A 52,175-nucleotide genomic window follows, 5' to 3' on the forward strand; every position below is an offset into this window, starting at 1 on the left:
ATGGTGCAGGGGTTGCACGGCACCGGAAAATCGACGCATATCGAGCAGGTCGCGGCGCGGCTCAATTGGCCGTGCATGCGCGTGAATCTGGATGGTCACGTGAGCCGGCTCGATCTCGTCGGCAAAGATGCGATCGTCGTGCGCGACGACGTGCAGGTCACCGAGTTTCAGGAAGGCATCGTGCCGTGGGCGCTGCAACGGCCGGTCGCGCTCGTGTTCGACGAATACGACGCCGGCCGTCCCGATGTCATGTTCGTGATCCAGCGCATTCTCGAGCGCGACGGCAGTTTCACGCTGCTCGACCAGAATCGCGTGATTCAGCCGCATCGTTTTTTTCGCCTGTTCGCGACGACCAATACGATCGGCCTCGGTAATCTGAACGGCATGTATCACGGCACGCAGATGCTCAATCACGCGCAGATCGACCGGTGGAACGTGGTCGCGACGCTCAATTATTTGTCGCGCGAAGAAGAAGCGCGCATCGTGCTCGCGCGCGTGCCGCATCTCGATGACGATACGGGCCGCGCGCTCGTCGATTCGATGGTGAGCATGGCCGGGCTTACGCGGCGCGGTTTCGCGGCGGGCGATCTGTCGACGTTGATGTCGCCGCGCACCGTCATCAACTGGGCGGAAAACTGCGAAGTTTTTCATGACGCGAAGCTCGCGCTGCGTCTCACTTTCCTGAACAAATGCGACGAAGCCGAACGGCCGATCGTCGCGGAATATTTCCAGCGCGCGTTCGGCGAGGAACTGGACACGCCGTCGCAGTGGCACGACGCGTCGGCGAAATGAACGGGCCGCGTGAACTCGCGCGACGCGATGCGTTATGCGCGGCGGCCGTGCGCGCATTGACGGGCGATGAAGCGTTGCACTATCGCGGCGGCAGGCTTTATCGCCATTTACGGCCGGTGCCGTTGCATGCGCCACATTTGCGCGGCGAGCGCAGGGACGAAGAAGACCTCGATTCCACACGCGGTGCAGCCGATGCGTCCGCGTTGCGCATTGCGTATTCGGACGCCGCGCTGCATCGGGACATGACGCCCGAAGAGCCCGTCGAGCGTATGGTCTTCGACATTCTGGAGCAATTGCGCTGCGAAACGCGCGTGCCGGCCGGAATGGAAGGCGTGAGGCGCAACGTGCGGCATCGCTTCGACGCGTGGTCGCTCGCGTGCTATGAAACAGGTTTGCTCGACAGCGATATCGGCTTGTTGATTTACACCGTGGCGCAAATGGCTGAATCGCGCCTGTCCGGGTGCGCCGTGCTCGAAGCGACCGAAGGCATCATCGAGGCCACGCGTGCGGCGCTTGCGCCGTCGCTCGGACATGCGCTTGCGGGCATGCGGCGGCATTGCGCGGATCAACGTGCGTTTGCGGTTCATGCGCTCGACATTGCGCGAATCGTCGGCGAAATGGTGCGCGACGTGCGGCACGCATTCGTCGAACATGACGCTTCATCCGACGATGACAAGCAAGACGTCGCGCGCACGATGCTCGGCGCGTGGTTCGACATCGACGACGAAGAAGGCGGCATCGAACGGCTCGCGCTTGCCGCGAGTGGCGACAGCGCGGCGCGTGAGGCATCGGGCGAAAACTATCGCGTGTTCACCACGCGCTACGACAAGACCATTCGCCCGGCTACGACGATTCGCGCCGCATTGCTGCGTGAATATCGCGAACGTCTCGACGATCTCATCGCCGCGCGGCACATCAACGTGCCGCGTCTCGCGCGCATGTTGCAGGCGGCGATCACCGTGCCGCGTCGTGACGGCTGGTCGTTCGGCGAGGAAGAAGGGCGCATCGACGGGCGCAGGCTCGCGCAAGTGGTGGCATCGCCGAACGAACGACGCGTCTTCAGACGTGAACGCGAACGTCCGCATGCGGACTGCGCGGTGAGCTTTCTCATCGATTGCTCGGGCTCGATGAAGTCGAGCATCGAGCCTGTCGCGGTGATGATCGACGTGCTCGTGCGCGCGCTCGGCATGGCGGGCGTCGTGACCGAAGTGCTCGGCTTCACGACCGGCCAATGGAACGGCGGACGCGCGAAGCTGGACTGGCTCGCGAAAGGCCGGCCGAAGCATCCGGGCCGGCTCAATGAAGCGTGCAACATGATCTTCAAGGAAGGCGATGCGAGCTGGCGCGCGGCGCGCGGCGACATTGCCGCGCTGTTCAAGGCCGATCTGTTTCGCGAAGGCATCGATGGCGAAGCGGTGGATTGGGCGTGCTCGCGGCTCGTCGCGCGTGACGAAGCGCGGCGCATCGTCGTCGTGATCTCCGATGGCAGTCCGATGGACAGCGCAACTGCGCAGGCCAACGATCCGAACTATCTCGATCAGCATCTGCGCGAAGTCGTTGCGAAGCACGAGGCGGCGCGGACCGTCGAAGTGCTCGGCCTGGGCGTCGGACTCGATTTGAGCCCGTATTATCGGCATCATTTTGCGGTCGATCTTTCCGTGCCGCCGGATATGACGTTATTCGCGAAGCTCGCTGCATGGCTCGGCGCGCGACGCAGACACGGCACTTAGCGCGCGATGAATATCGCCGGCTTCGAAGAGACCGATAAAGACGATGCGCGTCTCTTCGACGTCACGGCATCGCGTGATATGCCAGCGCTTGCCGACGACGTGAATCTCCGCGCATGTGCCATCGAGAAGCCGCACGAAACCTTTGGCGCGCAAGAGGCGGGCGCTGAACGGCTCGCATGCGGCCTTGAGCCGTTGACGATCGAAGCGCTCATACGAACAGAACGTCACGCTGCGCAAGTCGGCGGGAAGATGACTCGACGGCGCGAATGCACGCGATGCATCGTGTTCGCGCGATGACGGCGTTTCGCTAAAGAAAAGCGCATTCGGCACCTTGCCCCGATCGGCTTCGAACATGATGCGCGTGTGCGCGATCGTCATCAATCGCGCACGCACGGTCGATACATCGGCGGACGAGATCAGATCGGCTTTCGTCAACACGATGGAAGTCGCGCCTTCGATCTGCCGTCGCGCGATATCGCCGACATACGCATCGGCGAGCGTCTCTTCGATGCGCTCCGCATCCACCGCAACCACGATGCCCTGAAGCCTGAACGCACGATCGAGCATGCCGACCTGCGCAATGCGCACCGGATCCGACACGCCGCTCGCTTCGATCACGAGGAGATCGGGCCGCGTCTCGCGCGCGCTGATATCGATTAGCGTCTCCATCAGCTTGCCGCCGATCGAACAGCACACGCAGCCGTTCTCCAGGCCGATCACATCGTCGCTACGCTCGCGAATCAGCGCCGCATCGATATTGACCGAGCCGAAATCGTTGACGAGCACGGTGACGCGCCGGCCATCGGTGTTGGTCAGGAGCGCGTTGATCATCGTGGTCTTGCCCGCGCCGAGATACCCGCCAATGACGGCGAGAGGAATGGGCGTCATCACGCGGGCGCCTGATACGCGCGGCCGCCGAGAATGGTGCCCCACACACGCAGTTGGCCGAGGCGTTCCGCTGGAATCTCGCTGGGGTCTTCATCGAGCACGGCGAAATCCGCGAACTTGCCGACTTCGATGCTGCCGATGACATCGTCCATGCCGATCGTGAAGGCCGCACCAAGCGTGATCGCACGTAGCGCATCGGCCACGCTCAGACGCTCCGCTTCGCCGAGCACGCGTCCGGATGCGGTCTGACGCTGCACCGCGCACCACGCGGTGAAAAGCGGATTGAGCTGCGTGATCGGCGCATCCGAATGCAGTCCGAACGTGATGCCGAGCTCGCTCGCCGTGCCCGCGGCGTTCATGCGGTTCGCGCGATCGGCGCCCATCGTTTGCGCGTAATGCGCGTCGCCCCAGTAGTAGAGGTGATTGGAGAAGAAGTTCACGCACATGCCGAGGCGAGCGGCGCGTTCGAGCTGTCTTCTGTCGGCCATCTGACAATGTTGCAGCGTATGCCGATGATCCGGTCGCGGATGCCGGCTCAAGATAGTTTCGATTGCAACTAATACGAGTTCGGTGGCTTCGTCGCCGTTCGTGTGGATGTGCAGTTGCAGTCCCGCTCGATGGAACGGCAGGAAGGTTTCGACGAACTGTTCCGGCGGGATCAGCCATAAACCATTGGGCCGTCCGTTCACATATCCCGGCCAGCGCAGGCGCGCGGTAAAGCCTTGAATCGAGCCATCGACGATGAATTTCACCGGCCCGAAACGCAGCTTGTCCGAGTTGAACTGCACCGCTTCCAGCACGCGATCGGGCCCGCCTTCCGGGTTTCGCTGCGGCCCGAATGCGGGCACGAGACGAATCGGAAAGCGCGCGTCGCGCGTGACTTCGACGAGATTGCGCATGCCCTTGTCGGACAGATCGTTGAGCAGATCGGTGGCCGTCGTCACGCCGGCGAGTTGCGCGACCTTGCCGAACGCGCGGATCGCCTCGGGGTTGTCGCTCGCGGACAGCGACAGCTTCGCGCCGATCACGCGATACACCGGGAACATCGCAGCGAACTCCTGCAGTTCGCCTGTGAGCTTGCCGCTTTCGTCTTTCACGATGCCATCGACATCGATGTCTTCGTCGATGCCCGCGAGTTCGAGCATCGGCGAATTCACGTTCATCAGATGCACGCTCGCATGCAGGATCGCGATGGGGCGCGTCGCCGATACCCGCTCGAGATGCTTCACGGTCAGTCGCTCGCTGCCGAAGAAGATCGGATCGAAGCCCCATGCGAGTAACGGCGCGTCGGCGTCATCGAGTGCGCGCTCGGCTTCCTGCAAGCGCGCGATCACCGCATCGAGCGATTGCAGGCCGGGCCAGCGCGTGCCATCGGGTCCGCGACGCTCGTAGTAGCCCACATAGACCGCGCTCCACATCGCGCCTTCCATCAGATGCGAATGACCTTCGACGAGGCCGGGCATCAGCACCTTGTCGACGAAGGCGGTGTCCGGTTCGGCATCGGTCCATTGGCGCATGTCGTCGAGCGTGCCGACCGAAAGGATCTTGCCGTCGCGGATCGCCACGTGAGTCGCGACCGGCTGACGCGGGTTCATCGTCAGAATCTTGCGTGCGACGAGGACCTTCACTGCGTTGTTATCGGTTTGGGTCATGAGTCGTTCGAGTGGATCAGGTCAGCGTGAACATGTTTGCGGCCCGCGCTCGGATTGGCGAGAAACACGACGAGCACATTCACCGCGAGACAGATGAGGCCGATATTGATGCCGGCGATATCGACATGGAACACGTACAGGACGACCGCGAGCAACTGCCCCACGAGCAGTCCCGAAGCGATCGCGCGCGCACTCACGCGCAGACCGAGCACGATCGCGATCACGCCGGGAAAATACTGCGTGACGCCGTAATACGTCATGTTGATGAGCGTGAGCATGAGGTTGGGCGTCGCGAGCGTCATGCCGATGGAAAGCAGCAGATAGAGTCCGATCACCACTTTGGCGCCGGCCTTCTGGCGCGTCTCCGGCATGTTCGGCAGCAGATTGCGCGTGACCACGGGCCCGATCGCGAGACAGATGCCCGCGAGCACGAGCAGGCCCGAAAGCGACGCGCCCGCCGCGACCAGGCCCACGAGCCACGGCGGCAACAGATGCACGACAGCGGTGAAGAACGCTTCGTTGGGCGAGGCGAGCGGCACGTTCTGCGCGATCGCGTAATACGACGCGACCACGAGGAACGGGTACATCAGCATGTAGAGCGGCATCACCACTTGCGAGCGGCGAATCGTGTTCGCGCTTTTCGCGGTGAAGAAGTTCTGGATCGCGAAGGGCATGACGTAAAAGCCGAGCGACTGGAAGAGCATCGTGCTCATCGAGAACGTGAGTTGATGCGCGGTCATCGCATTCGATACGTGCTGGCTCGCGGCCCTGAACACCGGCTCGACGCCCGCCTCCCACGCAACGGCGATGCCGGTGATGACGATCGCCGCGACCATCAGAATGTCCTTCAGAATGGCGATATATGCCGATGCACGCACGCCGGCGATCGCGATATACGCGAACGCGAGCAGCGCGGAGATCATGATGAGGACCACCGGATTGAGGTTCCAGCCGAGACCCTTGAGCGCGGCGACGAGTCCCGTGAACTGCAACTGACCCCACGGCAGCAGAAAGATCAGCGCGGAGACTGCGACGATCAATTCGAGCGCGCGGCTGCCGAAATGTCCCTTGAAGAGGTCGGGCAGCGTGATCGCGTTATAGCGCTTTCCCGCTTCCCAGATTTTCGGGCCGACGAAATAGCCGATCGGATAAGCAAGCAGGATATAGCCGAGAAACCAGACGCCGTACGTCGGTCCTTTCGCATAGATGCCGCCCGGAAAGCCGACCATCGTGCCGATGCTGTAGATCTCGCCCGCCGCGAGAAAGAAGACGAGCCACGCGCCGAACTGACGCGACGCGACGAAGAAGTCGTGCACGCTCTGCGAACCGCGCCCCTTGCCCGCGCGCAGCGCGAGCCACAACGAAAGCGCGATGAAGCCCAGAAATACCGTGGAAGCCATGCCGATTTCTCCTTATGCGCCGCGCGCTTCGCGCTGTTCCGTTTTTTTGTCGAACAGCACCCAGCAAAGCTGGAGACATACCGACGTGAGCACGAACCAGCCGAAAATCCATGCATAAATAAACGGAACGCCGAGCACGTAAAAATCGTTCGACGCGGCCCACGGCAACAAGCCGATGACGCCGACGAATGGCAAACCGATCCCGATCAGGAACTTGAGCATGGACCACTCCGTATGAAGATTGGCCCGCGCGAGGCATACATGCGCGAGAGAAAGAGGATTTGGCCCAGTATGACCAGACAAAAATGGCCGGTCGTAGTACCAGAACGGACCAATCGCTGGAGCCAGCGGCGCGCGGATCGGAACGGCGACCTGGCACTAACGATGATTCCGGCGTGGCTCTAAGCGGCGCGTAAAGTTCGGTGCAGTATGAGGGTACTTTCCAAGGAGTTATCGGTGGCTACTCTCGATTACGTTGCGCCGGACCTTCGCGGCGCCTGCGCCCCATACGATCCGCTCTACGACCCGCTCGTTTCTCCTATCGGCCGTCAGGCGATGGACTATGCGCCGACTTACTGGGTCGCGACCGCCGGCGCGCCGCCCGATGACGACGGACCGTTGCCCGGCGATGCCGATGTCGATGTGCTGATCGTCGGCGCGGGATTCACCGGCCTTTCCACCGCGCTCTTTCTGGCGCGGGAGCACGGCATCCGCGCGACCGTCGTCGATGCGAACCGCACCGCGTGGGGTTGCACGAGCCGCAACGGCGGGCAAGGGCAGAATGCGAGCGGCCGTCTCTATCGTTCGCAATGGATCGAGCGTTGGGGCAAGCAGACGGCGCTCAAGCTCGACGCCGAAATCCGCGAAGGCTTCGATACCTTCAAGACACTGATCGGCGAATTCGCGTGCGATCCGCAGCCGGGCGGGCATCTGTATATCGCGCATCGTGCGCGCAAGCTGGACTTTCTGTCGAACGAATGCAGGGTGATGCGCGATGTCTTCGGCTACGACGCGCGCATGCTGAGCGCGAAGGAAGTCGCGCAATCGTACGTCGATGATCGCGAAAACTGCGGCGCGCTGCACGAACCCGATGGCATCGGCGTACATCCGCTCAAGCTCGCGTTCGGCTATATGCGCATGGCGCGCTCGCTCGGCGTGAAGGTCCATACGAGCACGCCCGTGCTGGACGTCGAGACGATTCGCGGCGTGCATCACGTGCGCACGCCGCGCGGCGTGATTCGCGCGAAGGCGGTTGCATTCGCGACCGGCGGCTATACGCGCAACGACATGCATCGCACGCTGTCCGCGAAGATCATGCCGATTCTTTCGAACTCGCTCGTCACGCGGCCGCTCACGCAGGAAGAACTCGCAGCGACCAATTTCCGCACGCATGAGGTCATCACCGATACGCGCACGCTGCGCTTTTACTATCGCTTGCTGCCGGACAATCGCGTGCAGATCGGCAGCCGCAGCGCGATCACGGGCGCGGACGCCGCGAATCCGCGGCACATGGATGTGCTCATCGAAGGCCTGCATCGCAAGTTCCCTTCGCTGAAGGGCATACGCATCGATTATTCGTGGTGGGGCTGGGTCGATGTGAGTCACGACATGATGCCGCGCGTCGCGCAGCCCGATCCGCAGCAAAGCATCTTCTATGCGGTCGGATACGGCGGCAACGGCGTGTCGTTTTCCGCGCATGCGGGGCGGCGCATGGCCGAGCGCGTCGCGGGCAAATGGCAGCGGAGCCGCGACGGTCTGCCGATCTACGACTCCGCGCTCGAATATCCGAACGTGATGGGCATGGTGCGATGGAAAGGATTCGCGCCATTCCGCCGCGTCGGTCAACGATTCCTTTATCACAAGTATCTGGCGCAGGACGAGAAGCGCTGAATCTCGTTGAACCCTTTCGCAACGCACTGAAAACATCGACACATGAGCACTCAAACGAATCAGGATTACATTCGGCTGCTGGAGACATTCAACGATGCGTGGAATCGGCACGACATCGACGCATTGATGAACTGCATGGCGGAAGAATGCGTCTTTCACGGCGTGGCCGGACCCGATGCGCTGGGCCGCACTTTCAAGGGCCGCGACGAGGTCCGCAAGGGCTTCGCGCTCGCGTGGGAGACCTTCCCGGATGCATCGTGGAAAGAGGGCGAGCACTTCGTGAGCGGCGAGCGCGGCGTATCCGAATCGACGTTTCGCGGCACGAAAGCGGACGGCTCGCGCGTCGAGGCCCGCATGGTGGACGTCTTCACGTTCAGCGGCGGCAAGATCGCGGTGAAGAACGCGTATCGCAAGGACCGCCCGGCGCTTTGAAGCATGACCGGATGATATGACTCGACTCGCCGGCAACGAACCGGCGGGCGAGCCTCGAATCGATACAAGCAAAGCAGGAGACGACATGCAATCGAACACGGATCAAGGCGATCTCAAGTGCGGCCTCAAGCAGCGCCACATGACGATGATCGCGCTGGGCGGCGTCATAGGCGCCGGACTTTTCGTCGGCAGCGGTGTGGTGATCCAGCAGGCCGGGCCCGCCGCGATTCTCTCGTTTCTCATCACAGGCGGCCTCGTGGTGCTCGTCATGCGCATGCTCGGCGAGATGGCCTGCGCGATGCCGACCGTCGGCTCGTTCTATGAATACGCGCGCCTGGCGTTCAAGACACAGCGCGGGCCGGGCCGTCTCGCCGGCTTTCTGACGGGCTGGATGTACTGGTATTTCTGGGTCATCGTGATCGCGCTGGAAGCGGTCGCGGGCGCGAAGCTCGTGCAGTTCTGGATACCGGATGTGCCTTCATGGATCATCAGTCTCGTGCTGCTCGTCGTGCTCACGCTGACCAACCTCATTTCAGTGGGCAGTTACGGCGAATTCGAGTTCTGGTTCTCGTCGATCAAGGTCGGCGCGATCATCGTGTTCCTGTTTCTCGGCGGCCTCTATGTGTGCGGCTTCTGGCCCGCATCGATGCACACGACCGACGTCGCCTCGACTTTCCTCGGTCATGGCGGGTTCATGCCCAAAGGCATCGGACCAGTGATGACGGGTGCGGTCGCCGCGACCGGCTTCTACTTCGGCGCGGAGATCGTCACGATTGCGGCGGCCGAAGCGAAGGAACCCGCGAAAGCAGTTGCAAAAGCAACTAATTCGGTCATCACGCGCGTGCTCGTGTTCTATGTGGGGTCGGTGGCGCTGGTCGTCGCGCTGGTGCCGTGGAATTCGCATCAGATGGCAACGCCCTACGTGAGCGCGCTCGAAGTGATGGGCATGCCCGCAGCAGCCAACGTCATGAACGCCATCGTGCTCACGGCGGTATTGTCCGCGCTCAATTCGGGCCTCTACGCCGCGTCGCGCATGCTGTTCGCGTTGACGCGTCACGGCGATGCGCCGCTCGGCCTCGCGAAGGTCAACAAGCGCGGCGTGCCGGTGCGCGCCATTCTGCTCGGCACGGTGTTCGGCTATGTGTCCGTGGTGATGTCGTATATCTCGCCGGATACGGTGTTCGCATTTCTCGTCAATTCGTACGGCACGGTGGCGATCTTCGTGTACCTGCTGATCGCGTTCTCGCAACTGCGTCTGCGTGCCCGCATGACGAGCTTCGAAGCGAACGACCTGCGCGTGCGCATGTGGGGCTTTCCCTATCTCACATGGCTTGCGATCTTCGGCATGACCGCGATCCTCGTCGCGATGGCCTTCATTCCCGATCAGCGCAAGCCGCTGTGGCTGGGCGTGGCGAGCCTCGGCATTCTGATCGTCGCGTATGTGGTGTTCAAGCGCGGCCGCAAGGAAAACGAGATCGAAGACGATGCACATTCGACGCAACATCTGCAAACCGTCGAGCGATAACAAGCACTGAAACGGCGCCGGTTTGCTGCATTGCAAACCGGCTTTTCATTCCATGAAGGTCTTGGCGGTTTCTTCTGCAGTGCGGCGCAGATCGGGCTCGAATGCGAGCAATTGATCGAGCGCGACGCGTCCCACCGGCGCCTGAATGGCGATCGCCGCGCACGCACGATTGCGATCGAGCATCACCGGCACCGCAATCGCAACGAGTCCCTGCAAGTGCTCCTGATTGTTGATGGCGAGCATGCGGCGGCGCGTCAACGCGAGCTCCTTGCGCAGCGCATCGCGATCGGTGATCGTTCGCTCCGAATACGAGCGTAGCGGCAGGCGCTCGATCATGCGCTCGCGCCGTTCCTTCGGCAGAAAACTCAGCAGCAGCTTGCCGCTTGCCGAGCAATGCAGCGGCACATGCGAGCCCGGCTGAAGATGCATGCGCAACGGCCAGCCGGTCTCCACGCGATCCACGTAGACGACGTCGTTGCCCGCGAGCATCGTGAGATTGCAGGTTTCACCGACGCGTGCGACGAGTTGTTCCAAGAGCGCATGACGCGCCGCAGCGGGACCGGCATGCATCAGCACGTTGATGGCGAGCGTGCGCACGCGCGCCGAGCATTCGTAGAGCTTGTCGCTCGCGCCGCGCGTCACGAGCCATGCGTCCATCAGTTGCACGAGGATGCGATGCACGGTCTGCTTCGGCAGGCCCAAGGCATCGACGAGCTCGGTCATCGAGAGCGGGCGATTCGCTTCGGCGAGCGTTTCGAGCACGCGGAACGCGCGCACGGCGGCGGCATTCGATTGATTCGACGTCACGTTGCCTTGTCTCCCTCTGCGTGGTTTGCGTTTTTATTTCATTGTGCGTCGAAAACACCGGTTTTCGGGACTCTGGAAAGTCCCGAAAAGCTGAATTTTCGATGCACGCGATTTTGCTGCATGCGTTGTTCCAGAAAACGGGACCGCGCGACGAACGCGGCTGACTAGATTGGAAAGCACCGCCAATCTTCCAACAGCCGAGGTTTATCGCATGAATCAAATGGCAAGCGGCGCAACGCTCGCGCGTCCCCGCGAGAACGGGCCGAACACCCAGGAACCCGATGTCGAACGCGTCGTCGCGACGCTCGTGACGCGAGCGCGCACCGCGCAACGACGCTTCGAGCAAGCGGGACAGGAGACCCTCGACATCGCCGCCGCGGCCGCCGCGTGGGCGATCATGGAGCCGCAGCGCAACCGGCTCTTGGCCGATCTGGCGGTAAGCGATACGGGCCTCGGCAACGCCGACGACAAGTTCCGCAAGAACCATCGCAAGACGCTCGGGTTGTTGCGCGATCTTCACGGTGTCGCGACGACGGGCGTGATCGCGCGCGACGAGCAGCACGGCATCGTCGAGATCGCGCGCGCGGTCGGCGTGGTGGCTGCGATCACGCCATCGACGAATCCGGCCGCGACGCCCGCGAACAAGATCATCAACGCGCTCAAGTGCGGCAACGCGGTGATCGTCGCGCCTTCGCCGAAGGGCTATTCGTCGTGCGCGTCGCTCATCGGCTTCATTCACGCGGAGTTCGCGAAGGCGGGGCTCGATCCCGATCTCGTGCAGATGCTCCCGCATCCGATCGGCAAGGCGGCGACCGCCGCGCTGATGCGGCTCGCCGATCTCGTCGTCGCGACCGGCTCGCAAGCCAACGTGCGCATGGCCTATACGAGCGGCACGCCGGCTTTCGGCGTGGGCGCGGGCAATGTCGCGTCGATCGTCACGGCGAACGCGAATCTCGATGACGCGGCGCGCAAGATCGCCGTGTCCAAGACGTTCGACAACGCGACGAGCTGTTCGTCGGAGAACAGCGTCGTGATCGAAGATGCGATCCACGCGCGCATGCTCGATGCGTTGGCGAAGCAGGGCGGCGTGCTGCTCGACGCCACGCAGAAATCGCAATTGCAGGCGGCGATGTGGCACGACGGCAAGCTCTCGGCGCGCTGCACCGCACGCTCGGCAATGGCCATCGCGCGCGAAGCGGGCCTCGACGATATCGCCGCGCGCGAGCCGAAGTTCCTGATGGTCGAGGAGACCGGCTACGGACCCGGCCATCCGTTCTCCGGCGAGAAGCTCTCGCCCGTGCTGACGGTGTATCGCGCGCGCGACATCGATGACGCCATCGATATCGTGCGCGGCATCTACGCCTACATGGGCGCGGGCCATTCGGTCGGCGTGCACGGCGCGGACGACGCGCTCGCCGTCATGCTCGGCACGCAATTGCCGGTGGCGCGTGTGATCGTCGATCAGGCGCATTGCCTCGCGACCGGCGGCAACTTCGACAACGGCTTGCCGTTCTCGCTTTCGATGGGCTGCGGCACGTGGGGCGGCAATAATTTCTCATCAAATCTCGGCTATCGGCAATATATGAACGTCACGCGCGTTGCGTATCCGATAGCGGAGCGCGTGCCCGAAGTCGATGCGCTGCTCGGCGATTACTTCCGGAGGGTCGGACGATGAGCGCATTGCCCGATCGAATCGCTGCGCCTGCCCGGTCGCCGCTCGATGCATCGACGTTACGCGCGGTGATCGACGCACGCGCGCAAAGCGCACCCGACAAGCCGTTCCTGCTCTCCACCACTCAAGAAGACGCGCTGACGTTCGCCGCTCTGCGCGACGATTGCATCGCGCTCGAAGCACGTTTCCGGGCGGCCGGTTTGCGTCCCGGCGATGTGGTGTCCGTCTTCATGGGCAACGGCATCCAGACCGCGCGCCTCCTGCTCGCGACGATGTACAGCGGTCTCGTCGCCAATCCGCTGAACCTGCTGTGCCAGGCTTCGCAGGTGAGGTACATCGTCGAGCATTCGGATACGCGCGTGATTTTCGTCACGGACGATACGCGCGATACGATCGTCGAAGCGATCGATGCGTTGCGTCGCGAAGGCATGGATCGCGAGATTGCGGTCGTATGCACGTCGCCGGGATCGAGCGACATGCCGGACATTCCCACGCTTTCGCCGCACGCGATACCGCTCGTGCGCGATGAAACGCCCGGCACGCATATCGTCGCGAGCGACGCGGGCGCGCCGAATCCCGGCGATACCGCGCTGCTCATGTACACGTCCGGCACGACGGGCGCGCCGAAAGGCGTGCTGCTGAGTCATCGGAGCCTGCTCGCGAACATGCGCAATATCAGCGCGGAGCATCGCCTGTCCGACGATGATCGCGTGCTCGTGTCGCTGCCGCTCTATCACATCAACGGGCTCGTCGTCGCGCTCCTGACGCCGCTCTGGCACGGCGGCTCGGCGGTAATGACGCCGCGTTTTTCGGCGCGCACGTTCTGGCGCGAGGCGTCGCATTCCGGATGCACGTGGATCAACGTGGTGCCCACCATCGTCGCCTATCTGTTGAATGCGGAGGACGCGCAAGACTGCGATCTTTCCGCGCTGAAGTTCTGCCGCAGCGCGTCGGCGGCGCTGCCGGCCGATCATCATCGCGCATTCGAGGAGCGCTTCGGCATCGGCGTCATCGAAACGATGGGGATGACGGAAACCGCCGCGCCGATGTTCAGTAATCCGTATGAACGGACGATGAGAAGACTCGGCAGCATCGGTCTGCCATCGGGCGGCGAAGCGAAGATCGTCGATCTCGACGGACGCGAATGCGGACCGAACGAATCCGGCGAACTCGTGCTGCGCGGCGCGCAAATGATGAGCGGCTACTACAAGCGCCCGGAAGAGACGCGCGATGCGTTCACCGCGGATGGCTGGCTGCGCACCGGCGATCTCGGCTATCGCGACGAGGCGGGCTTCTTCTACATCAACGGTCGCGCGAAGGAACTGATCATCAAAGGTGGCGAGAACATCGCGCCGCGCGAGATCGACGAAGCGTTGCTGCGTCATCCCGGCGTGCTCGAAGCGGCGGCGGTCGGTGTGCCCGATGCGGCCTATGGGCAGGACATCGTCGCGTACATCGTGCCGAACGGCGGCGCTGCTTCGCTCGATGTTGCGGAGTTGCGCGCGCATTGCCTGCGTGAACTCGGCCGCTACAAGACGCCGCGTGAATTCCGCTTCACCGATGCATTGCCGCGCGGCCCATCGGGCAAGGTGCAGCGTCTGAAGCTCGTTCAGAATCCGCAGTTCGCGGCGGGATGAACCGACACGGCAGACGCGGATTCACTCACAAGACTGGACATTCCACATCAGATGGACTGAAGGAGACACTGTGAACAAGCAACGTCAGCGCGTGAAGACGCGCCATATCATTCTCGGCGTAATGTGTCTGATGTACTTCATCTCGTACATCGACCGCGTGAATATCGCCGTGGCGGGACCGTTGATCCGGCAGGAGATGGGTCTCACGTCCATGCAGCTCGGGCTCGTGTTTTCCGCGTTTGCGTATCCGTATGCGGTGATGCAGATTGTCGGCGGATGGCTCGCCGATCGTTTCGGGCCGAAGCTCGTGCTCACCGTGCTCTCGCTGATCTGGGGCGCGGCGACGCTCGCGACGGGCTTCGCGGGCAGCATCGGCATGCTGGTTCTGCTGCGTCTTGCGCTGGGCATCGGCGAGGGCGGCGCGTTCCCGACCGCGACGCGCGCCTTCACGTTCTGGATGCCGGTGCACGAGCGCGGTTTCGCGCAAGGCATCACGCATAGCTTCGCGCGGCTGGGCGGCGCGGTGACGCCGCCGCTCGTGCTTGCGGTGGTCGCGGCGAGCGGCTGGCGCGAGGCGTTCATTCTGCTCGGCGTCGCGAGCCTCGTATGGACGGTGTTGTATCTCTTCGTCTTCACCAATTCACCCGATGAGAACCGCCGCGTGACGCCCGAGGAGATTGCTGAAATCGGCTATCGCGCGGGCGAATGCGCGCGCGCGAGAAAGACGCCGACGCCGTGGCGCAAGCTGATTCATCGCATGTGGCTCGTGACGTTCGTCGACTTCTGCTACGGCTGGCTGCTGTGGGTGTATCTGACGTGGCTGCCTTCGTATCTGAAGGAATCGCGCGGCTTCGATCTCAAGCATCTCGCGCTTTTCACGGCATTGCCGCTGCTCGCGGGCGTGATCGGCGATACGCTCGGCGGCGTGATATCGGACCGCATCTACAAGATGACGGGCCGGCTGCGTCTCGCGCGTTGCAGCATTCTGGTCATCGGCATGGGCGGTTCGCTCGCATTCCTGATTCCGATGGTCAATGCGCCGAGCCCGATTGCGGCGGTATGGTTTCTGACGGGATCGTTCTTCTTCCTCGAGATCACGAATCCTGTGCTGTGGACCTTGCCGCTCGATATCGCGGGCAAATATGCGGGCACGGCGGGCGGCATGATGAACACGGGCTTCGGTCTCGCGGGGATGGCCTCGCCGGTCGTGTTCGGCTATCTGATCCAGGAGACGGGCAGCTATAACGTGCCGTTCACGATTTCGGCGGCATTGCTGGCGGTCGGCGCGTTCGCGGCGCTCTTCATCGATACGAGCAAGACCGTCGAAGCCGACGAGGCGCGCGAGGCGCAGAGTCGAAGTGAAATGGGCGTGCCGGCTTTTGCGGGCGGCGCGGGGCAGTGGCACGAATAGCGGGGTGTTTGCGATAGAGTCGAGAGTGGTGGGCGATGCGTTCATTTTGCGCGGACGCGAGGAGGTGGGCTGGCGCGAACTCGGAGGACTCGTTTCGTGCGGACGCTCCATCCGGACATGGCGCCGGCTCTCGACGGCGAGATGCATCGGCTTGTCGCTGGTTTCGCAGATGCCGAAGGCGAAGAGCTGATTCGCGCGATAACGCTTAGAACGTCACGCCGGAACGGACACGCGCCGTTCCGGTTTTTTTCGTTTCAAGCCCCCGTCAACGCCCTCTCCCGATCGATCGTAGAATGAACTGCGCCATGCGACGGCGCAGTTACTACACAAACCGATTCGGGAGACGACATCATGCGACGTTGCAGCGCGGCATTCCTGATCATTCCCGTCTTTATGGTCGCCACGCTCTCCGCATGCGGCGGCTCCGACGACGACAACCCGCCCGCCTTTTCCAACGCGCCGAAGATCATCATCGACTCGGACTTCAACACGATGGGCGACGACGGCCAGCTCTTCGCGATGTCGACGCAACTCATGGGCGAAGGCAAGGTGAATCTGCTCGGCCTATGCGTCGTGACCGGCAACGACTGGCTGCTCCAGGAAGAAGCCGAAGCATTGAAAGCGGTCGAGCGCATGGGCGTGCAGGACAAGATCGGCGTCTATGCCGGCGCGAATTATCCGCTGCAATACGACGTCGCGAGCATTCGCGCGCAGCAGGCCGCGAATCCGAACGGCTACTTCGGCGCATGGATGCGTCCCGAGCCGACGAGCCAGGCGCAACTGACCGCGCCGCCCGACGGCTTCGCGACATCGGCGAAGCTGCAAAACCAGAGCGCCGCCGACTTCATCGTCGAGACGATCAAGCGCTATCCGAACCAGGTGACGATCATCGAAGTCGGGCCGCCGACGAATCTCGCGACCGCCGTGCAGAAAGCGCCGGAGATCGTTCCGCTCATCAAGGGCATCGTCTACATGGGCGGCGCGATGAACGTGCCGGGCAACGCGAACGCGGTCGGCGAGCTGAACTGGTGGTTCGATCCCGTCGCGGTGCGAACGCTCTTGCAGACGACGATCCCGCAAAGCGTCATTCCGCTCGACGTGACCAACACCGTGCCGCTGACCGAATCGGTCTATAACCAGATCGTCAATCCGCCGACCGGACAGACGGCGGTGACGAAGGTCTACGCCATCGCGAACGCGGGCGCATTCTCGACCAGCACCGATATCTACGACACGCTCACGATCGGCTACTTCCTCGATTCGACCTACGCGACGCAGACGCAAAGCGCGTATCTCGACATCGACACGGCGCCCGGCGAGAATCAGGGGCACGTGAAGGTGTATCCGGATGCACCGCAGGCGGGCGCATCGCCGCAAAAGATCACCTATGTCACGCGCTACGACAACGACCGGTTCTTCAAGTTCTATGTCGATCTTCTGACACGGCCCGTCCCCGTCAAATTCCAGTAGCGAAGCCGCCGGGCATCATCACACTTCGAGTTGCTCCAGCACCTTGCCTTTCGTCTCGATGCCCATGTAATGCACCGCGACGGCCGCAACCAGCGGCACGACAGCAAGCGCATAGAACGCGATGTTCATGTTCCCGCTCATCAGCGTCTTGCCGACGAGCGCCGGCGCGAAGATCGCCGCGATCTTGAGCCATGCGCCGCCGAGACCGCATCCGAACGCGCGGATGCTCGTCGGATAAAGCTCGGGCGTATACACGTAGGCGGTGATGAAGCCGCACGCCATGAAGCCGAGCGCGAGCGCGCAGAACGTCGCGACCACATACACCGACTGCGTGACGAACACGCCCGCGAACACCAGCGACACCGCGCAGAACACGAACGACCAGTTGATGACCGGCTTGCGCCCGACCTTGTCGACGATCAAGGCGCACGTCAGCGAACCCAGCACGCCGAGCACCGAAGCCGCCACCGCCAGATTCAGCGCGAGTTGCAAGGGCGCGTGATAGACAGTCTTGTAGATCGTCGGGAGCCACGTCGAAAGGCCGTACTGAATCACGCCGCACGTCATCCACAACAGCGCGACCGCGATCGTGCGCTTCAGATACGCCGGGCCGATGAGATCGAGGCGGCGGCGCTTCGGATGACGATTCGCCATCGATTCGAATTCGGCGAGATTGCCGAGCGGCGGCAGCGGTTGCTTGACGGTGGCTTCGAACGCGGACAGTGCATCGCCCGCTTCGCGCATGCGGCCGCGTTCGCCGAGCCAGCGCGGCGATTCCGGCACCAGCGTGCGCAACAGGAAGAACAGCACGAGCGGCACGCCGCCGATGAAATACATCGCTTCCCAGCCGAAGCGCGGCACGATCCACGCGCCGAGCGCGTTCGATGCGAGCAGGCCGATCGGAAACACGATCTCGTAGAGCAGCACGAAACGTCCGCGCCCATGTGCACGCGTGATCTCGTTGATGTAAGTCGCCGCGACGGGCAGCTCGCCGCCGAGCCCGAGCCCCTGCACGATCCGCAACGCGACGAACACCGCGAACGAAGGCGCGAAACCGCACGCGATGCTCGTCAGGCCGATGATGCCCGAGCTCCACGCGATGGACCGCACGCGCCCATAGCGCTCCGCGAGCGACGGAAACAGAAACGCACCGATCAGTTGTCCGATCGATCCCGACGCGATCAGAAAACCGACTTGCCCCGGCGTAAGCCCCCATTTCTGGATGAGCAGCGGCAACGTCGCCGCGATGACGATGACATCGAAGCCATCGAAGAACGTCGCCGCGCCGATCAGGATACGCGCACGCACCTGCATCGCGTTGGCGGGCAGCCGTTCGATGCGCGCGATGATCGATCCTTTCGTGACCGCGTGAGCGGCAGTGGCCGCGTCGGCGACTGTCGTGGCGGTGCCGCCGTGTTGAACGGCCGTATTGCCCATGCTCCTCATGCCTGCTCCCGTCTGTGTGTTATGCGAGTGCTTTCGCCGTGTCCGCGAGCGCCGCGATATCGACCGCGCGCCCCTGACTCATCCATTTCTTCGCGACCTTGAGATCGCGCGTCGCGTTGATCGCGATGACGCCGCGCAATGCATCGCCCTCGAAGAAGAAGAGCGATGCGCGACGCGCGTCCAGATCGCCGCGAACGATCGGCACGGCGCCCGCCGGAATGTCGCCGAGAATCTGCAGGTTCACGTCGTACTGATCCGACCAGAACCACGGAATCTCCGCATACGGCTCGCGCACGCCGAGAACCGCGCGCGCCGTCGCGATCGCCTGGTTCTGCGCGTTCGCCCACGATTCCAGGCGCACGCGGCGCTTGAGCCACGCGTTCGGATGATTGGCGACATCGCCGCACGCGAACACGCACGCGTCGTTCGTCGCGCCGAATTCATCGACGACGATGCCATCGTTCACGTCGATGCCCGCGCGTTCCGCGATCGCCGTGTGCGGCGCGAGGCCGATGCCCGCAACCGCGAAATCGGCGTCGAGCGTGGCGCCGTCCGCGAGTTGCGCGCGCACGCCGTCGCCGAAATCTTCGAGCGAGACGAGCGACGCATTCAGCCGCACATCGACGCCGTTATCGCGATGCAGCTTCAGCAGAAAATCGGACACGCTCCCGGGCACCGAACGCCCGCACAGACGCGGCGCGCCTTCGATCACCGTCACGCCGACCCCGAGCTTCCTCGCGGTGGCCGCGACTTCGAGACCGATCCATCCGCCGCCGATCACGAGCAGCCGCTTGCTATGGTTTTCGCGCAGACGCTTGCCGATGAGCATCGCGTCGTCGAGCGTGCGCAGATAGGCGAGATGCGAGGTCTTCACGAGCGTGTCCGGCAGACGCCGCGCCGCGCCGCCCGTCGCGATGACGAGCCGGTCGTAGCGCACTTCGCGGCCGCTCGCGGTGCGCACGATGCGCGCTTCGCGATCGATCGACGCCGCGCATTCCGGCTGCCATGCCTCGACGTTCAACTCGGCGAATGCGTCGTGATCGACGATGCGAACGGTGTCGATATCCGCATCGCCCGCGAGCACGGCCTTCGACAGCGGCGGACGTTCGTAGGGAAGATGAATCTCGTCGGCGATCATCACGAGGCGTCCAGCGAAGCCTTCCTTCCGCAACGTCTTGACGATCCAGCCCGCCGCCTGTCCGCCTCCGATCACGACGACCGTTTGAAGATCAGCCATTTTTCCGCTCCGTCATGAACTTGCCTTCGGGCGCCTTCGCGTCTTTCTGGCGGCGCGTGTTGCCGTCGAGCCCGCCATCGACGGCCCATTCCGCGAACACGGTCGGACCCGGCTCGAAATCGCGCGGCTGCCATTCGGGCGTGAGCACGTCTTCATCGGCGTAATACTCGATAAGGCCGCCCGCCGGATTCCTGAAGTACCAGAAGTACGCCGACGAAACCGGATGACGTCCCGGCCCGAGTTGCGTCGTCCATCCGCAGCGGCTGATGTGCAGGCCGCCGCCGAATACTTCGTGGATATCGCGCACGGTGAACGCGACGTGATTCAGGCCGCGTTTGCCATCGGGTAGTTGCAGGAGAAACAAATCGTGATGACCGCCGTGCGGCGCGCAGCGCATGAACGCGCCGCGGCCCGGATAGCGATCCGACGTCTCGAAGCCGAGCAGTTCGTGATAGAACTTCTCCTGCTCCGCGACGCAGTTCGTGAAGAACACGACGTGCCCCACTTCGACCGGCTCCGCGCGTTCATACACGGGACTCGGCGTATCGATGCGCTGCGCATTGCCCCATACGTTCGAGGGCGAGCCTTTCACGTCGATGTCGCGTTTCTTCGTGACTTCGACGCGAATCGCCATGCCGTTCGGATCGATGCAGCCGAGCGCATCGTCGGTTTCGAAGTGGCCGGGCTGGCCCGCGAAACGTCCGCGCAGCGCGTCGAGTTCCGCGCGTGTCGCGACGGCCCACGTGACTTCGCGCAGCGTCGGACCGCTTTCGAACGCGGGCGGCAGCGACGGATCGTCGGCAAGGGCAAGCAGCACTTCGCAGCCGTTCAGGGTTTCGAAACGCGCGCGCGTCTCGTCGTGCACGACTTCCTTCAGGCCCCAATCGGCGAAAAAGCGCCGGCAGGTGTCGAGGTCCGTCACGCCGTAAGTGATTCGTTCAATGCCAAGAATCGTCATGGCAACTCCTTCAGTTCGCCCACGGCAGCGGGGCATCGTTCAAGCCCCAGTACAGGCTCTTCTGCTGCATGTATTCGCGCAATCCCAGACGGCCCTTCTCGCGTCCCATGCCGCTGTCTTTCCAGCCGCCGAAAGGCGTAGAAATCGAAAACTGCTTGTATGTGTTGATCCAGACCGTGCCGGTGTTCAATGCGCGCGACATGTTCCACGCGCGCTTGTAGTCGCGCGTCCAGATGCCTGCCGCGAGGCCGAACACGCTGTCGTTCGCTTCATGCAGCAGCGCGGCTTCGTCGTCGAAGGGCAGGGCGGCGAGCACCGGACCGAAGATCTCTTCCTGACACATGCGCGCGTCGTTCGTGAGACCTTCGATGATCGTCGGCAGATAGAAAAAGCCTTTCTCGCGGCCATCGCCCGTGGGACGTTCGCCGCCGCACAACAACGTGCCGCCTTCTTCGAGACCGAGCGCGACATAGCGTTCGATGCTTTCGCGATGCTGCGATGTAATCAGCGGACCCATTTGCGTGTTCTCGCGCGTCGGGTCGCCGATACGCAACTTCCTCGCGCCATCGACGAGCCGCGCCATGAATTCGCCGTACACCTTGCGTTCGACGAAGAGCCGCGAACCCGCGATGCACGATTCACCCGACGAACTGAAGATGCCGTACAGCACGCCGTTGACCGCGTGATCGAGATCGGCGTCGGCATAGACGATGGTCGGCGACTTGCCGCCGAGTTCGAGCGACACCGGCATCAGCTTTTCCGCGGCGAGCCGCGCGATGCCGCGACCGACTTCCGTGCCGCCCGTGAACGCGACCTTCTTCACGAGCGGATGACGCACGAGCGCATCGCCGATCACCGAGCCCTTGCCCGGCAATACGCTGACGACGCCCTTCGGGACGCCCGCTTCCTCGCAGATGCGCGCGAGCGCCAGCGATGCGAGCGGCGTCACTTCGGCGGGCTTCAGCACGACGGCGTTACCGGCGGCGAGCGCGGGCGCGAGCTTCTGCGCATCGGAGGCGATCGGCGAATTCCACGGCGTGATCGCCGCGATCACACCGAGCGGTTCGTGAACGCTCATCGTCAGATAGTCGCCGCGCGAAGGCGTGAGTTCTTCTTCGAGCGTTTCGAGGCACGACGCGAAATAGCGGAATGTGTTCGCCGCGCTCGTGACGAGCGCGCGCGTTTCGCTGATCGGCTTGCCGTTGTCGCGGCGCTGCAATTGCGCGAGCGCTTCGTGGCGCGCTTCGATCAACGATGCAATGCGATGCAGCACGGCCGCGCGCTGATGCGGCTTGAGGCCAGCCCAATCCGCCTTCCTGAAAGCACGATCCGCGATCTCGACGGCTTCGCGCGCATCGTCGGCGTTCGCCGTGCTGATTTCCGCGTTGACGGTCTGATCGGCGGGATAGATGCTCGCGTACGGATTGCCGCGTCCTTGGCGCCATTCGCCGCCGATATAGATATCGCCGGACGTCACGAGCGAAGTGTCGGGATGATTCATCGTTCGAAAACTCCTTCAGATGACGCAGCGCGCGGCGCGATTGCGCAACGCACGGATCGCGCTGAACGCGGTGAGCGCGGATGTCTTGGGATTCGACGGCAGCGGCTTGCCGCACATTTCGAGCGACATCTCGCCGAACGCGCCGCGCGCGACGATGCGATGCACGTTGCGCTCGATAGCCGGATCGGCGATCAGCCGCACGCGCGTGCCGTCGAGCCCGAGCCCGGCCAGCGCGATGGTCGCCGCGACGTTCGCGTTCTTCGGATAGAGCCGCGCCGCATCGCGCGCGGTCCCTTCGAAGATGACCTTTTCCGCCATCAGCGACTTCAGATCGCACACGCTTTCCGCCGGCGTGCCGAGCCAGCCGAGCGGCGGCTTGCGGCCCGTGTACTGCACGTCGTCGAGGCCGCCTTCCTTCGCGGCGGCGAGCGCATCGACGCCGCCGATCGCGCCCGAGAGCAGCGTGATCGTGGCCGCGCCTTCATCGGCGGCATTGGAGAGCGCGTCGAGCAGGCCGGCTTCGGAGAGCGCGCCGATCGATGCGACCGCGCAATCCGTGCCCGACTTCAGGAGCGGCACGACGTGATCGACGAGCGCCGCGTGTCCCGCGCATTCGAGCGCGAACTCGGGATGGCTCGCGAGCGCATCGACGCGCGACACGACATCGACGTGATCGCCGAGCACCGAGCGCACGTGATCGCGATCGCGCTCCGGCACGATGACATGCGAGATGCGCACGAGCGGATCGCGGTCGAGCGCATGAAACACGGCGGAGCCGATCGCGCCGAAGCCGATCATCGCGATATCGATCGCATGCTGAGCGTGACGAGGATCACGCATATTCGGGCTCCTCGGGTTCTTCCTTTTTCACAGGCGGACCGGCGAACGCGGTCGCGAACGAGCCGACCGACAGCATGTCCACTTCGACGAGCACCGGACCGTCGATGGCGAGTCCTTCGCGCACGATGCCATCGGCCTGATCGAGCGACGTGATGCGGCGATGCGCGAGCCCGAGACTCGCGCAGAACTGCGCGAAATCCGGCTGATGCAGATCGACGAACATGCGGCGCCCGCCGTACTGCGCGTCCTGAATGTTGCGGATCACGCCGTAGCATTGATCGTTCATCAGCACGATCATCACGTTCGCTTTTTCCTGAACGGCAGTCGCGAGTTCGCCGACGTTGACCATCAGTCCGCCATCGCCGACGAGCGCGACGGTCTTCTTCGCCGCGCCCGAGAGCGCCGCGCCGATCGCCATCTGCATGCCCTGGCCGATGCCGCCGCCGAGCGCATGCACGCCCGCGCGCGGATTGAAAATTTTCAGCAGGCGATTGCCCCACGTGCTGTTCGAGATCGTGACGTCGCGCACCCAGTTGTAATCGCGGCCGACCGCGCGTTGCAGCGAATCGACGAGGCGCTTGTACGGTCCCAGTCCCTTCGATACCTCCGCGACCGCCGTTTCGCGCGCGGCGGCGAGATCGCCCGCGAACGCCGGATCGACGCGGATGCGGCCTTCGAGCAGCGTCGCGAGTTCGTCGAGCACGCGTGATGCATCGCCATGCACGAAGAGTTCGTTGCGATAGCCGCGGCTGTCGGCGAGCGCGTCGGCGTCGATGCGATAGAGCGGCTGCGGCAGCGCGAGCTTGTACTTCAGCGTTTCGTTGCCGCGCAGACGCGAGCCTGCGACGACGAGCGCGTCGCACGTTTTATAGAACGCTTCGACCGACGGATGCACGTTGAATGCGCCGAGCGTCGCCGGATGATCCTCCGGCAGCACGCCGCGTCCCTGCACGCTCGTCACGACGCCGAAGCCGAGCTTCACGAGCCGCTCGACCGCGCCGCGCGCATGACGCGTGCCGCCGCCGAGCCACAAGAGCGGGCGCTTGGCGTTCGTGAGCGCATCGGCGAGCTGCTTCACGCGCAGGCTGTCGTGCGTGAGCGTGCCGACGTGCGGCGCGGCGAGATCGGCCGGCCATTCGATTTCGGCGGCCTGAATGTCGATCGGAATCTCGACGCTCACCGGACCCGCCGGCGCGGTCAGCGCGACGCGCACGGCTTCGCGGATCGTCGGCAAGGCGGTTTCGACCGTGCGCACGCGGAACGCGGCCTTCGAGATCGATTGCAGCATCGAAAGCTGATCGGGCGCTTCGTGGATATACGCGAGATCCTGATCGAGATATTCGGTTTCGATCTGGCCCGTGACATGCAAGAGCGCCGTGCCCGCGGTCAGGGCTTCGACCATCGCGCCGGCCGCGTTGCCTGCAGCGGTGCCCGTCGACGTGAACGCGACGCCCAGTTCGCCCGATACGCGCGCGAGGCCATCGGCCATGTTCAACGCGCCCGCTTCGCCGCGTGCGCCGACATAGCGGATATTGCCGCGACGGCCGATCGCATCGAGGATCGGCATGTTGTGAATCGAGATCACGCCGAACGCCGTGCGCACGCCGCATTGTTCGAGGAACGCGGCGATCAGTTCGCCGACCGTGGTTTTTTCAGACATGACGAGCAAAGCCTCCGGAAACATCGATATGGCTGCCGGTCGTGTACGACGACAGCGTTGTTGCGAGATAAAAGAGCGCCTGCGCCGCTTCTTCGGGCAAGCCGAAGCGGCCGAGCGGAATGTTTTTCTTGCGCGCGAGTTCGCCGGTCCATTCGCTCCAGCTTTGACGCGGCGCTTGTGCTTGTTGGAGATAGTCCTGATAACGCCGCTTCCACTGCCCCGATTCGACGATGCCGATCAGAATCGAATTCACGCGGATGCGTTGCGGCGCGAGTTCCGTCGCGAGCGATTTCACGAGGCTCAGCACGCCCGCTCTCGCCGATGAAGTCGCGACCATGTGCGGTTCCGGCTGCAACGCGAGCAGCGAATTCACGCAGACGATCGCGGGCGCGGGCGCGTCTTTCAGGATCGGCAGAAAGGCGCGCGTCGGGCGGATGATGCTGAAGTACTTCAGCTCCAGCTCGTCGCGCCAGGCGTCGTCGGTGGTGTCTGCGAAGGTGGAGACGCGGCCTTGTCCCGCGTTGTTCACCAGCATGTCGACGCGGCCGAAGCGTTCTTCGACACGTGAGGCGAAGGCGTTCACCTGGCGCTCGTCGAGGACGTCGCAACGTGAAGCGAGCAGTTGCGCGTGCGGAAATTCCTGCGCGAGCGCGGCTCGCGCGGCTTCGAGCCGTTCGCCGTCGCGTCCGCAAATGGCCACCGATGCGCCCGCTCGCAGGAACAAACGCGCCGTCGCGAAGCCGATGCCCGACGAACCGCCGGTGACGACGGCAACCTGCCCTGAAAGATCGATCTGAATCATTGCAACCCCAGAGACTTCATGTAGCGGCTTGAATTGGCCGGAGCCGCTGCAGCGCGCGCGGCCGGGCGATAGTTCAGACGCATCGAGAGCGCGTCGGCGGCTTCGCGAACCTTGTCGATGAGGCCGCTGTCGAGCAATGCGGCGTCGATTTCCGGACGCGGGATCGTCGTCGTGATGACGGCGACGATGCGTCCCGTGTCGTTGCGAACCGGCGCCGTGACGACCGAAATGCCGCGCTCGAACGACGATTGACTCGTCGCGTAGCCGCGTTCGGCGTCTTCTTTCACGCGCTCGAAAAGTTCTTCGACGGTTTCGGGCGTCGACTTCGTGAAGCGTTCGAGATGCGCTTCGGGATACAGCGCGCGCAGCTCGTCGAGCGACAGATCGCCCATCAGCACGTGACCGTGCGTCGTCGCATGCGCGGGCAGGCGCGTGCCGACGTTCACCTTCACCGAGCTGAAGATCGGCGCGTGACTCTGCGCCTTCGCGACGAACACGACATCGCGGCCATCGCGAATCAGGATGTGACTCGTGAGACCGGTTGCATCGCGCAACGCCTCGATGATCGGCAGGCCGAGATCGGTCAGTTCGAGCGAACTCAAGTATTCGAAGCCGAGCCGCAGCACGGCCACGCCCAGGCGATAGTTGCGGTCCTTGTCGGCACGCTCAAGAAAGCCGAGCGATTCGAGCGTTTGCAGCAGCCGGAAAACCGTCGTGCGCGGAATGCCGAGGCGCCGCGACAGTTCCGGCGCGCCGAGCACGGGTTCGCGCGGCGAGAACTCGGTGAGGATCTTCAGTCCGCGTTCGAGTCCCGGCACGATGTAAGTCGGTTCGCCCTTGTCGGCTTCTTCCGTGGCGATGGATGTCATTGCGGTACTCCGTCTTTCATGTGACATTCGATGCCCTGGCAAAACGAGTCGATCAGCGCCGTGTAAGCGGCGGGAGACTCGACATAACCCGCGTGTCCGGCACGCGGAATGACTTGCAGGCTGACGTGCGCGGCCTGCGCGATCGGTGCGCACGCGGCGGGCGGCGTGATGGCGTCTTCTGCGCCCACCGCCACCGCGATGCGTCCATGAAAGCGCGCGATATCCGCTGCGAGGTCCGCGTTCGCGAGCAGATGCGTCGCTTGCGCGTAGCCTTCGGGCACGACGCGCGCCATGTTCCAGCGGACCCATTCGCGCGCGGTTTCATCGGCGTATGGCGAAAGCATGTTTGCGCTGCGCTCGCGTGCGAGACCTTGCGGGCCAAGCTCGTTCAACATCTTCAAGCGTGCATCGCGTTTCGATTCACGCAGTTGCTTCGAAGCGGCGCCGTAACCCGCAGCGGGCGATATGAGCAGCAAGCCCGCGACACGGCCCGGCGCACGTGCGGCGAACGAACCCGCGATGATCGCGCCGAGCGAATGGCCGACGAGCACGCATCGATCAACGCCGATTGCATCGAGCCACGCGGACAACGCGTTCGCGTAATCGCGCGCCACCGGCGATTCATCCGTCACGCGCGTGGACACGCCATAACCCGGCGCATCCCACGCGAGCACGCGACGCTTCGCGGCGAGCACGTCGAGTTGCCGAACCCACGACGCCGCGCCCGACCCGATCCCGTGCAACAACACGACGGGCAGCGTGCGCGGATGCGATGCACCCGCCTCGCGATAACCCGTGATGCCGTGCGCGGTATCGATGTGCGTGTCCGGAAAACGCGCGAGCGTCTCGATGTTCATCGCAGCCTCAGCGCTTGAGCTTCGCCAGCGGCGAATCCGGCGGATACGTCGGCGTGATCGGCTTCGACGCGCCGAGCATCACGCACATCAGCGCGTCTTCCTCGCCGATGTTGATCTCCGTGCGATACACGCCCGGCGGCACGGAAATGAGATCGCGTTCGCCGAGCACGGCTTCCCACGACTGTCCGTCCTTCTCGCAGACCACCTTCATCTTTCCGCGCAGCACGAAGAAAATCTCTTCGACGTCGATATGTATATGGCTCGGTCCGATGTTGCCGGCGGGAATGACCATCGTCGAAAACGTGAAGCTGCCCGAGGGCACCGTGTTCATGTCCTTCGCGACGCCCGTGCCGCCCGTGCCCACGTAGCGCATCTGCGCGCGGCGATACTTCGGGTCGTAGTCGGCCTGGAACTTGAGCGCGTCCCAGTCGTAGCGGCGCGTTTCGAGCCGCGCGACGCGCGAGTCCATCCATTGCTCGAAGCTCGCGTCAGCGGGTTGATCCCACGATTTACGTTCGATGTCTGCATCGGCCATTGCTTTCTCCAGGTTCTATGTAGAACGAATCAATTCATCACGAAGCCGCCGTTGACCGGCAGCAACTGGCCCGTCACGAAGCGCGCCGCATCCGAGAGCAGAAACAGCGCGGGGCCGTTCACGTCGTCGGGCGTTTGCGCGCGCGTCAATGCGCGGCCTTTCAGGTAGTACTCGTGGCGCTCGGCGGGCACGTAGGCGGTGGCTTCCACTTCCGTGAGTCCGGGCGCGATCGCGTTGACGGTCACGTTGCTCGCGCCGAATTCGCGGGCGAGCGAGCGTGTCATCGCGATCACGGCGCCCTTGCTCGCGACGTAAGCGAGCAGCTTCGGAGCGCCCCACAAAGCCGTATCCGATGCGATGTTCACGATCGCGCCGCGCCCCGATGCCTTCAGATGCGGCAGGCACGCGATGCTCATGAGCCACGCGCCGCGCACGTTGACGTTCATCACGGCGTCCCATGTTTGCGGCGTGAGTTCATCGGCGGACTTGCCGCCCGAGTTCGTGATCGCGGCGTTGTTGATAAGGCCGTCGAGTCCGCCCAGCGCGTTCACGCTTGCTTCGGCAAATGCGGAGATGCTCTGGGGATCGTTGAGATCGAGCGGGAAGAAGTGCGCATCGGGCAGTTCACGCGCAAGCGCTTCGCCTTCCGCATGAAGCACGTCGCCGAACGCGACGCGCGCGCCGCGCTCCACGAGCGCCCTGACGAACGCCGCGCCGAGTCCGCGAGCGCCACCCGTCACGAGCACGCGGCGGCCGTCGAGCGCATTCGACGCATCACGCATGAGCGTGCTCCGGGTTCGTCGGCAGCGCGTCGAGCGCGGCGAGATGCTGCTGCGCGCGCTGCTTCAACATGCGGCGCACACGCGTCATGCCGACATCGTGCTGATAGAGGAACTCGTGATCGCGCGCATTCGGCGCGAGGCTTTCGAGCACGTAGCGATCCTGTTCGAGCACGGCCCAATGCAGCCCTTCGAGGCGATTGCGATACAGGAAACGCCATGCATCGCGCTGCCATCCCGAGACTTTGCGCGTGCGCCAGAAATAGACCTGGCAGTTGTCGTCATCGACAGGCGTGGCGAAGCCGATGATCCCGAAGTTGCCGCCCGGACCGAACTTCTTCTTGTACGGAATCGCGAGCCGCATCCACAAACAGCCGGTTTCGCCGAGTTCGACCCAGTCGAAGTTCACGTCGCGCTGATTCACCTTCTCGAACATGAGGCCGGTTTCGGTCTTGCGCACGCGCATGTCGGCCTGCTTGTCGCCTTCGGCCATCGAGTGCGATGTCGCGTGCAGATACGCGCCGTGCATCGGGTCCATCACGTTGTCGATCGCGTACTGGTAATTGCACTTCCAGTGCGACATGCACAGGAAGCTCGCATATTCGTCGCCGACGAGTTCCTCCGGCAGCACGAGCGGCGCGGGTTCCTTGTTGGCGTCATCGCCGAACCAGAGGAAGATCGCGCCCGCATGCTCTTGAACGGGATACGACTTCACGCACTTCTGGCCTTCGAGCGGACAGGCCGGCACGGCGGGCACTTTCTGCACGGTGCCGCTGCCATCGACTTCGATGCCGTGATACCAGCACGCGACGCTGCCGCCGAGGTTCCAGCCGAGCGACAGACGCGCGCCGCGATGCGGGCAGCGGTCTTCGAGCGCGTGCACTTTGCCTTCGTTGTCGCGCCAGAGGACGATCTGATCGCCGAGTCGCGTCAAGCCGATGGGCGCATTCGCCACTTGCCAGCTCGGCGCCACGGGATACCAGTAGTTACGCAGACCGCGATCGAGATAAGCCTGGACCGGATCGGCGGCGACGGTTGTTTGCTGAGGGGACGTCATGGGAAAGGCTCCTTCTTTATTCGGCGAGCGTGCGCAGTTCGGTGGCGAGTCGATCGGCGGTCCACGTCGTGCCTTCCGGCGTGCGGAAGCCGTCCTTGTTCAAGCCCGCGGCCACCTGCTCCAGTTCCAGCGCGCCCGCTTCGAAGACGCGTTCGAGCGCATCGCCGAAGTCGTTTTCGTATTGCGTCGGCTCGGCCTTACGCGTCTGCCAGATGAAGTTCTCGGTCTCGCCCGGCTTCTCGATCACGCCCTTGCCGGCCACGTTGTTCGGCTGCGGCGCGAGCCACGGCTTGAGATGCGGGTTGAAATTCACGACTTTTTCCATGTCACGCCACCTTGATCTGGATTTCCTCGCCGGCGAGGCGCACCGAATACGTCTTCAGGTCGCGGCCGCCGGGCTCTTTCAGGCATTTGCCCGTGGGGATGTGAAACACCGCTTCGTGCAGCGGGCATTCGACGGTGTCGCCGTCGACGAAACCCTGCGTCAGCAATGCATAAGCGTGCGGGCAGACGTTCTCGAGCGCATACAGCGCGTCGCCCACTTTGTAGATTCCGATTTCCGCGCCGTCATCGAGCTTGAATTCGATCGGTGCGTCTTCCGACAGATCGCCGGCATGCCCGGCGCAGCGCCATTGTTCAGACATCTTTCACCCTTTCCTCTGGTTCGGCTGTGTTCCACTAAAGGAACATCAGTTCGTGTATGGGCATTATAGAAGTCACCCGAGCCGACGAAAATAAAAAAGTGGATGTCTAGGTGAAAACACTGAATCCGGCGCGTTTAAAAGTTTGCGGATGCGTTCGCCCGGATAGCAGCACGTTCGTTCGACATTGATTCGTAAGCTCTTTTTGCGAGAGACGGCACGCATCCGACGTGCCTCGGGGTCTACCCGAGGTCATCTCAAATTTATTGTTTTGGCGCCGAAAACCTCACTATACTTTCCATAGGCAGTACGTTGATCCATATATGGAACATAAAACAGGATCGACGAGACGCCATCCGAGGTAAAGCGCAGCAACGGCTATAAGCGGGAAACGGGATCGCGGGCACGGCCCGCCTTGAACCACACGGTTAGGAGAACGAAGGGTGAAGCACATCATTGCAGCGGGGCTCATCGGAGCCGGGGTCGCGACCGGCGCGGCCGCGCAGAGCACAGTTACGCTTTACGGCAGCCTCGATGCCGGCATCGCATATATCAACAACGTGGGTGGCCATCCGAAGTGGATGGAGGAGCAGGGCAACATGCAGCCCGACCGCTGGGGCTTTCGTATCGTCGAGGATCTGGGCGGCGGGCTGAAGACGGTCGCGCAACTTGAAAACGGCTTCTATACGAACAGCGGCAACTTCGCGAAGGCCGGTACGCTATGGAATCGCCAGGCGTATCTCGGGCTGGAACAGGAAAACGTCGGCACGCTGACGCTCGGTCATCAGACGCCGTTCAGCTTCGACATGCTCGGACCGCTTTCCACCGCGTACCTCGCGGCGAGCTGGTATGCGTTCCATCCGGGCAACATCGACCAGCTCGCGGACACCGGCGTCGTGCCCTACGACAACTCGGTGAAATTCCGCTCGGCGAATTTCTATGGCTTTTCCGCCGGCGCGATGATGGGCCTCGGCAACACGACGAACTTCTCGACGGGCCGCAACTACGGCTTCGGCATCACGTATGCGAACGGTCCGTTCAAGGCGGCGGCGACGTATTCGAACGAGCACAACCGCACGCCCGCGATCGCGACGACCGGTCTTACGACCTTCCAGGGCCAGCCCGCCGCGACCTACATGGCGGACAAGCAGGAAGTGATGGGCGCGGGCGCGTCGTATGAAATCGGCAAGTTCGTCGTGCACGGTCTCTATACGCGCGTGAAGCTGCAATCGAACGGCCAGTCCGACACCTTCCAGTCATACGATGCGGGCCTGACGTTCAAGCCGGTGGCGTGGAACTGGATCGCGGGCGGCGCGGCGACGACGACCTTTGCGGGCGGTCGCTGGACGCAGTTCGAGATCGGCGATATCTACATGCTGTCGAAGTCGACGCAGCTTTATGTAAACGCCTTGTACGAGCACGCGACCGGCGGCGCGAAGGCGGCGTTCTTTACGGCGGGGGTTTCGAGTACGGCGAATCAAGTCATCGTGTTAGCGGGGATTCATCATTCGTTTTGACGGGTTTTTTTTCGCCGGATCCCGTTTTCGTATTGGTTTATTAGCGTTGCCCCTGTGCGGGGCGGCAGTCACTTTCTTTGCTGCTGCAAAGAAAGTAACCAAAGAAAGCAGCTTTTCCATCCAAAGTGCTTCATGCCGGCCGCGGCACAGGCGATTGGCTGAATGGAACGGCTATAGCGAGTGCCCTCGCAAAACTCGCGCGGCTTGGATCGCGCACGGTCTGAGACATCGCATCGCATAACAAGTTGGTTCAGCACAAATAGCGCCGGCCCGCTTCGCGGCCGATGGGTCAATCGGGTTTGCTTGCGCTCTCTCGCTAACGCGGCCATCTCATTGCGTTCGTGTTCGTGGGTTTTCCTTGCATACCCAACGGCAGCGCGAAAGCGCTGTGCCGAAGCTATTTCGTGCTGAACCAGCGCCCTAAAACATGCGGTGCGGCAGACCGTGCGCGATCCAAGCCGCACGAGTTTTGCGGGGGCACTCGCTACTCCGGGGGCCATTAGGTCAATCGCCTGTGCCGCGGCCGGTGTGAAGTACTTTGGATGGGGATAGCTGCTTTCTTTGGTTACTTTCTTTGCAGCAGCAAAGAAAGTGACTGCCGCCCCGCATAGGGGCAACGCTAATAAACCAAAAACAAATCGGGATCCGGCGAAAAACCCTGTAGGAAAGCGACCGCCGCCGTGCACAGCGGCAACGCCAATAGAACTACGCACATACGCCAGCAAGCACACCCGTAGGATCATCCCCGGAAGGACGATAATTCAGCCGCACAGCAAGCTCGACAGCAGCGGCACAAATCGTCTCGACGAGTTGCGACTTCTCATCATCGGCACCGATATCCGACCGTGGCACGGTCGCTGCCACCGCCGCGACGATCGCACCGGAATGATCGCGCACCGGCGCGGTGACGACCGATATCCCGCGCTCGAACGACGCTTCGCTCAAGCCATAACCGAGCGTCGCGCATTCCTGCACGCGTTCGAAAAGTTCGTCGACGGTCGCGGGCGTGCGCTCCGTGTATTTCTCCAGTTGCGCTTCGGGATAGAGCGCCTTCAGTGCCGCGAGCGACAGATCGCCCATCAGCACATGTCCATGGACGGTCGCGTGAGCGGGCAGCCGCGTGCCGACATGCACCTTCACCGAACTGAACAGCGGCTCATGACTTTGCGCTTTCGCGACGAACACGACATCGCGCTGATCGCGGATCAGCAGGTGCGTGGAAAGACCCGTCGCATCGCGCAGTCGTTCGAGAACCGGCGTGCCGAGATCGGTCAGTTCGAGCGAGTTCACGTATTCGAAGCCGAGCCGAAGCACGGCGACGCCCAGCCGGAAATTGCGGTCGCCGTTCACGCGTTCGAGAAAGCCGAGCGATTCGAGCGTTTGCAGCAGACGAAAAGTCGTCGTGCGTGGAATGCCGATGCGCCGCGACAACTCGGGCGCGCCGAGCACCGGCTCGCGCGCGGAGAACTCCGCAAGAATACGCAAGCCGCGTTCGAGGCCCGGCACGAGATAGCTGGAGCCGCCGCCGGACGGGGCGTCATCGTCCGTCGTGTCCGGAGTTTCCGCCTGAGTGTCTTCCTGTTTGCTTCGTCGGGCCATGTTCGGCTGTGATTGTCGTCGTGTAATGGCAAATCATAGCGCGAGACGTTCGGCCGCCCGCCACAAGCACGCACGTAACGGTTACTCTCCCTGACGATAGCCGACGAACACGTCGCGCGCGAAGCCATGCGCCGATTTCCTCAGGAGAATTCGCCATGTTCGATACGACCGATGTGCTGATCGCCGGCGCGGGGCCCGTCGGCCTGCTGCTCGCCGCCGAACTGCGCCGCGATGGCGTGAAGGCACGTGTGATCGATGCCCACGACGAGCGTGTCTTCTTCGTGAAAGCGCTCGGCGTCACGGCGCGCACGCTGGAGATTTTCGAGGATCTGGGCATCGCGCGCGACGCGATCGATGCCGGCGTGTGGCTCACGGGCGCGGACACGTTTCAGGACGGCGCGAGCGCGTTCGGCGCGGACGTGCCGCGCGCCGGACTGCCTTATGGCGCGCTGTCGCTCGCGCAGTTCGAGACCGAGCGCATTCTGGAAGCGGCGCTCGCGCGCAACGGCGGGCATGTCGAATACGGCGCAACGCTCGTCGATTTCACCGAATCAGCCGATGCCATCGACGTGCGCATACAGGACGCGTGCGGCAAGGATCGCACCATTCGATGCCGCTGGCTCGTCGGTTGCGACGGCGCGCGCAGCACGGTGCGCCGGCAAGCGAACATCGCCTACGAAGGCGATCAGTATCCGCAGACCTTCATGCTCGCCGATCTCGACGTCGACTGGAATTTGCCGCGCGGGCGCATGTATCGCTTCAACGTGTCGGGCGAGGGCGGCGCGGGATCGACCACGCTCGCCGCGCTGCCGGTGCGCGGCTCCGCGCGCCGCTATCGCCTCTCGATGGTGCTGCTTGCCGACGATGCCGCCCGGCACACGCTGAACTCCACGCCCGATTTCGCCGAGATCGAACGCATCATGCTGCCGATTCTGCCGCCAGGCACGCGGCTTTCGTCGATGCGCTGGTCGTCGGTGTATCGCGTGAGTCATCGGATCGCGCGGAACTATGCGCGCGGGCGCGTGTTTCTCGCGGGCGATGCCGCGCATATCCATCCGCCCGTGGGCGGGCAGGGCATGAATACCGGCTTGCAGGATGCGCACAATCTCGCGTGGAAGCTCACGCTCGCGGCGCGCGGCGTCGCGAGCGAGGCGCTGCTCGACAGTTACGAAGCGGAGCGGCGGCCGGTCGGACTCGATGTCGTCGAATCGACGAGCCGCGCGCTGAACACGGTTCTCGCGCACGGCGAGATCAAACCCGCGATGCGCGAGACGCAATTGCTCGTCGGTTATCGCGGCGGCAGTCCGATCGTCGCGGACGAATGCGCCGGCATGGACGCGCAATGGCCCGCGCCCGGCGATCGCGCGCCGCAGGCCGGCGCTCTCGTGGAGGCTTTCATCGGCCATGCGCAGCGCTTGCACGATCATCTCGGGCGCGGACGTCATACGCTCGTTTGCTATGTCGACAACGCCGCCGACAGCGCGTGCATCGCCACGTTCGACGCCGCCGTCGATGCGTGGCGCACGGCGCTCGGCGCGGCGGCGAACGCGGTGTCGATCGTGTCGCCGAAAGTTGCGAACGCGGCGTCGTTCGAGCCTGCGCGGGAAGCGTATCGAACGTTGAGCGACAACGCGGGCGAGTTCGCCGATGCATTCGGCGCGCAGCACGGCATGGCATGGGTGGTGCGCCCGGATGGGCATATCGGCTATCGAAGCGCGTCATGTTCACCGGATGCGCTGATCGCATGGCTCGATCGCGCGCTGGGCCGCAATGTCGGGCTCAAGTTGCAATCGAAATAAACGTGCGTCGCCCGCATTCGATTATTCGCCTGATCCCGCAAGTCTTTTCATGCTGCGCCGCTTTATCGCGTTCGAAGAGATGTCTACATTGACGGCTGTCACGGCGGTTCTGCAACGGCACAACCGGCCAGTCACGGCATTCAATCATTCTTTTCAAGGATTCGATCATGAGCAAACTCGCAGGCAAGGTGGCGGTCGTCACGGGCGCGTCGAAAGGTATCGGCGCGGCCATTGCAAAAGCACTCGCGGCGGAAGGCGCGTCGGTCGTCGTGAACTATGCGAGCAGCAAGGCGGGCGCGGATGCGGTCGTCGCGGACATCACCGCATCGAACGGAAAGGCGATCGCCGTCGGCGGCGATGTGTCGAAGGCGGCGGATGCGCAAGGCATCGTGAACGCCGCGGTCGAAACATACGGACGGCTCGATATTCTCGTGAACAACTCGGGCGTGTACGAATTCGCGGCGCTCGAAGAGATCACCGAAGAGCACTTCCATAAGCAGTTCAATATCAACGTGCTCGGCACGCTCCTGACCACGCAGGCCGCCGCGAAGCATTTCGGCGAAGGCGCGAGCATCATCAACATCAGTTCGGTCGTGACCCGCATCACGCCGGCGACGAGCGCGGTCTATAGCGGCACGAAAGGCGCCGTCGATGCGATCACGGGCGCGCTCGCACGCGAGCTCGGCGCGCGAAAGATCCGCGTGAACTCGATCAACCCGGGCGTCGTGGTGACCGAAGGCACGCACAGCGCAGGCATCATCGGCTCAGATTTCGATGCGGCCGCGCTCGCGCAAACGCCGCTCGGACGTCTCGGCCAGCCGGACGATATCGCGTCGATCGCGGTGTTCCTCGCCTCCGACGATGCACGCTGGATGACCGGCGAAAGTCTCATCGCGAGCGGCGGCATGCGCTGATGCGAAAGGCGCCGCGTCGAGCGGCGCCAAGTGTATCGACGGACGATTTGAAATTTGTATCTGGCGACGCGGTATGTCGCGCGTGAAAATGCATCGACCTCTCTACCCGGAGCTCGTCCGATGCCTCATTCGCCGCAACTGCTCGCATTTGGAATCGTCGCACTCGGCATGGCGCTTACGCCAGGGCCGAACATGGTTTATCTGATTTCGCGCTCGATCTGCCAGGGCCGCACGGCGGGGCTCATCTCGCTCGGCGGCGTGGCGCTCGGCTTCGTGGTCTACATGCTGTGCGCGGCGTTCGGCATCACTGCGCTGCTGATCGCGATCCCGTTCGCATATGACGCGCTGCGCTTCGGCGGCGCGCTCTATCTGCTGTATCTGGCGTGGCAGGCGATCAAGCCGGGCGGACGCTCGCCGTTTCAGGTGCGCGATTTGCCGGTCGACAGCCCGCGCAAGCTCTTCACGATGGGCTTCGTCACGAACCTGCTCAATCCGAAGATTGCCGTGCTGTATCTCTCGCTGCTGCCGCAGTTCATCGATCCGGCGCACGGCGGCGTGCTCGGACAATCGCTCGCGCTCGGCGTCGTGCAGATCACGTTGAGCATCACCGTCAATTCGATCGTCGCGATGACTGCCGGCTCGATCGCCGTCTTCCTCGCACGCAGACCCGCATGGCTTTTGATTCAACGCTGGCTGATGGGCACCGTGCTCGCCGGTCTCGCGGTGAGAATGGCGACCGAAGCGCGCCGCTAAATGCGCCCTGTCGCGAAGTTGGTTGGCTGCCCGCTATTTTTGACATATAAATGAGGTACAGCTAACTCAAATTCCGGAGTGCAAATGCTTATCCGCTGCGTGGCATGCAACAAGCTCATTTATTCAGATGATGCGCTCGAAGATGATACGTGTCCCGCATGCGGCTCCACGAACACCGAGCACATCGCGATGGGCTTCGTTTTCGATCAGACGGTCACGGCGCCGAATCAGCCGGGCGGGATAATGGAGCAGCGCGAAGCGCCCGAAACCATCCGCGGCAAGGCCTGATTGTCTGATCCCAACTCAACGTAGTTCGTTGGATGTGCGCTTCGATCCCCTCTCGTTGAGCGCATATTGCCCGCCTGAAAAGGCGGGCTTTTTCTTGGTCGGCCGTTCAGAGCACGTAAGTTATTGCGACATCACGACTTGCGCGATAACGCCCGACGCGACCGCGACCAGCAGATAATCCGCACCCACGCCGACCCATTGATATCCGTGCGGCGGCTGGCGCAGGCCGTGGCCGTGCCAGTCGTCGACAACGTACTGGTGATTGCGGTAATCGGACGAGAGACGCTCACCCTTGCGCCAGTCCGAATGACGCGGCTCGTTGTTCGCATGCTCCGGCGGACGCGGGCCATTGTGATCGTATCCATTGTGACCGTTCGTCTCGGGGCCATGACCCGGCTGGCCGGGACCGCCGGGACCACGATTCATGTCGTGATAACCGTCCGGGCCGTTCGGCGCGGGTTGGGCGAACACGGCACCCGTCGTCAGTCCGATGGTCGCGCAAAGCAGCGCGGCAGCAATTCGATTCTTCTTCATGTTCTTCCTCTTGAAGGGTTGCGAAAGGATGACCTCGATGCGGGGACTTTACGCAACGAACAAGAAGAATGACGTGAGCATGTGTAAGCAACGCTTACCTTTGATTACGGGCGAACGCGAATTTAATGCCGAATGTTATTGAAAGAACGATTAATTACCGACGCGGAATGCCGATTGCTATGCGTACGGCACGGCTTACCGGAGACCTCAACGTCGGATGACATCGACTTCGAACGATGCCCATGAGCATCACATTCGTCTTTCAGCGGCGAAACCGAAAAAAGCGATGACCGGCCTCATGCTGGGCGCGCTCGGCGTCGTGTTCGGCGACATCGGCACGAGCCCGATTTATGCGCTGAGGCAAGGCGTGAGCGAAGCGGGCGTCGTCGATGCATCGATCGTGATGGGCATTCTGTCGATGATCGTGTGGGCCGTCGTCATCGTCGTGATGGGCAAGTATGTGTGCTACGTGATGCGCGCGGACAACGAAGGCGAGGGTGGCATCGTCGCGTTGACGGCGCTCGCGCGTTCGGGCTACGAGCAACAAGGCCGGCATGTGCCGCATCTTCTGCTGATGGCGGGCCTCTTCGGCGCGGCCATGTTCTATGGCGATTCGATGATCACGCCCGCCGTCTCGGTGCTGTCGGCGGTCGAAGGTCTGAGTCAGGTGAGCGACAGGTTCGAACCCTTCGTCGTGCCCATCGCGGTGGCGATCCTCATCGCGCTCTTTCTGTTTCAATCGCGCGGCACGGCGGTCGTCGGCAAGTCGTTCGGGCCGGTCATGCTCGTGTGGTTCGTCTATCTCGCGGCCGTGGGCGTCTACCGGATCGTGGAGCATCCGGACGTGCTGCGCGCGTTTTCGCCCGCCTATGCATGGACTCTCGTATTCGCGCACACCGCGCTCGCCTTCACCATTCTCGGCGCCGTGATTCTCGCGTTGACGGGCGCGGAAGCGCTCTATGCCGACATCGGTCACTTCGGCCGCGCGGGAATCCGGCTCGCGTGGCTCGTCGCCGTGTTTCCGGCGATCATCATCGGTTACTTCGGGCAGGCCGCCACGATTCTGCATCAGCCGGGCGCGGCGAGGCAGCCGTTCTTCTTCGCCGCGCCTTCGTGGGCGCTGGTGCCGACCGTGCTGATCGCAATGCTCGCCACGGTGATCGCATCGCAGGCCGTCATTTCAGGGGCTTTTTCGATGACGAGCCAGGCGATCGAACTCGGCTTTCTGCCACGGCTTCGTGTGATCGAAACGTCGTCGTCGCGGCGCGGGCAAGTGTATGTGCCCGCCGTGAACGCGGTGCTGTTCATCGCGGTGATGTTCCTCGTGCTCGCGTTTCGCAGTTCGGACCGGTTGACATCGGCCTATGGCATCGCTGTCGGTCTCACGATGCTCATCACTACCGTGCAGATGGTGAGCGTCGCACGCAACATCTGGCGCTGGCCGTGGCTCGCGGTCGCCGCGCTCAGCGTGCCGCTTCTCGCAATCGATGCGCTGCTCGTCGCGGCCAACATCCACAAGATTCCGCAAGGCGGCTGGTTTCCGGTGGCGATCGGCATCGTGCTCTTCGTGCTGATGGCGACGTGGCATCGCGGGCTCGAACTCGCGCACTTGCATGCATCGCGCGCTCAGCCGCTCGCGGATTTCCTGCGCGATGTGCTGAGCGACCCCGAACCGCCCGCGCGCGTGCCGGGCACCGCCGTCTATCCGGGCAGCACGCCGGGCGCGACGCCTTCCGCGCTCACGAGCAACGTGCGCCACAATCGCGTGCTGCACGAGACGACGGTGATCTTCGCGAATCGGGCGGAATCGGCGCCGCGTGTGGATGAACATACGCGCATCGAAGTGCGCGATCTGGGCGCGGGCTGCTACGAAGTGATCTCGCGTCATGGCTTCGTCGAGCGGCCGAACTTGCCGCGCCTGCTCAAATCGCTCGATGGACAACTCGGCGACTGGCGCTTCGATGCGAAGCACACCACGTTCTTCCTGCCGCGCGACGAGGCGATGCCCGGCTGCTCGCACGGTCAGATGCCGCGCTGGCGCGAGCGTCTTTTTGGCGAGATGTCGTTCCATTCGGCATCGAGCGCGGAATATTACGGACTTCGAAGCGAAGATGTCGTCGAGCTTGGCGTTCAGGTCGTGCTATGAGAAATGTCGATCCGACGGCTCACTGCATGGCGCCGCCCGCTGGCAGCATGTCGGCTTTCGCGTTCGCGTGATTTTTAGCGGCTTCCATCGCCGCATCGGCGCTTTCGAGCGGGCGATCGCGCATCTCGGTGTAGCCGTCCGCATCGACGGTGTACGCCCAGGTGCAACGTCCCGTCGGATCCTGATCGATCGTGATCTCGACGCGATGCCCGTTGCGAACGTAAGTCTCGGTAGACATGATGTGATCTCTCATTGAACGCATGCGTTCAGGACACGCCTGCGCCGCGCGCCCGCTTGAGCGCGAGTATCGCGGCGGCGGGCACATGTACGGTGCCAAAGCCGAGCACGAACACGAGCCATGTGGGCATCGGCAATTCGAGCGTGTGTGCGCCCATCGCGCCGAATGCGAGTGAAACGGCGATCAGCACGGCATGCGCAGTGCGTCGCTTCGCCTGGCCGCGCGTGAAGCTCGGAATCTCGTGATGCGTATAGCAGACGATTACGCCCATCAGCGTGGCCGCAACGACCGCTTGCCATGGGATCACGGAGGATTCGAATCGGGCGGAACGGGATTCTTTTCCTGCGTCGACGGCAATTCGTTTTCCGATGCTTCGTGCGTGCGCTTGTCGCGTTCGTCGAGTTGACCCTGCTTCGTGTCGTCAGTGGACGTTCCCACGGGTTCGTCCATGTCGTCGGCGGTGGCGTGCGGCACAGGCTTGCCTGGCTCCATGATGGCCTCCGGAAATCGTGATGAAGCGATAACGAGCGCAGCAAATGCCGGACCCGCTCGCGGTTTATTCGAGTCCTTCGTGCTCGAACGCGAGCTTCACGGCCGGCCGCTCACGCATGCGCTGATAGAACGCCTCAAGCTCGGCGGGCATGTCGACGCTCATCTTCTTCGCCCATGTCAGCATCGTGAAGAGATACGCATCCGCGACGCTGGCCTTGTCGCCGAACAGATAATCGCCTTGCATCGACTTGGCGATCAGCGCAAAACGCTTGCCGATTTTCTCGCGTGCGGCCGTGGCCTCCGCATCGGACGACGGGCGGAACACGCGGGCGAACTGCTTGTGGATCTCGGTCGAAATGAACGCGAGCATTTCCAGAAGGCGCATCTGTCCGTCTTCGCCGGAAGGCGCGAGCGATGGCGCTTTTTGCGCGACCCACGAAAGAATCGCGATGTTCTCGGTAAGGCGCTTGCCATCGTCGAATTCGACGACGGGCACATAGCTCTTCGGATTGATATCGTCGAACGGCGTGCCGTCCTCGGTCATCTTCGTCTTGAGATCGACTTTCACGCGATCGAAGTCCAGGCCTGCTTCATGCATCGCGATGTGATCGGCGAGACTGCATGCGCCGGGTGCGAAATACAGTTTCATGATTCGCGTCTCCTTTCCGTGACGACAGTGATGGAACGCAATCAGGCGAGCAAGGCTTATGCCGCAAAAAGGTGAGCGGCTCTAAAGTTCCACCATGCTGTGCCGTTGACACGAAAGTGCCGTTTTCGCAGCGGTCGAAGGCGAAAGGTATGATACGGCCGTTTTGTCGCGATGCGCGGTCCGCCGTCGATGACGTTCGATGTCCCGGCCATCGCACGTGGCGGGCTTTTCCATGTTCCACACACCTGACACCGAAACACTACGCCTTTGCAGCGTGCTCGCGAGCACGGCGTTCGGGCTCGTCTTCGCGCTGGTGCGCTTCGGCCGCAAAGTCGAGCCGCATTTCGTGCACTGGTCGGCGAGCGCGTTGCTCTACGCGGCCGTGCTGACCGGCTTCAATCCCGCACGCGGCAATGCGCTGCTCATCGGCCTGCTGCTCGGCGCGCTCGCGGCCACCAACATGCTGATCGTTTCGGGCTTGCGCGCCTTCGACGGCAAGCCGCCGTTTCGCGCATGGATGCTCGCGCCGATCCTGGGCTGCGTGGCCGCGCATGTGCTGCCGCGATGGATCGGCGGTCATGGTCTGCTAGTGTCGATGTCGATGCACGCGGGCGACACCATCAGCGTCGCGATTTCTGCCGCGATCACCGGCGCGATCCTCTGGTCGAGCGGACGGCGCGAAAAGAGCCGCGCCCGGCGCATCGCCGGTCTCGCGATGCTGGGCTATCTGCCCGGTTACGCGGTGACGCTCGCAGCGTATGCGTGGTCGGAAGCGCGCATCAATTATCTCGCGCTGATTCCGATGCTCTCCGATCAGTTGCTATTGGGCGTGCTCAATCTCGGCCTGCTGGCGATTCCCGCCGAACGCGCGCAGCAACGCCTGCGCGATGCCGCGCTGCGCGATCCGCTGACGGGCGTGTGGAATCGCTCCGGATTCGACACGTATGCGAAGCGTCTCGCCGCGCCGGGCGCGACCGTGCTCGCCATCGACCTCGATCATTTCAAGCAGATCAACGACCGGCACGGTCATCTCGCGGGCGATAACGTGTTGATCGAACTCGCACGGCTCGCGGGCACGGAAGTCGCGTCGCTGGGCGGCGAGTTCGGGCGGCTCGGCGGCGACGAGTTCGTCGCGATCGTTCCGGCTTCGCGCGCATCGGATGCGCAGGCCTGCGCGAATCAGATTCACGCTGCGTGCCGCAAATACACCGAAGGCATGCCGGAGTGGACGACGAGCATCGGCGTATCGCAGATCGGCGCGAACGATTCGAGCTTTCACGAAGCGCTGCAACGCGCGGACGTTGCGCTGTATCGTGCGAAGCTGGCGGGCCGCAACACGTTGACGGTCTGATCAAGTAGAGTCTTCGGTGTCGATACCACCCGGAGACGCGGATGAAGGGCAAACGCATCGCAACGGCGTTGCTATTGCTGCTGGCGTGGTCCGTTTGCGTGCAGGCGCAGGATCGGCCGCTCTCCGACGAACAATTGCTCGGCGTGATTTTCGTCGCGAATCAGGCGGAGATCGCCGCGGCCAATCTGGCCTTGCGCAAGACGCGCTCGAATAGCTTGCAGGTCTTCGCGAAGCGGATCGTGTCGGAACATGCGCAAGTCAATCAGGAGATCGCCACGCTGACGCAGCGATACGGCACGCAGCCGCTACGCAGCGCGACGAGCGACGCATTGACGAAGCAAAGCAGCGACGACATCGCCGATCTCGACGAAACCGGCACGTACGATTTCGACGAAGCGTATCTGGATCGCGAAGTCGCTTTTCTGCAGAAGCTCGTGAATACCGTCGATGGCTATATCCGGACGGCGCGCAGCGCGGAAGTGCGGACCTTGCTGATACGCTCGCGTCCGTCGTTCATATTTCATCTCGATCAGGCTCAACGGCTGCAAATCACGATAGGCAGTCCGGGCCTCATCCATTGACGGCGTTACGCCACGGAGACACGCATGAATCCATCGGAACGAATCGACGCGTTGATCGCCGGCATCACCGACTGGCGCGGCGAGACATTCGCCAACATGCGCGAGATCATCCTCGCGGCGGATGGCGGGATCGTCGAAGAGTGGAAGTACATGGGCAGCCCGGTGTGGTATCGCGACGGCATGATCGCCGTGGCGAACGCGCATAAGGGAAAAGTGAAGCTCACGTTTGCCAACGGTGCGAGCCTTCCCGATCCCGAGCAGCTCTTCAACGCGGGGCTCGAAGGTAATGCGCGGCGCGCGATCGATTTCTTCGAAGGCGACAAGATCAATGCGCGTGCGCTGAAAAGTCTCGTGCGCGCGGCGATCGAGTTCAATCAGGCGAAGTCGAAGAAAAAGGCGTCTGGTTAGGCCACGCGCGTCCATGCGCCGACGAAGGCCGGCGGCTGCATGATGCCGTCGAGCGCGACGATTTCATCGCGCAGACGCGAGGCCAGCGTATCGATGCCGATCTCATCCGCGCTTGCGACACCGAAGCGCTCGGCAAGCGGCAACAGCGTGCGCAAGACCTCGGCCATGTATTGATACGCGAACGAGTCGGGGCCGCCTTCGAAGCGCGCGGAAAGCAGCATCTTCGGGCCGGGCAAGCCGGCGCTGCGAAACGTCGAATACAGTTTCGATCCCATATCGGTCTCGACGCCCGCCCGTCGAAACGTCTCCCTGATCCAGTGCAGGCCCTGCGTGCATAACGGCGACTCGGGCACGGAGCGCGCGGTGCTCATGTCCATCTCGTGAAAGACGAAGAGCGTGCCCGCGCCCGCGCGTTCGGCGAGGCGGCGCAAGGTCGCGACGGGATCGGGCAGATGCAGCAGGATCAGACGGCCAACGATGGCATCGACGGGTTCCGCGGCTTCGAAATCCGCCACGCTCGCGACCTCGAAGCGCACGTTGGCGAGGCCCGCGTGCCGCGTGCGTTCGCGCGCCTTGTCGATCACGCCGGGCGCCTGATCGATGCCGAGCACCGACCCATTCGGCCCCACGAACGATGCAGCCAGAAACGAAACATCGCCCGCGCCGCAGCCCAGATCGAGCACGCGCATGCCGGACGCGAGCCCCGCGCGGCGCAGGATTTCTTCAGTCAGATCGCCGATGAAGCGGGCCTGATTTTCGAGGCGCTGCACTTCCGGATCGGAATGGCCGAGCACGTACGCGCCGGCGGAAGAGCGGGAAGAATTCATGGGCGTGACCTCGCATGTGCGTGCCGGATGTTCGCGGCAACGGCCTCGCTTTCATCGTAGTGGCTGCGCGACGAAAGCGACTTCCCGCCCCAAATTTTTCAGATGACTTTCAGCGGATTGTGTCGTTTCCGGACCAAAACGCTCGAATTGTTTCTTTACAAATATAAAACATCCGGCGACAATTGCGCCCGCAAATAATAACGATTCGCATTCACGCACGCAACGAGATCCCAGAGAAATGAGCATGAAATCAGGTACGACGAGTCCGGTCGCGATGCGGCCTCTGAAACTGGCTGCGCTGCTGCTGTTCGCGGCGGCACCGCTCGCTTACGCGCAGTCGACGGGCTCCGCGCCATCTGCCGCTTCCGAGCCGAACGAAAGCACGCTGCCTGCGGTGAAAGTGACGGCGCAAAACGTCGACGAACCGTATGGTCCGACGAAAGGCTACGTCGCGAAGGAATCGACGGCGATGAAAGGCAGCACGTCGTTGCTCGAAACGCCGCAGTCCGTATCCGTCGTCACGCGCCAGCAGATGGATCAGCAGAACGCGCAGACGCTCAACGCGGCCGTGCGCTATGTCTCGGGCGTGACGCCCGAAACGCGCGGCGGCATCGCGACGCGCTACGACATGCTGAAGGTGCGCGGCTTCGACGCCGACAAGTACTGGAACGGCCTCAAGCTGCTCGATAACGCGTGGTATGCGGTGCCGCAGGTCGACCCGTACATGATGGAGCGCATCGAAGTGCTCAAGGGCCCGGTGTCGGTGCTCTACGGTCAGGCGGCGGCGGGCGGCCTGCTCAATCAGGAAAGCAAGATGCCGACGGTCGTGCCGCTGCATGAAGTGGGCATCGAGTTCGGAAACTATGCGCACAAGCAGGCCAAGTTCGATTTCTCCGGACCGATCGCGGGCGATGACCGCTATCTGTATCGCATCACCGGCATCGCGCGTTCGGAAGACGGACAGGTGCAATCGACGTACAACAAGCGCATTGCGATCGCGCCGTCGTTCACGTGGCGTCCGGACAACAAGACTTCGCTCACGTTGTACGGCTTGTATCAGCATGATCCGCGCAGCACGTCGTACGGCAGCGTGCCGCCGCAGGGCACGGTGCTCTTCAACCCGAACGGCAAGCTGCCGAGCGACTTCTACGACGGCGATCACAATTTCGAGAGCTTCAACCGCGTGGAGGAAGCGATCGGCTACAAGTTCGACCGCAAGCTCAGCAACGCATGGACGTTCCGCTCCAATGGCCGCTTGCTGCATCTCGCGCAGGACTACAAGAGCGTCTATGCGAGCGCGCTCGAAGACGACTTGCGCACGCTGGATCGCGGCACGGCGGCGTCGAAGGACAATCTGAACACGGTCTCGCTCGACAACCAGATCGAAGGCAATTTCTCGACCGGTCAGATCGACCATACGGTACTGTTCGGCTTCGACTATCAGCACTATGCGAGCAACTTCGACGCGGGCTTCGGCACCGCGCCGACGCTCGACATGTTCGCGCCGGACTACAACCAGGCGATCACGCCGCCGGACCGCTATCACCAGGTCCTGAGCGGCACGCAGTACGGTGTTTATGCGCAAGATCAGGCGCGTTGGGGCAACGTGATCCTCACGCTCGGCGGACGCGAAGACTGGGCGAGCAGCGATTCGAACAACACGACTTTCGGCGTCGTGTCGCATCAGTTCGATCGCGCGTTCACATTCCGCGGCGGTCTGACGTATGTATTCGACAGCGGCATCGCGCCGTATTTCAGCTATACCGAATCGTTCACGCCGCAAGCAGGCGTCGATATCAACGGCAGTCAATTTTCGCCCGAACGCGGACGTCAGTACGAGGTCGGCGTGAAGTTCCAGCCGAAGGGCTACAACGCGTTCTTTTCGGCCGCGCTGTTCGATCTGACGCGCAAGAACCTGCTGACGGTCAATGCGGATAACCCGGCGTTCCAGTCGGCGGTCGGCGAGGCGAGATCGCTCGGCGTCGAACTCGAAGCGAAGGCGAGCCTCACGGATTCGCTGAACGTCACGGCGAGCTATACGTATCTCAACACGAAATACACGCAGGACAACAGCGGACTCGAAGGCAAGTTCCTGCCCGCGATTCCGCAGAATCAGGCTTCGTTGTGGGGCTATTACACGATCAATCGCGGACCGCTCGCCGGTCTCTCGATGGGCGCGGGTGGACGCTACACCGGCACGACGTACAGCAGCGACAACACCTTCAAGGTGTCGAGCTTCTTCCTCGTCGATGCCACGTTGCGCTATGACCTCGGCCGCGCCGCGGCGCAGTTGAAGGGCGCGGAGCTTTATGTGAACGCGCAGAACCTCTTCAACAAGGAATATGTCGCATCGTGCTATTACGGAAGCTGGTGCGCGTTCGGCTACGGGCGTCAGGTGTTCGCGGGCATGAACTATCACTGGTAAGCACGTCTCGCCGCACGGGCCTTTCAACGGCGCGTGGCGGGCAGCATCGCGTTCGGATGGTCAGCGGTCGGCGGCGTAGAACTGAACCTGAATCAGCCGATAAGCCTCCGCTCCCGCATCCACCCGAGCACGATGCCCGCGATGTCATCGCTGTTGTCATCGGCCATCAGCGCGTGACTGTTTCCGTTGATGCCGCGCGCGGGCAGATCGATCCATTCCGTATCGACGCCGGCTGCGGCGAGCGCATCGTGCCAGCGCCGTACTTTCGGCACGGACTCGATCCAGAACGGATGCCGGTCCAGATAGTCTCCCCAAAGGAACAAGTGAGGAACGCCGCGCAATAGCTGTGGATCGCATTGCGCGGGATCGGGCGCGCCTGAAGGTTCGAGCGAGATGACCGCCTTCACGCGCTCCGGCGCATGCAGCGCGGCGCGCAGTCCGAAGTTGCCGCCCTGACTGTGCGTGAGCACGATGCTGCCCGGAACACGTTCGATCAGCGCGTCGTAGGCGTGTTGTGTGAGCGAGTCGTTCGTCGACCAGCGCGGCACGAACTGATTCATGAAGGCTTCCATCTTCGATACATCGAAGCGCATGCCCGCGTGAGGCCGGCGCGATCGCGGATCGGCGTGCCATGAACCGGCCGGGCCAAAGCGGAACGTTTCTTCCCACGCCTCGCGCGCGGTGCGGAAATAAGGCGCTTCCGGATACACATCGGGATACGGCGCCCACGATGCGCGGCCACGTTCGACGGCATCGGACACATACACATCGAAGCCTGCGCGCAGGAAATACATCTGCCAGCCGGGACGTCCATCGGGCGTCGTTTCCCAGTTCACGCCACTCATGCCGCCGCCATGCCATAGCAAAAGCGGATGCGGACCACACGCCGATGCGAGCCTCACATATTGCACATACATCTGACCGACGATCACCTCGCCATTGGGATCGACCGGATGAACGGCGCCGGCCGCCGTGCTCACGCGCGAGCGCGGACTCATGCCCGAGAGCGTGATCATCTTTCCGCCGACGTGAAAGCTGCCGATGTCGCTCACCTGAATCGCGTTGGTTGCGTCGTTCGTGTTCATGTTGTCGCTCTCAAAGAGGGATGGTCCGATTCGGCACGCGTCACGAAAAGCAATATCACAAGAAAGGTCATGAAAAAGCGAAACGCGCTCTCCGTGCCGAGATGAGCATGACGGCACGCCGCAACTAACCGTCCTCCGGATCGCGACACTTTTTAGCTTCGCCATGATCCGTCAGGAGGAAGGTCGATCGCGGAATCGTATAATCGCTGCCTCAAAAGATTGCGTGCCCGCGCAGGCACGCCCGCCAGCTTCGAACGACACTGGTTTATTAACATTCGGAACGCCTGTTCGAAGCAGGTCGAAGCACGAAAGGAATACCTCGCGTGGAAAGTCTCTTTCATTCCGTGAATGCATTGTTTGCCTTCATTGCACCCGTCTCGGATTTTTTGTGGGATTTCCCCACCAATTTGAAGGCCTATTCGCAAATTCCCGTGCTCGGGCAGTTTTCGTTCGCGATTCTTTTGCTCGTCGGCGTGGGTATCCACTTCACGATTCGCACGCGCTTCATCCAGACGATGAACGTCGGCAAGATCGTGCGCATCATGTTGCGCAGACAGTCGTCGAAAACCGGCGTGAGTGCGCTCGCGTCGTTCATGCTCGGGCTTGCGATGCGCGCGGGGCCGGGCAATATCGTCGGCATTACAGGCGCGATTTCCGTCGGCGGACCGGGCGCATTGTTCTGGATGTGGGTCGCCGCGTTCTTCGGCATGGCCACTGCTTTCATGGAATCGACGCTCGCGCAGCTCTTCAAGGAGAGAAAGCACGACGAGTTCGTCGGCGGCCTGCCGTTCTATGGGCGGCGCATTCTCGGCGACAAACGCATCGTCGGAACGTTTCTCTCGCTCGTGTTCATCGTCTATGCGCTTTTCAACGTGCCGCCGCAAACCTTCAACGTGTTCACCGCAATCGGCACCATCGCCGATACCGTGACGGGTACGCATCTCGCACGCCAGTCTTCGGTGTATTACGTCATCGCGGTCGTGCTGATCGCGGCGTGTTCGTTCATCATCATGGGCGGCATTCGCCGCGTGACCGCTTATACCGATGTGCTCGTGCCCATCAAGGCGACGCTGTTCTGCCTGATGTCCTTCGTCATCATCCTCATCAATTTGCCGCTGATTCCGTACTTCTTTCATGAGGTGATCGTCGGAGCATTCGCGCCGCATGCGATTTTCGGCGGGGCGATCGGCACCGCGCTCGCGCAGGGCGTCAAGCGCGGGCTGATGTCGAACGAAGCGGGGCAGGGCACCATCACGATGGCCGCCGCGATCGCCGACAACGATCACCCCTGCGAACAGGGCTTCGTGCAAAGTCTCGGCGTGTTCTTCGACACCATGGTCATCTGCACGATGACCGGCTTCATCGTCGTGATGGCGCACGTGTGGACCGGCGCCGTCGACGGGCAAGCGTGGGAATCGGTGAGAGCATCGAAGATCACGGTCTATCTCGCGTCGGTCGAAACGCTCGTGCCCGTCGCCGTCGCGCACGTCGTCAAGATCGTGATGTGCGTGTGCTATGGACTCTTCGCGTTCACGACGCTGCTCGGCATGATCTCGTTCGCGGAGATATCGGCGAACTTCATCTCGCGCAGTCGTGGCTTTATTACCGGCATTCGCGTCGTCGGCTCGCTCGTGTTCGTGCCGTTCGGTGCGCTCACGGTGCTTGCCGGCCTCGAGTTGCCGAACCTCTGGGCGCTGTCCGATCTGATGAACATCGTGATGGTGCTACTCAATGTGCCGATTCTGCTGATCGGGCAACGCCTCGTGTACAAGGCGCTGGCGAACTATCGGTCGACACGCGGCGCGCCGTTCGTCTCCGCAGACATCGGCGTGCGGACCGCTTACTGGTCGGCGGCGCGCGAGACCGTCACGAAGAAGGAAGCGGTTCGCGAGCCCGTCGAAAGTTAAGCGTCGAAGAACTCGACCGCGCCCGTGCCGATGTTGTACATCGCGCCGGCGATCCTGATCGCGTGCTGGCTTTCCAGTTCGTTCAGCACGGCGCTGTCGCGACGAATGTCCGCGAGCGTCAGCTCGACATTCTTGCGCGCGACCTTATCGACGAACGGATAGTTGGTGGCCGTGCGTTCGCCGTCGTACTGCGTGGCATCGACAGCGGGCTTGATGCGCGCGAGCAGTCCCGTGAGATTGCCGAGTTCGACGTTGGCAATCGCGCCTTTGATCGCGCCGCACGACGTGTGTCCCATCACGAGCACGACCTTCGCGCCCATCACCTTCGTTGCGAATTCCATGCTGCCGAGGATGTCGGCGTTCTCGATATTGCCCGCGATACGGCAATTGAAGATATCCCCGATGCCGAGGTCCATGATGACCTCCGCAGGCGCGCGCGAATCGATGCAACTGAGCAGCACAGCCGCCGGATACTGGCCTTTCGCGCTGGCCTTCTGTTCGTTCAGGTAATTGCGCGGCTTTCGTTCGCCTTTTCGAAAGCGCTCGTTGCCGCGCTTCATCGCTGCGATGATCTGCTCGGGCGTCATGGCGTCGCGCTGCGCTTGGGTCAGCGAATCGGCGTAGGCGGGTGTCGTGAGCAGCGACGGCGCCGCAAGTCCGGCGATAGTTGCAGATGCAACTTTCAGAAATCCCCGGCGGCACGCGATGCATTCCAGCGGATGCTTCAGTTCTTCGCGCATGACCTTGCTCCCTCATGACAAAAGGATTGGGCCTTACTGACGCTCTACTTTTCTTGCCAGCAGAAGTGTTGGACGAAAATGCGTCGAATGCAATGCGCGCTTGTTCTGATGACAACGTCACGTCGATGACGTAACGACGTGCCGCGCGATATCGAGAAAGTTGGCGGTTTTGGCGGCTGTCGCGTCGATGCGCGAAGCCAATGCCAGACGAATGGTGATCGCGCTGCCGAGGGCGTCGGTGTAGGCGACGCCATCGACCTGAATCTGGCACACCGACGCCGGCACCAGCGACACACCGAATTCCGCCGCGACCAGATTCACGACTGACGAAAGCTGCGGCGCCTGCTGCCCGGCAATCGGCTCGAATCCCGCTTCGCGGCACGCGCCGATGATGACGTCGTGCAGCGTCGGGCTCGCCTCGCGCGGCAGCATCACGAAGGGATCGTCCGCCAGCGCCGCGAGGGGCACCTTGCGCTTCTTTGCGAGCTTGTGCGTGGCGGGCAGCACGATTTTCATCGGCTCGATTGCGATGTGATTGATCTGCACGCCCGCCGGCGACTGGCTGCCGAGCCGAACGAACGCGACATCGACACGGCCAGCATCGAGATGAGCCAGCAGTTGCGCCGTGTTGCCTTCGGTGAGCGTGAGCGTGACGTTCGGATAAGCCTGCCGATACGAGCGGATGAGCTTCGACACGACCGGATTGAACGCCGCCGACCCGGTGAAGCCGATATTGAACTGCCCGGTCTCGCCGCGCCCCGCGCTCTGCGCCTTTTCGATGGCGAGGCGCGCGTCGTTCATGAGACGCTTGGCATCGATGGCGAACGCCTCGCCGGCTTCGGTCAGCACGACACCGTGGCCGGTGCGCCGGAAAAGCCGCACGCCGAGTTCGTCCTCCAGCGCGTGAATTTGCTGGCTGAGCGGCGGCTGGCCGATGCCGAGCCGTTCCGCCGCGCGCGTCACGTTGCGTTCTTCGGCAACGGCCAGGAAGTATCGGATATGGCGCAGTTCCATGCGATATCTGTCAAAGCTATTTCAGAAAGACGAGATAGATATTGGACAGTATATCAATCGCGCGACAAAATACCGCTATCGCGCAGTGCGCGGGCTAAAAACTTATCCCCAACAACATCGCCGGGCGCTTTTCGAGGCGGATCAGGCTGGACGAGTCGCGCCCGTGTCGTGCATCGACGGCGCGCGAATCGTCAATCAGATTGGGAAGGGGTCTAACGTGGCTGAAGCATTGAAAAAACCAAGGCCTGAATACCGGAACATCGGAATCGGCCAACTCGCGAAGTATCGCTTGCCGTTGGCAGGGAAGGTCTCCATTCTGCATCGTGTGAGCGGCCTGCTGCTCTTCGTGTGTCTGCCGTTCATCCTGTACCTGCTCGATCAGAGCCTTACGTCGGAGATCTCGTTCGACGCGTTCAAGGG

At 62.9% G+C, this 52,175-nt stretch carries 50 protein-coding genes (1 of these 50 running past the window's edge); 21 read left to right on the forward strand and 29 right to left on the reverse strand.

What is annotated here, in order from left to right:
• Both NOV72_RS19910 and NOV72_RS19915 read left to right on the forward strand, forming a co-directional pair.
• On the forward strand, positions 1-792 hold the 3' portion of the coding sequence (locus tag NOV72_RS19910) for an AAA family ATPase (protein WP_106856298.1). It extends 195 nt beyond the left edge of the window; the window shows 792 of its 987 coding nt (coding positions 196-987); its start codon lies beyond the left edge, outside the window; the stop codon is at positions 790-792.
• A complete protein-coding gene (locus NOV72_RS19915; RefSeq protein WP_106856357.1) occupies positions 789-2,522 on the forward strand; it encodes a cobaltochelatase CobT-related protein in 1,734 nt (577 codons plus the stop codon). The genes NOV72_RS19910 and NOV72_RS19915 overlap by 4 nt, the downstream gene beginning before the upstream one ends.
• On the opposite strand, the gene NOV72_RS19920 is transcribed toward NOV72_RS19915, so the two are convergent.
• From NOV72_RS19920 to NOV72_RS19935, 4 genes are read right to left on the reverse strand one after another with little or no spacing between them, the layout of a single operon-like run.
• Positions 2,469-3,410 (reverse strand): CobW family GTP-binding protein, encoded by a 942-nt coding sequence (locus NOV72_RS19920; RefSeq protein ID WP_106856299.1) that lies wholly within the window; start codon positions 3,408-3,410, stop codon positions 2,469-2,471. The two genes, NOV72_RS19915 and NOV72_RS19920, sit on opposite strands and share 54 nt — an antisense overlap.
• Positions 3,410-5,062 (reverse strand): amidohydrolase, encoded by a 1,653-nt coding sequence (locus NOV72_RS19925; protein ID WP_106856300.1) that lies wholly within the window; start codon positions 5,060-5,062, stop codon positions 3,410-3,412. The genes NOV72_RS19920 and NOV72_RS19925 overlap by 1 nt, the downstream gene beginning before the upstream one ends.
• Complete coding sequence (locus NOV72_RS19930) at positions 5,059-6,462, reverse strand: sodium:solute symporter family protein (protein WP_106856301.1); 1,404 nt, start codon at positions 6,460-6,462, stop codon at positions 5,059-5,061. The genes NOV72_RS19925 and NOV72_RS19930 overlap by 4 nt, the downstream gene beginning before the upstream one ends.
• Positions 6,463-6,474: 12 nt before the next feature.
• Positions 6,475-6,684 carry a DUF3311 domain-containing protein gene (locus NOV72_RS19935; RefSeq protein ID WP_106856302.1) on the reverse strand — a complete coding sequence of 70 codons (210 nt, stop codon included), beginning with the start codon at positions 6,682-6,684 and terminating at the stop codon, positions 6,475-6,477.
• Positions 6,685-6,891: 207 nt separating this feature from the next.
• Between NOV72_RS19935 and NOV72_RS19940 the strand changes: the two genes are divergently transcribed.
• The 3 genes from NOV72_RS19940 (at position 6,892) to NOV72_RS19950 (ending at position 10,309) form a co-directional block, all read left to right on the forward strand.
• A complete protein-coding gene (locus NOV72_RS19940; protein WP_181291119.1) occupies positions 6,892-8,352 on the forward strand; it encodes an NAD(P)/FAD-dependent oxidoreductase in 1,461 nt (486 codons plus the stop codon).
• A 42-nt stretch (positions 8,353-8,394) separates the two neighbouring features.
• On the forward strand, positions 8,395-8,784 hold the full coding sequence (locus NOV72_RS19945) for a nuclear transport factor 2 family protein (RefSeq protein WP_106856304.1): 390 nt from the start codon (positions 8,395-8,397) through the stop codon (positions 8,782-8,784).
• A gap of 85 nt (positions 8,785-8,869) precedes the next feature.
• Positions 8,870-10,309: an amino acid permease gene (locus NOV72_RS19950; protein ID WP_106856305.1), complete on the forward strand. Its 1,440-nt coding sequence runs from the start codon at positions 8,870-8,872 to the stop codon at positions 10,307-10,309.
• Positions 10,310-10,354: 45 nt separating this feature from the next.
• Here the strand turns inward: NOV72_RS19950 and NOV72_RS19955 are convergent, their stop codons facing one another.
• Positions 10,355-11,116, reverse strand: a complete 762-nt coding sequence (locus tag NOV72_RS19955; protein WP_106856306.1) for an IclR family transcriptional regulator — start codon at positions 11,114-11,116, stop codon at positions 10,355-10,357.
• 211 nt (positions 11,117-11,327) lie between these two features.
• Here NOV72_RS19955 and sauS point away from each other — a divergent pair, with 211 nt between their 5' ends.
• The 4 genes from sauS to NOV72_RS19975 all read left to right on the forward strand — a co-directional run bounded on the left by sauS (position 11,328) and on the right by NOV72_RS19975 (position 17,306).
• Positions 11,328-12,791 carry an acylating sulfoacetaldehyde dehydrogenase gene (gene sauS / locus NOV72_RS19960; RefSeq protein WP_106856307.1) on the forward strand — a complete coding sequence of 488 codons (1,464 nt, stop codon included), beginning with the start codon at positions 11,328-11,330 and terminating at the stop codon, positions 12,789-12,791.
• Complete coding sequence (locus tag NOV72_RS19965) at positions 12,788-14,425, forward strand: AMP-binding protein (RefSeq protein ID WP_106856308.1); 1,638 nt, start codon at positions 12,788-12,790, stop codon at positions 14,423-14,425. Before sauS ends, NOV72_RS19965 begins: the two co-directional genes overlap by 4 nt.
• A gap of 70 nt (positions 14,426-14,495) precedes the next feature.
• Positions 14,496-15,836 (forward strand): MFS transporter, encoded by a 1,341-nt coding sequence (locus NOV72_RS19970; RefSeq protein ID WP_181291120.1) that lies wholly within the window; start codon positions 14,496-14,498, stop codon positions 15,834-15,836.
• 351 nt (positions 15,837-16,187) lie between these two features.
• Positions 16,188-17,306 carry a nucleoside hydrolase gene (locus NOV72_RS19975; protein WP_106856309.1) on the forward strand — a complete coding sequence of 373 codons (1,119 nt, stop codon included), beginning with the start codon at positions 16,188-16,190 and terminating at the stop codon, positions 17,304-17,306.
• A gap of 18 nt (positions 17,307-17,324) precedes the next feature.
• On the opposite strand, the gene NOV72_RS19980 is transcribed toward NOV72_RS19975, so the two are convergent.
• From NOV72_RS19980 to NOV72_RS20045, 14 genes are read right to left on the reverse strand one after another with little or no spacing between them, the layout of a single operon-like run.
• Positions 17,325-18,743 (reverse strand): MFS transporter, encoded by a 1,419-nt coding sequence (locus NOV72_RS19980; protein ID WP_106856310.1) that lies wholly within the window; start codon positions 18,741-18,743, stop codon positions 17,325-17,327.
• A gap of 28 nt (positions 18,744-18,771) precedes the next feature.
• Positions 18,772-19,989 (reverse strand): NAD(P)/FAD-dependent oxidoreductase, encoded by a 1,218-nt coding sequence (locus tag NOV72_RS19985; RefSeq protein WP_106856311.1) that lies wholly within the window; start codon positions 19,987-19,989, stop codon positions 18,772-18,774.
• Entirely contained in the window at positions 19,982-20,947 is a 966-nt protein-coding gene (locus NOV72_RS19990; protein ID WP_106856312.1) for a VOC family protein, read from the reverse strand. Before NOV72_RS19990 ends, NOV72_RS19985 begins: the two co-directional genes overlap by 8 nt.
• Positions 20,948-20,957: 10 nt before the next feature.
• On the reverse strand, positions 20,958-22,448 hold the full coding sequence (locus NOV72_RS19995) for an aldehyde dehydrogenase (protein ID WP_106856313.1): 1,491 nt from the start codon (positions 22,446-22,448) through the stop codon (positions 20,958-20,960).
• A 15-nt stretch (positions 22,449-22,463) separates the two neighbouring features.
• Positions 22,464-23,288 carry an aspartate dehydrogenase gene (locus NOV72_RS20000; protein WP_106856314.1) on the reverse strand — a complete coding sequence of 275 codons (825 nt, stop codon included), beginning with the start codon at positions 23,286-23,288 and terminating at the stop codon, positions 22,464-22,466.
• Entirely contained in the window at positions 23,281-24,948 is a 1,668-nt protein-coding gene (locus tag NOV72_RS20005) for a thiamine pyrophosphate-binding protein (RefSeq protein ID WP_106856315.1), read from the reverse strand. The genes NOV72_RS20000 and NOV72_RS20005 overlap by 8 nt, the downstream gene beginning before the upstream one ends.
• Positions 24,941-25,750, reverse strand: a complete 810-nt coding sequence (locus NOV72_RS20010; protein WP_106856316.1) for an SDR family oxidoreductase — start codon at positions 25,748-25,750, stop codon at positions 24,941-24,943. The genes NOV72_RS20005 and NOV72_RS20010 overlap by 8 nt, the downstream gene beginning before the upstream one ends.
• Positions 25,747-26,619: an IclR family transcriptional regulator gene (locus NOV72_RS20015; protein WP_106856317.1), complete on the reverse strand. Its 873-nt coding sequence runs from the start codon at positions 26,617-26,619 to the stop codon at positions 25,747-25,749. The genes NOV72_RS20010 and NOV72_RS20015 overlap by 4 nt, the downstream gene beginning before the upstream one ends.
• Entirely contained in the window at positions 26,616-27,476 is an 861-nt protein-coding gene (locus NOV72_RS20020; RefSeq protein WP_106856318.1) for an alpha/beta fold hydrolase, read from the reverse strand. Before NOV72_RS20020 ends, NOV72_RS20015 begins: the two co-directional genes overlap by 4 nt.
• Positions 27,477-27,483: 7 nt before the next feature.
• Positions 27,484-28,011 carry a cupin domain-containing protein gene (locus NOV72_RS20025; protein ID WP_106856319.1) on the reverse strand — a complete coding sequence of 176 codons (528 nt, stop codon included), beginning with the start codon at positions 28,009-28,011 and terminating at the stop codon, positions 27,484-27,486.
• A 29-nt stretch (positions 28,012-28,040) separates the two neighbouring features.
• Positions 28,041-28,793 carry an SDR family oxidoreductase gene (locus NOV72_RS20030; RefSeq protein WP_106856320.1) on the reverse strand — a complete coding sequence of 251 codons (753 nt, stop codon included), beginning with the start codon at positions 28,791-28,793 and terminating at the stop codon, positions 28,041-28,043.
• A complete protein-coding gene (locus NOV72_RS20035; protein ID WP_106856321.1) occupies positions 28,786-29,847 on the reverse strand; it encodes an aromatic ring-hydroxylating dioxygenase subunit alpha in 1,062 nt (353 codons plus the stop codon). Before NOV72_RS20035 ends, NOV72_RS20030 begins: the two co-directional genes overlap by 8 nt.
• A 16-nt stretch (positions 29,848-29,863) precedes the next feature.
• Positions 29,864-30,172, reverse strand: a complete 309-nt coding sequence (locus NOV72_RS20040; RefSeq protein ID WP_106856322.1) for a recombinase-like helix-turn-helix domain-containing protein — start codon at positions 30,170-30,172, stop codon at positions 29,864-29,866.
• Position 30,173: 1 nt separating this feature from the next.
• Entirely contained in the window at positions 30,174-30,491 is a 318-nt protein-coding gene (locus NOV72_RS20045; RefSeq protein WP_008345991.1) for a non-heme iron oxygenase ferredoxin subunit, read from the reverse strand.
• A gap of 440 nt (positions 30,492-30,931) precedes the next feature.
• Here NOV72_RS20045 and NOV72_RS20050 point away from each other — a divergent pair, with 440 nt between their 5' ends.
• Positions 30,932-32,005: a porin gene (locus NOV72_RS20050; RefSeq protein WP_106856323.1), complete on the forward strand. Its 1,074-nt coding sequence runs from the start codon at positions 30,932-30,934 to the stop codon at positions 32,003-32,005.
• Between the two features lie 705 nt (positions 32,006-32,710).
• On the opposite strand, the gene NOV72_RS20055 is transcribed toward NOV72_RS20050, so the two are convergent.
• Positions 32,711-33,604 (reverse strand): IclR family transcriptional regulator, encoded by an 894-nt coding sequence (locus NOV72_RS20055; protein ID WP_106856324.1) that lies wholly within the window; start codon positions 33,602-33,604, stop codon positions 32,711-32,713.
• Positions 33,605-33,759: 155 nt separating this feature from the next.
• Here NOV72_RS20055 and NOV72_RS20060 point away from each other — a divergent pair, with 155 nt between their 5' ends.
• The 4 genes from NOV72_RS20060 to NOV72_RS20075 all read left to right on the forward strand — a co-directional run bounded on the left by NOV72_RS20060 (position 33,760) and on the right by NOV72_RS20075 (position 37,358).
• Entirely contained in the window at positions 33,760-35,403 is a 1,644-nt protein-coding gene (locus tag NOV72_RS20060; protein WP_106856325.1) for an FAD-dependent monooxygenase, read from the forward strand.
• 167 nt (positions 35,404-35,570) lie between these two features.
• The gene (locus NOV72_RS20065; protein ID WP_106856326.1) at positions 35,571-36,317 is read left to right on the forward strand and encodes a glucose 1-dehydrogenase; all 747 of its coding nucleotides are present in this window, start codon (positions 35,571-35,573) and stop codon (positions 36,315-36,317) included.
• A gap of 120 nt (positions 36,318-36,437) precedes the next feature.
• On the forward strand, positions 36,438-37,070 hold the full coding sequence (locus NOV72_RS20070) for a LysE family translocator (protein WP_106856327.1): 633 nt from the start codon (positions 36,438-36,440) through the stop codon (positions 37,068-37,070).
• An 84-nt stretch (positions 37,071-37,154) separates the two neighbouring features.
• Entirely contained in the window at positions 37,155-37,358 is a 204-nt protein-coding gene (locus NOV72_RS20075; RefSeq protein ID WP_106856328.1) for a hypothetical protein, read from the forward strand.
• Positions 37,359-37,478: 120 nt separating this feature from the next.
• On the opposite strand, the gene NOV72_RS20080 is transcribed toward NOV72_RS20075, so the two are convergent.
• On the reverse strand, positions 37,479-37,892 hold the full coding sequence (locus NOV72_RS20080; protein WP_106856329.1) for an RcnB family protein: 414 nt from the start codon (positions 37,890-37,892) through the stop codon (positions 37,479-37,481).
• Between the two features lie 286 nt (positions 37,893-38,178).
• On the opposite strand from NOV72_RS20080, the gene NOV72_RS20085 reads away from it, so the two are divergent.
• A complete protein-coding gene (locus tag NOV72_RS20085; RefSeq protein WP_245933100.1) occupies positions 38,179-40,038 on the forward strand; it encodes a potassium transporter Kup in 1,860 nt (619 codons plus the stop codon).
• 19 nt (positions 40,039-40,057) lie between these two features.
• Here the strand turns inward: NOV72_RS20085 and NOV72_RS20090 are convergent, their stop codons facing one another.
• From NOV72_RS20090 to NOV72_RS20105, 4 genes are all read right to left on the reverse strand, one after another.
• The gene (locus NOV72_RS20090; protein ID WP_106856331.1) at positions 40,058-40,276 is read right to left on the reverse strand and encodes a hypothetical protein; all 219 of its coding nucleotides are present in this window, start codon (positions 40,274-40,276) and stop codon (positions 40,058-40,060) included.
• 28 nt (positions 40,277-40,304) lie between these two features.
• Positions 40,305-40,583 carry a hypothetical protein gene (locus NOV72_RS20095; protein WP_106856332.1) on the reverse strand — a complete coding sequence of 93 codons (279 nt, stop codon included), beginning with the start codon at positions 40,581-40,583 and terminating at the stop codon, positions 40,305-40,307.
• The gene (locus NOV72_RS20100) at positions 40,580-40,768 is read right to left on the reverse strand and encodes a hypothetical protein (RefSeq protein WP_106856333.1); all 189 of its coding nucleotides are present in this window, start codon (positions 40,766-40,768) and stop codon (positions 40,580-40,582) included. Before NOV72_RS20100 ends, NOV72_RS20095 begins: the two co-directional genes overlap by 4 nt.
• 64 nt (positions 40,769-40,832) lie before the next feature.
• The gene (locus NOV72_RS20105; RefSeq protein WP_106856334.1) at positions 40,833-41,417 is read right to left on the reverse strand and encodes a glutathione binding-like protein; all 585 of its coding nucleotides are present in this window, start codon (positions 41,415-41,417) and stop codon (positions 40,833-40,835) included.
• A 232-nt stretch (positions 41,418-41,649) separates the two neighbouring features.
• On the opposite strand from NOV72_RS20105, the gene NOV72_RS20110 reads away from it, so the two are divergent.
• From NOV72_RS20110 to NOV72_RS20120, 3 genes are read left to right on the forward strand one after another with little or no spacing between them, the layout of a single operon-like run.
• The gene (locus tag NOV72_RS20110) at positions 41,650-42,768 is read left to right on the forward strand and encodes a GGDEF domain-containing protein (protein ID WP_181291121.1); all 1,119 of its coding nucleotides are present in this window, start codon (positions 41,650-41,652) and stop codon (positions 42,766-42,768) included.
• A 41-nt stretch (positions 42,769-42,809) separates the two neighbouring features.
• Positions 42,810-43,349, forward strand: coding sequence for a DUF4142 domain-containing protein (locus NOV72_RS20115; protein WP_106856336.1), 540 nt, complete (start codon positions 42,810-42,812; stop codon positions 43,347-43,349).
• 24 nt (positions 43,350-43,373) lie between these two features.
• Positions 43,374-43,757, forward strand: coding sequence for a DUF1801 domain-containing protein (locus tag NOV72_RS20120; RefSeq protein ID WP_106856337.1), 384 nt, complete (start codon positions 43,374-43,376; stop codon positions 43,755-43,757).
• On the opposite strand, the gene NOV72_RS20125 is transcribed toward NOV72_RS20120, so the two are convergent.
• A complete protein-coding gene (locus tag NOV72_RS20125) occupies positions 43,754-44,584 on the reverse strand; it encodes a class I SAM-dependent methyltransferase (protein WP_106856338.1) in 831 nt (276 codons plus the stop codon). The genes NOV72_RS20120 and NOV72_RS20125 overlap by 4 nt on opposite strands.
• 244 nt (positions 44,585-44,828) lie before the next feature.
• On the opposite strand from NOV72_RS20125, the gene NOV72_RS20130 reads away from it, so the two are divergent.
• The gene (locus NOV72_RS20130; protein WP_245933101.1) at positions 44,829-47,009 is read left to right on the forward strand and encodes a TonB-dependent siderophore receptor; all 2,181 of its coding nucleotides are present in this window, start codon (positions 44,829-44,831) and stop codon (positions 47,007-47,009) included.
• 92 nt (positions 47,010-47,101) lie between these two features.
• On the opposite strand, the gene NOV72_RS20135 is transcribed toward NOV72_RS20130, so the two are convergent.
• Entirely contained in the window at positions 47,102-48,094 is a 993-nt protein-coding gene (locus tag NOV72_RS20135) for an alpha/beta hydrolase (RefSeq protein WP_106856340.1), read from the reverse strand.
• A 323-nt stretch (positions 48,095-48,417) separates the two neighbouring features.
• On the opposite strand from NOV72_RS20135, the gene NOV72_RS20140 reads away from it, so the two are divergent.
• Positions 48,418-50,001: an alanine/glycine:cation symporter family protein gene (locus tag NOV72_RS20140; protein WP_106856341.1), complete on the forward strand. Its 1,584-nt coding sequence runs from the start codon at positions 48,418-48,420 to the stop codon at positions 49,999-50,001.
• On the opposite strand, the gene NOV72_RS20145 is transcribed toward NOV72_RS20140, so the two are convergent.
• Together NOV72_RS20145 and NOV72_RS20150 are read right to left on the reverse strand one after the other, a co-directional pair.
• A complete protein-coding gene (locus tag NOV72_RS20145) occupies positions 49,998-50,741 on the reverse strand; it encodes a carbonic anhydrase family protein (protein ID WP_106856342.1) in 744 nt (247 codons plus the stop codon). The genes NOV72_RS20140 and NOV72_RS20145 overlap by 4 nt on opposite strands.
• A gap of 117 nt (positions 50,742-50,858) precedes the next feature.
• Positions 50,859-51,755 (reverse strand): LysR family transcriptional regulator, encoded by an 897-nt coding sequence (locus tag NOV72_RS20150; RefSeq protein ID WP_106856343.1) that lies wholly within the window; start codon positions 51,753-51,755, stop codon positions 50,859-50,861.
• Between the two features lie 217 nt (positions 51,756-51,972).
• Here NOV72_RS20150 and NOV72_RS20155 point away from each other — a divergent pair.
• The coding region (locus NOV72_RS20155) for a succinate dehydrogenase, cytochrome b556 subunit (protein ID WP_425428741.1) at positions 51,973-52,175 on the forward strand (203 nt) is incomplete at its 3' end.

This window comes from Caballeronia novacaledonica (genome assembly GCF_900258035.1).
GTDB lineage: Bacteria > Pseudomonadota > Gammaproteobacteria > Burkholderiales > Burkholderiaceae > Caballeronia > Caballeronia novacaledonica.

What these genes read in the sequence shown, in the direction of transcription:
- NOV72_RS19915 (WP_106856357.1), top strand. Translation starts at nt 789, where the DNA reads ATGAACGGGCCGCGTGAACTCGCGCGACGCGATGCGTTATGCGCGGCG.
- NOV72_RS19920 (WP_106856299.1), bottom strand. Translation starts at nt 3,410, where the DNA reads ATGACGCCCATTCCTCTCGCCGTCATTGGCGGGTATCTCGGCGCGGGC.
- NOV72_RS19925 (WP_106856300.1), bottom strand. Translation starts at nt 5,062, where the DNA reads ATGACCCAAACCGATAACAACGCAGTGAAGGTCCTCGTCGCACGCAAG.
- NOV72_RS19930 (WP_106856301.1), bottom strand. Translation starts at nt 6,462, where the DNA reads ATGGCTTCCACGGTATTTCTGGGCTTCATCGCGCTTTCGTTGTGGCTC.
- NOV72_RS19935 (WP_106856302.1), bottom strand. Translation starts at nt 6,684, where the DNA reads ATGCTCAAGTTCCTGATCGGGATCGGTTTGCCATTCGTCGGCGTCATC.
- NOV72_RS19940 (WP_181291119.1), top strand. Translation starts at nt 6,892, where the DNA reads ATGAGGGTACTTTCCAAGGAGTTATCGGTGGCTACTCTCGATTACGTT.
- NOV72_RS19945 (WP_106856304.1), top strand. Translation starts at nt 8,395, where the DNA reads ATGAGCACTCAAACGAATCAGGATTACATTCGGCTGCTGGAGACATTC.
- NOV72_RS19950 (WP_106856305.1), top strand. Translation starts at nt 8,870, where the DNA reads ATGCAATCGAACACGGATCAAGGCGATCTCAAGTGCGGCCTCAAGCAG.
- sauS (WP_106856307.1), top strand. Translation starts at nt 11,328, where the DNA reads ATGAATCAAATGGCAAGCGGCGCAACGCTCGCGCGTCCCCGCGAGAAC.
- NOV72_RS19965 (WP_106856308.1), top strand. Translation starts at nt 12,788, where the DNA reads ATGAGCGCATTGCCCGATCGAATCGCTGCGCCTGCCCGGTCGCCGCTC.
- NOV72_RS19975 (WP_106856309.1), top strand. Translation starts at nt 16,188, where the DNA reads ATGCGACGTTGCAGCGCGGCATTCCTGATCATTCCCGTCTTTATGGTC.
- NOV72_RS19980 (WP_106856310.1), bottom strand. Translation starts at nt 18,743, where the DNA reads ATGGGCAATACGGCCGTTCAACACGGCGGCACCGCCACGACAGTCGCC.
- NOV72_RS19985 (WP_106856311.1), bottom strand. Translation starts at nt 19,989, where the DNA reads ATGGCTGATCTTCAAACGGTCGTCGTGATCGGAGGCGGACAGGCGGCG.
- NOV72_RS19990 (WP_106856312.1), bottom strand. Translation starts at nt 20,947, where the DNA reads ATGACGATTCTTGGCATTGAACGAATCACTTACGGCGTGACGGACCTC.
- NOV72_RS19995 (WP_106856313.1), bottom strand. Translation starts at nt 22,448, where the DNA reads ATGAATCATCCCGACACTTCGCTCGTGACGTCCGGCGATATCTATATC.
- NOV72_RS20000 (WP_106856314.1), bottom strand. Translation starts at nt 23,288, where the DNA reads ATGCGTGATCCTCGTCACGCTCAGCATGCGATCGATATCGCGATGATC.
- NOV72_RS20005 (WP_106856315.1), bottom strand. Translation starts at nt 24,948, where the DNA reads ATGTCTGAAAAAACCACGGTCGGCGAACTGATCGCCGCGTTCCTCGAA.
- NOV72_RS20010 (WP_106856316.1), bottom strand. Translation starts at nt 25,750, where the DNA reads ATGATTCAGATCGATCTTTCAGGGCAGGTTGCCGTCGTCACCGGCGGT.
- NOV72_RS20015 (WP_106856317.1), bottom strand. Translation starts at nt 26,619, where the DNA reads ATGACATCCATCGCCACGGAAGAAGCCGACAAGGGCGAACCGACTTAC.
- NOV72_RS20020 (WP_106856318.1), bottom strand. Translation starts at nt 27,476, where the DNA reads ATGAACATCGAGACGCTCGCGCGTTTTCCGGACACGCACATCGATACC.
- NOV72_RS20025 (WP_106856319.1), bottom strand. Translation starts at nt 28,011, where the DNA reads ATGGCCGATGCAGACATCGAACGTAAATCGTGGGATCAACCCGCTGAC.
- NOV72_RS20030 (WP_106856320.1), bottom strand. Translation starts at nt 28,793, where the DNA reads ATGCGTGATGCGTCGAATGCGCTCGACGGCCGCCGCGTGCTCGTGACG.
- NOV72_RS20035 (WP_106856321.1), bottom strand. Translation starts at nt 29,847, where the DNA reads ATGACGTCCCCTCAGCAAACAACCGTCGCCGCCGATCCGGTCCAGGCT.
- NOV72_RS20040 (WP_106856322.1), bottom strand. Translation starts at nt 30,172, where the DNA reads ATGGAAAAAGTCGTGAATTTCAACCCGCATCTCAAGCCGTGGCTCGCG.
- NOV72_RS20045 (WP_008345991.1), bottom strand. Translation starts at nt 30,491, where the DNA reads ATGTCTGAACAATGGCGCTGCGCCGGGCATGCCGGCGATCTGTCGGAA.
- NOV72_RS20055 (WP_106856324.1), bottom strand. Translation starts at nt 33,604, where the DNA reads ATGGCCCGACGAAGCAAACAGGAAGACACTCAGGCGGAAACTCCGGAC.
- NOV72_RS20060 (WP_106856325.1), top strand. Translation starts at nt 33,760, where the DNA reads ATGTTCGATACGACCGATGTGCTGATCGCCGGCGCGGGGCCCGTCGGC.
- NOV72_RS20065 (WP_106856326.1), top strand. Translation starts at nt 35,571, where the DNA reads ATGAGCAAACTCGCAGGCAAGGTGGCGGTCGTCACGGGCGCGTCGAAA.
- NOV72_RS20070 (WP_106856327.1), top strand. Translation starts at nt 36,438, where the DNA reads ATGCCTCATTCGCCGCAACTGCTCGCATTTGGAATCGTCGCACTCGGC.
- NOV72_RS20075 (WP_106856328.1), top strand. Translation starts at nt 37,155, where the DNA reads ATGCTTATCCGCTGCGTGGCATGCAACAAGCTCATTTATTCAGATGAT.
- NOV72_RS20080 (WP_106856329.1), bottom strand. Translation starts at nt 37,892, where the DNA reads ATGAAGAAGAATCGAATTGCTGCCGCGCTGCTTTGCGCGACCATCGGA.
- NOV72_RS20085 (WP_245933100.1), top strand. Translation starts at nt 38,179, where the DNA reads ATGACCGGCCTCATGCTGGGCGCGCTCGGCGTCGTGTTCGGCGACATC.
- NOV72_RS20090 (WP_106856331.1), bottom strand. Translation starts at nt 40,276, where the DNA reads ATGTCTACCGAGACTTACGTTCGCAACGGGCATCGCGTCGAGATCACG.
- NOV72_RS20100 (WP_106856333.1), bottom strand. Translation starts at nt 40,768, where the DNA reads ATGGAGCCAGGCAAGCCTGTGCCGCACGCCACCGCCGACGACATGGAC.
- NOV72_RS20105 (WP_106856334.1), bottom strand. Translation starts at nt 41,417, where the DNA reads ATGAAACTGTATTTCGCACCCGGCGCATGCAGTCTCGCCGATCACATC.
- NOV72_RS20110 (WP_181291121.1), top strand. Translation starts at nt 41,650, where the DNA reads ATGTTCCACACACCTGACACCGAAACACTACGCCTTTGCAGCGTGCTC.
- NOV72_RS20115 (WP_106856336.1), top strand. Translation starts at nt 42,810, where the DNA reads ATGAAGGGCAAACGCATCGCAACGGCGTTGCTATTGCTGCTGGCGTGG.
- NOV72_RS20120 (WP_106856337.1), top strand. Translation starts at nt 43,374, where the DNA reads ATGAATCCATCGGAACGAATCGACGCGTTGATCGCCGGCATCACCGAC.
- NOV72_RS20125 (WP_106856338.1), bottom strand. Translation starts at nt 44,584, where the DNA reads ATGAATTCTTCCCGCTCTTCCGCCGGCGCGTACGTGCTCGGCCATTCC.
- NOV72_RS20130 (WP_245933101.1), top strand. Translation starts at nt 44,829, where the DNA reads ATGAAATCAGGTACGACGAGTCCGGTCGCGATGCGGCCTCTGAAACTG.
- NOV72_RS20135 (WP_106856340.1), bottom strand. Translation starts at nt 48,094, where the DNA reads ATGAACACGAACGACGCAACCAACGCGATTCAGGTGAGCGACATCGGC.
- NOV72_RS20145 (WP_106856342.1), bottom strand. Translation starts at nt 50,741, where the DNA reads ATGCGCGAAGAACTGAAGCATCCGCTGGAATGCATCGCGTGCCGCCGG.
- NOV72_RS20150 (WP_106856343.1), bottom strand. Translation starts at nt 51,755, where the DNA reads ATGGAACTGCGCCATATCCGATACTTCCTGGCCGTTGCCGAAGAACGC.